General features: G+C 46.3%; 43 protein-coding genes (1 of these 43 only partly in view). 7 read left to right on the forward strand and 36 right to left on the reverse strand.

The genetic code is table 11. From position 1 onward, the window contains the following. Window positions 1-19: 19 nt before the first annotated feature. The 27 genes from HMPREF9624_RS08520 to HMPREF9624_RS08650 form a co-directional block, all read right to left on the reverse strand. Window positions 20-1,141, reverse strand: coding sequence for a DUF4349 domain-containing protein (locus HMPREF9624_RS08520; RefSeq protein ID WP_242822639.1), 1,122 nt, complete (start codon window positions 1,139-1,141; stop codon window positions 20-22). Window positions 1,142-1,244: 103 nt separating this feature from the next. Then, window positions 1,245-2,072, reverse strand: coding sequence for a carbohydrate ABC transporter permease (locus HMPREF9624_RS08525; RefSeq protein WP_009427859.1), 828 nt, complete (start codon window positions 2,070-2,072; stop codon window positions 1,245-1,247). Window positions 2,073-2,090: 18 nt separating this feature from the next. Beyond that, a complete protein-coding gene (locus tag HMPREF9624_RS08530; protein WP_009537406.1) occupies window positions 2,091-2,996 on the reverse strand; it encodes a carbohydrate ABC transporter permease in 906 nt (301 codons plus the stop codon). Window positions 2,997-3,057: 61 nt separating this feature from the next. Beyond that, window positions 3,058-4,401, reverse strand: a complete 1,344-nt coding sequence (locus HMPREF9624_RS08535; protein ID WP_009537407.1) for an ABC transporter substrate-binding protein — start codon at window positions 4,399-4,401, stop codon at window positions 3,058-3,060. A 22-nt stretch (window positions 4,402-4,423) separates the two neighbouring features. Further along, window positions 4,424-6,364 (reverse strand): DUF5696 domain-containing protein, encoded by a 1,941-nt coding sequence (locus HMPREF9624_RS08540; RefSeq protein ID WP_009537408.1) that lies wholly within the window; start codon window positions 6,362-6,364, stop codon window positions 4,424-4,426. A gap of 190 nt (window positions 6,365-6,554) precedes the next feature. Beyond that, complete coding sequence (locus HMPREF9624_RS08545) at window positions 6,555-8,327, reverse strand: oleate hydratase (RefSeq protein WP_009537409.1); 1,773 nt, start codon at window positions 8,325-8,327, stop codon at window positions 6,555-6,557. A gap of 166 nt (window positions 8,328-8,493) precedes the next feature. Then, entirely contained in the window at window positions 8,494-9,054 is a 561-nt protein-coding gene (locus HMPREF9624_RS08550; RefSeq protein WP_009428064.1) for a TetR-like C-terminal domain-containing protein, read from the reverse strand. A gap of 156 nt (window positions 9,055-9,210) precedes the next feature. Next, on the reverse strand, window positions 9,211-12,912 hold the full coding sequence (rpoC, locus tag HMPREF9624_RS08555; RefSeq protein WP_009537410.1) for a DNA-directed RNA polymerase subunit beta': 3,702 nt from the start codon (window positions 12,910-12,912) through the stop codon (window positions 9,211-9,213). A gap of 10 nt (window positions 12,913-12,922) precedes the next feature. Next, complete coding sequence (gene rpoB / locus HMPREF9624_RS08560; protein WP_036595044.1) at window positions 12,923-16,813, reverse strand: DNA-directed RNA polymerase subunit beta; 3,891 nt, start codon at window positions 16,811-16,813, stop codon at window positions 12,923-12,925. Between the two features lie 311 nt (window positions 16,814-17,124). After that, window positions 17,125-17,646 carry a hypothetical protein gene (locus HMPREF9624_RS08565; protein ID WP_009427933.1) on the reverse strand — a complete coding sequence of 174 codons (522 nt, stop codon included), beginning with the start codon at window positions 17,644-17,646 and terminating at the stop codon, window positions 17,125-17,127. Between the two features lie 60 nt (window positions 17,647-17,706). Next, window positions 17,707-18,123 carry a DUF1934 domain-containing protein gene (locus HMPREF9624_RS08570; RefSeq protein ID WP_009429504.1) on the reverse strand — a complete coding sequence of 139 codons (417 nt, stop codon included), beginning with the start codon at window positions 18,121-18,123 and terminating at the stop codon, window positions 17,707-17,709. Between the two features lie 228 nt (window positions 18,124-18,351). Then, window positions 18,352-19,428: a D-alanine--D-alanine ligase family protein gene (locus HMPREF9624_RS08575; RefSeq protein WP_009537413.1), complete on the reverse strand. Its 1,077-nt coding sequence runs from the start codon at window positions 19,426-19,428 to the stop codon at window positions 18,352-18,354. A gap of 26 nt (window positions 19,429-19,454) precedes the next feature. Beyond that, a complete protein-coding gene (gene yajC / locus HMPREF9624_RS08580) occupies window positions 19,455-19,733 on the reverse strand; it encodes a preprotein translocase subunit YajC (protein ID WP_009537414.1) in 279 nt (92 codons plus the stop codon). A gap of 104 nt (window positions 19,734-19,837) precedes the next feature. Next, window positions 19,838-21,025, reverse strand: a complete 1,188-nt coding sequence (gene tgt / locus HMPREF9624_RS08585; RefSeq protein ID WP_009537415.1) for a tRNA guanosine(34) transglycosylase Tgt — start codon at window positions 21,023-21,025, stop codon at window positions 19,838-19,840. 122 nt (window positions 21,026-21,147) lie between these two features. Beyond that, complete coding sequence (locus HMPREF9624_RS08590) at window positions 21,148-23,301, reverse strand: protein translocase subunit SecDF (protein WP_009537416.1); 2,154 nt, start codon at window positions 23,299-23,301, stop codon at window positions 21,148-21,150. A 197-nt stretch (window positions 23,302-23,498) separates the two neighbouring features. Next, window positions 23,499-23,993 (reverse strand): MarR family transcriptional regulator, encoded by a 495-nt coding sequence (locus HMPREF9624_RS08595; protein ID WP_009537417.1) that lies wholly within the window; start codon window positions 23,991-23,993, stop codon window positions 23,499-23,501. Window positions 23,994-24,259: 266 nt separating this feature from the next. Then, a complete protein-coding gene (gene fabZ / locus HMPREF9624_RS08600) occupies window positions 24,260-24,688 on the reverse strand; it encodes a 3-hydroxyacyl-ACP dehydratase FabZ (protein WP_009537418.1) in 429 nt (142 codons plus the stop codon). Window positions 24,689-24,936: 248 nt separating this feature from the next. Continuing rightward, window positions 24,937-26,166 carry a beta-ketoacyl-ACP synthase II gene (gene fabF / locus HMPREF9624_RS08605; protein ID WP_009537419.1) on the reverse strand — a complete coding sequence of 410 codons (1,230 nt, stop codon included), beginning with the start codon at window positions 26,164-26,166 and terminating at the stop codon, window positions 24,937-24,939. Between the two features lie 15 nt (window positions 26,167-26,181). Next, window positions 26,182-26,952: a 3-oxoacyl-[acyl-carrier-protein] reductase gene (gene fabG / locus HMPREF9624_RS08610; RefSeq protein ID WP_009537420.1), complete on the reverse strand. Its 771-nt coding sequence runs from the start codon at window positions 26,950-26,952 to the stop codon at window positions 26,182-26,184. A gap of 31 nt (window positions 26,953-26,983) precedes the next feature. After that, complete coding sequence (gene fabD / locus HMPREF9624_RS08615) at window positions 26,984-27,922, reverse strand: ACP S-malonyltransferase (RefSeq protein ID WP_009537421.1); 939 nt, start codon at window positions 27,920-27,922, stop codon at window positions 26,984-26,986. A 330-nt stretch (window positions 27,923-28,252) separates the two neighbouring features. After that, window positions 28,253-29,161: a nitronate monooxygenase gene (locus HMPREF9624_RS08620; RefSeq protein ID WP_009537422.1), complete on the reverse strand. Its 909-nt coding sequence runs from the start codon at window positions 29,159-29,161 to the stop codon at window positions 28,253-28,255. Window positions 29,162-29,226: 65 nt separating this feature from the next. Further along, window positions 29,227-30,264 carry a 3-oxoacyl-ACP synthase III family protein gene (locus HMPREF9624_RS08625; RefSeq protein ID WP_009537423.1) on the reverse strand — a complete coding sequence of 346 codons (1,038 nt, stop codon included), beginning with the start codon at window positions 30,262-30,264 and terminating at the stop codon, window positions 29,227-29,229. 98 nt (window positions 30,265-30,362) lie between these two features. Continuing rightward, the gene (locus tag HMPREF9624_RS08630; protein WP_009537424.1) at window positions 30,363-31,175 is read right to left on the reverse strand and encodes an acetyl-CoA carboxylase carboxyltransferase subunit alpha; all 813 of its coding nucleotides are present in this window, start codon (window positions 31,173-31,175) and stop codon (window positions 30,363-30,365) included. Window positions 31,176-31,230: 55 nt separating this feature from the next. Next, a complete protein-coding gene (accD, locus tag HMPREF9624_RS08635) occupies window positions 31,231-32,103 on the reverse strand; it encodes an acetyl-CoA carboxylase, carboxyltransferase subunit beta (protein WP_009429479.1) in 873 nt (290 codons plus the stop codon). A gap of 55 nt (window positions 32,104-32,158) precedes the next feature. Further along, window positions 32,159-32,389, reverse strand: a complete 231-nt coding sequence (locus HMPREF9624_RS08640; protein WP_009429899.1) for an acyl carrier protein — start codon at window positions 32,387-32,389, stop codon at window positions 32,159-32,161. Between the two features lie 221 nt (window positions 32,390-32,610). Next, window positions 32,611-34,215: a Na+/H+ antiporter NhaC family protein gene (locus HMPREF9624_RS08645; RefSeq protein WP_009537425.1), complete on the reverse strand. Its 1,605-nt coding sequence runs from the start codon at window positions 34,213-34,215 to the stop codon at window positions 32,611-32,613. Window positions 34,216-34,368: 153 nt separating this feature from the next. Next, entirely contained in the window at window positions 34,369-35,832 is a 1,464-nt protein-coding gene (locus tag HMPREF9624_RS08650) for a hypothetical protein (RefSeq protein ID WP_009537426.1), read from the reverse strand. Window positions 35,833-36,073: 241 nt separating this feature from the next. Here HMPREF9624_RS08650 and HMPREF9624_RS08655 point away from each other — a divergent pair, with 241 nt between their 5' ends. Next, window positions 36,074-37,552: a 4Fe-4S dicluster domain-containing protein gene (locus tag HMPREF9624_RS08655; protein ID WP_009428393.1), complete on the forward strand. Its 1,479-nt coding sequence runs from the start codon at window positions 36,074-36,076 to the stop codon at window positions 37,550-37,552. A gap of 204 nt (window positions 37,553-37,756) precedes the next feature. On the opposite strand, the gene HMPREF9624_RS08660 is transcribed toward HMPREF9624_RS08655, so the two are convergent. Then, complete coding sequence (locus HMPREF9624_RS08660) at window positions 37,757-39,163, reverse strand: APC family permease (RefSeq protein WP_009537427.1); 1,407 nt, start codon at window positions 39,161-39,163, stop codon at window positions 37,757-37,759. A 350-nt stretch (window positions 39,164-39,513) separates the two neighbouring features. On the opposite strand from HMPREF9624_RS08660, the gene ucpA reads away from it, so the two are divergent. Beyond that, complete coding sequence (gene ucpA / locus HMPREF9624_RS08665; RefSeq protein WP_009429448.1) at window positions 39,514-40,311, forward strand: SDR family oxidoreductase UcpA; 798 nt, start codon at window positions 39,514-39,516, stop codon at window positions 40,309-40,311. A gap of 88 nt (window positions 40,312-40,399) precedes the next feature. On the opposite strand, the gene HMPREF9624_RS08670 is transcribed toward ucpA, so the two are convergent. From HMPREF9624_RS08670 to HMPREF9624_RS08685, 5 genes are all read right to left on the reverse strand, one after another. Beyond that, the gene (locus HMPREF9624_RS08670) at window positions 40,400-41,812 is read right to left on the reverse strand and encodes a hypothetical protein (protein ID WP_242822640.1); all 1,413 of its coding nucleotides are present in this window, start codon (window positions 41,810-41,812) and stop codon (window positions 40,400-40,402) included. Then, window positions 41,802-41,939, reverse strand: coding sequence for a hypothetical protein (locus tag HMPREF9624_RS11785; protein ID WP_154646767.1), 138 nt, complete (start codon window positions 41,937-41,939; stop codon window positions 41,802-41,804). Before HMPREF9624_RS11785 ends, HMPREF9624_RS08670 begins: the two co-directional genes overlap by 11 nt. Window positions 41,940-42,014: 75 nt before the next feature. Further along, window positions 42,015-43,214, reverse strand: a complete 1,200-nt coding sequence (locus tag HMPREF9624_RS08675; protein WP_009537429.1) for a TolC family protein — start codon at window positions 43,212-43,214, stop codon at window positions 42,015-42,017. A gap of 170 nt (window positions 43,215-43,384) precedes the next feature. Beyond that, window positions 43,385-46,441: an efflux RND transporter permease subunit gene (locus HMPREF9624_RS08680; RefSeq protein WP_009537430.1), complete on the reverse strand. Its 3,057-nt coding sequence runs from the start codon at window positions 46,439-46,441 to the stop codon at window positions 43,385-43,387. A gap of 6 nt (window positions 46,442-46,447) precedes the next feature. Then, window positions 46,448-47,635 carry an efflux RND transporter periplasmic adaptor subunit gene (locus HMPREF9624_RS08685; RefSeq protein WP_009537431.1) on the reverse strand — a complete coding sequence of 396 codons (1,188 nt, stop codon included), beginning with the start codon at window positions 47,633-47,635 and terminating at the stop codon, window positions 46,448-46,450. 467 nt (window positions 47,636-48,102) lie between these two features. On the opposite strand from HMPREF9624_RS08685, the gene HMPREF9624_RS08690 reads away from it, so the two are divergent. The 5 genes from HMPREF9624_RS08690 to HMPREF9624_RS08710 all read left to right on the forward strand — a co-directional run bounded on the left by HMPREF9624_RS08690 (window position 48,103) and on the right by HMPREF9624_RS08710 (window position 53,960). Further along, on the forward strand, window positions 48,103-50,643 hold the full coding sequence (locus HMPREF9624_RS08690; RefSeq protein ID WP_009537432.1) for a Cna B-type domain-containing protein: 2,541 nt from the start codon (window positions 48,103-48,105) through the stop codon (window positions 50,641-50,643). Window positions 50,644-50,858: 215 nt separating this feature from the next. Further along, window positions 50,859-51,677, forward strand: coding sequence for a CPBP family glutamic-type intramembrane protease (locus HMPREF9624_RS08695; RefSeq protein ID WP_009537433.1), 819 nt, complete (start codon window positions 50,859-50,861; stop codon window positions 51,675-51,677). A 157-nt stretch (window positions 51,678-51,834) separates the two neighbouring features. Continuing rightward, window positions 51,835-52,716 (forward strand): 4-(cytidine 5'-diphospho)-2-C-methyl-D-erythritol kinase, encoded by an 882-nt coding sequence (gene ispE / locus HMPREF9624_RS08700; RefSeq protein WP_009537434.1) that lies wholly within the window; start codon window positions 51,835-51,837, stop codon window positions 52,714-52,716. Window positions 52,717-52,771: 55 nt separating this feature from the next. Further along, window positions 52,772-53,476: a GntR family transcriptional regulator gene (locus HMPREF9624_RS08705; RefSeq protein ID WP_009537435.1), complete on the forward strand. Its 705-nt coding sequence runs from the start codon at window positions 52,772-52,774 to the stop codon at window positions 53,474-53,476. Between the two features lie 52 nt (window positions 53,477-53,528). Beyond that, window positions 53,529-53,960, forward strand: coding sequence for a hypothetical protein (locus tag HMPREF9624_RS08710; protein WP_009537436.1), 432 nt, complete (start codon window positions 53,529-53,531; stop codon window positions 53,958-53,960). 170 nt (window positions 53,961-54,130) lie between these two features. On the opposite strand, the gene nrdG is transcribed toward HMPREF9624_RS08710, so the two are convergent. From nrdG to HMPREF9624_RS08725, 3 genes are all read right to left on the reverse strand, one after another. Then, window positions 54,131-54,649 carry an anaerobic ribonucleoside-triphosphate reductase activating protein gene (nrdG, locus tag HMPREF9624_RS08715; protein ID WP_009537437.1) on the reverse strand — a complete coding sequence of 173 codons (519 nt, stop codon included), beginning with the start codon at window positions 54,647-54,649 and terminating at the stop codon, window positions 54,131-54,133. Between the two features lie 192 nt (window positions 54,650-54,841). Continuing rightward, the gene (gene nrdD, locus HMPREF9624_RS08720) at window positions 54,842-57,037 is read right to left on the reverse strand and encodes an anaerobic ribonucleoside-triphosphate reductase (RefSeq protein WP_009537438.1); all 2,196 of its coding nucleotides are present in this window, start codon (window positions 57,035-57,037) and stop codon (window positions 54,842-54,844) included. Between the two features lie 284 nt (window positions 57,038-57,321). Further along, window positions 57,322-57,671 carry the 3' portion of an MBL fold metallo-hydrolase gene (locus tag HMPREF9624_RS08725; protein WP_009537439.1) on the reverse strand. It continues 292 nt past the right edge of the window, so 350 of the gene's 642 nt are visible here — the last part of the coding sequence; the start codon falls outside the window, past its right edge; the stop codon is at window positions 57,322-57,324.

The raw sequence follows: 57,671 nt of genomic DNA on the forward strand, positions 1-57,671 counted from the left end.
AATCCATCTCTATATTGTTTTATTCCTGCTTTTTCTCTTTCTGTAAAGACTCTTCCGTAATGGGAGATTCTTCTTTCTTTTCCTGCTCTTTCTTTTCCTGCTCGGCCTTGTTCCGTTCCGGCTGCTTTTCCTGCTTTTCCTTCTTTTTCTTATTGAGCAACTTCTTATTCGCAAACACAATGAGCAGTATTATAAGAAGGACAAGAAGAATCTGCGGGATAAATACCAGTACAAAGAGGGCTGTATCTTCGAAAAATAACCGAATCTCGAAAAGATTTCGGAAAAATCCGTCTCTTACCCGGTCAAAAAAGCTGTAATTTCCACTTTGATTTATCTTTCCGTCTATGGATTCCTGCAGTTCCAGATATATCGTACTGAAATCCACCTTGTTGTCATAGTCCAGAATTTCAGAATTATAAGAATCCAACTGATAACGAATATCCGTGAGTCTGCTTTCCAGTGCAATGAGTTGGTCTACCGTCTCCGCCTTTTCCATTAGTGCAAGAATTCTCTCCTGCTCCGTCTCCAAGGCCTTAATGTGGTTCTTGGCATCTCGATACTGCAGCCGAACATCCTGCAGATTTTCCGACTTGGAAAGAATTCTTCCCTCTCCATTTAAAAAATCCAGAAAACTGTCTACATTTCCCTTGGGAAGCCGAATGGTAAAGTTCATTCTCTTGGTATCATTCCACTGACTGATTGCGGAGTAGTCCTCCGACTCAATATAGCCGCCCTGTGCCTTCACCTTGTCCTTCAGTTCCTTTTCGGCGCCTTCCATGCTCTTACATTCCAGCGACAAATTGACTGTTCGAATTTTCTTTTCGGAAATCTCCGCCGGATTGACATTTGCCTCGGTGGCTTCTACCGGATTGTTCGGGACCTCGTTTTCCACATAGCCGGAAGAGTCCGCACTTGTCTCATAGACTTCTTTTACTTCTGCAGATTTTGAAAGCTCCGATGTTTCTTCCTTTGCCGAACCGGAAGCTCCCAATCCGCTTACCGACTTATCCGCCGATTCAGAGGACAAATAGTCCTCGTACGCCATTTGCTTTGCTCCTCCGCAAGAAGAGAAAAGCAGGGTGACTAACAACGCTATCGTTCCCAATCGCAGTTTTCCGCTGTGCATCTTTCTTTTCATCATTTTCCTCCCTAAAAAAAATTACACGAACAATGATTCTACTTTATAAGACAAGAATGCATATAAGGCGGTTACAAAAAGGAAGACAGGATAAGCTCTTACAGCTCTATCCCTTAATGCCGGACTGTGCCACGCCTTCAATAAACTGCTTCTGGAAGATAAAGAACACCAGGATTACAGGAATGACCGCCATCACCGCGCCTGCCATCTGCATGGGATACTGCGTAGTAAACTGCCCCTGCAAGGTGGAAAGAGCAGGGCCTAAAATCATGTTTTTGGGAGAAGTATTAACAATCAGCGGCCACATAAAGTCGTTCCAGGCAAACTTAAAGGTGAAAATACTCAAGGTGACAAGACCCGGTTTTACCAGCGGTAACATGATTCTTCCAAAAATCTGATAGCGATTACAACCGTCGATAATCGCTGCCTCCTCGAGCTCATCCGGTAAGGAAAGGAAAAACTGGCGCATAAGAAAGGTCCCGAAGGCACTAAACAGATTCGGGATAAAAAGAGCCGGTATCGTATCCAAAAGCCCCATCTTCTGAATAATCAGATACTGCGGGATAAGGAAAATCTGTCCGGGCACCATGAGGACGGAAAGAAGCAGGATGAAAATGGCATTTTTAAAAGGAAACTTAATCCGTGCAAAGGCATAGCCCGCCATAGAGCAAAAGAGAAGTTGTGCCAATACGGTAATTACCGTGGAAATAATCGTATTCAGATAAATCTGTGCAAAGGGAAGCGAACCGATAATCTGTGTGTAGGCTGTCGTAATGAATTTCTTCGGAATAATTGTCGGGGGAACCTGCATAGCCTCTCCGCTTGTCTTAAAGGAAGTCAAAATCATCCAAACAAAGGGGAAGATGGTCACGCCGATTCCGGCAATGAGTACCAGATGAACGAACAGTTTTTTCCAGGAAAATTTCTTGTTCATGCTTATCTCTCCTCCTTTCTAATAATTGACCCATTTCTTCTGCACAACAAACTGAATCAGCGTTACCAGCATAATCGCCCCAAAAATCAAAATGGAAATCGCAGCCGCATACCCCTTATAGCCGTAGTCAAAAGCCTGTCTATAGAAAAGCATTACCACGGTCTGGGTCGCCTCATAGGCAGGATTCAATTTTCCAACCATCATGTAAACTACGTCAAAGACCTGAAATCCGCCAATGATAGAGGTAATCATCACGAAGAAGATGGTCGGCGTAAGAAGCGGCACGGTAATCTTAAAAAATTGCGTAATCGGGCCGGCGCCATCAATTGCCGCCGCCTCATAATAGGTCTTGGAAATTCCCTGCATCCCGGCAAGGAGAATGATCATATTGTAGCCGACGCTCATCCATAAGCCTACGAGCATGATAACATAAAGTGCCAGCTTGGGATCAATCAGCCAACCTATACGCGGTCCTCCCAGGGAAGTGATGATGGAATTTAAAATTCCCATTTGCCCGTTAAATACCCATTTCCAAACCATCGCAACCGCTGCCGCCATGGTTACGGACGGAAGAAAATACAAAGTTCTGTAGAGGGACTTTCCCTTAATGTTGGAATTCAAGAGCGCTGCAGTCACAAGAGAAAGAAACAAGCCTACCGGTACAGTCACCACAACATACTTCAGCGTATTCCCGAAGGTTTGAAAAACTTCCGGGTCGGAAAGCAGCTGCTTATAGTTCTCGAGTCCGATAAAGTGTGTCACGTTGAACTTGTTTACATCATTAAAACTGAACCAAAAGTTCTGCATGAAGGGCCAAATGTAAAAGACCGTCAGTCCAATCGTGACAGGCGCAATAAAAACATAGCCTGCAATCCAATCCTTTATCCTCCAGGATAACCCTGCCTTTTTCTCTTGTGAATTCATAGTTGCTCCTTACTTGGAAAAGCTATCCCGGAAGTATGTTTCTCCCGGGATAGCTCTAAAATTATTGATTCTTTGCCAAGAACTCGTCGGCCTCTTTCTTCAGTGCCGCACAAGCATCCTTAAGACTCTCTTCTCCGCTGTATGCCTTCTGCAAAGCCTTCGCTTCCATATTGTAAAGCTGTGACGCATTCTTACATACGGGAAGCGGATAAGCCTTATCCGTATACTTCGTATAAACGGACAGGTCATATTTATCCGAAGAGTTTTTGAAAAGATCCTGTGATTCATTTCTTGCGGAAATTACAACGCCTGAATTGCCCTGGATATCCATGGCTTCCTTGCTGCTGAGCCAAATGGCAAACTCGGTTGCGGCTTCCTTATTCTTACTTCCCTCGTAAACCGCATAGCCTAAACCGTTAATACAGTTTGTCTGCACTCCGTTGAAGCTCGGTAATACGACACAATCGATGGTATCCTTGATATTGTCGTTTCCAACATACTCGGGAACCATATAGGAACCTGCATAAATCATAGCCAGCTGTCCGCCCTCAAACATGGCATCCGGTGTAGTCTCGGCAAGAACGGCAGACGTCGGAGAAAGCCCCTTGTCAATCATATCAATCCAGCACTGGATTCCGCCCTGAGTCTTCGGATCGTCATAGCCGGAAGTTTTCTTATCCTCGCTGAGAATCCAACCGCCGTTGGCAAAAACAGTCTGATAGTACCATGTCTGGAAGTCTACGGGGCAGGCAAAGGGATATACTCCGTTCGGAAGACCGGCTGCCTTAAGTTCCTCCGCCTTAGCTACCAAATCCTCATATGTCATGTCATTTGTCGGATAACTAACCCCAGCCTTATCAAAGATTGCCTTGTTGTACCAAAGCGCATTGGTATCGAAGTCCTTCGGTACGGCATAGTACTTTCCGTCTCTTACATAGTTGTTTACCAAAGACTCGGGGAAATTATCTTTGATATCGGACTTGGCAATCGCATCGGTCAAATCGGCAAGAACGCCGCCTTCCATATAGCTGTCCAGATGCAAAACATTTAACCAGAATACATCCGGAGCCTTTCCTCCGGTTAAAGCCGCCTCCAGCTTCGTCCAGTATTCTCCGCCCTTACTGGGAGTAAGCTGAACTTCTACCGTTACATCCGGATGTTCCTTGTTATATGCCTCTGCAAGAGACTCCGTCATCGCTCTCTGATTCTCATCCCAGATAGCCAGAGATAAAGTTGTCTTTCCGCTTGCCTTCTTTTCATCGGAAGCATTCTCCCCGTTTGCGGCCTTTGTTTCTCCGGAAGCATTCTCTCCGGAAGAAGCCTTATTTCCGCAAGATGCCAGCATGCCGGCTCCCATTGTCAGAACGGTAGCCAGAGCCAAGAGTTTCTGTGTTCTTTTCTTCATAATATTCTCCTTCTAGATTTTCTTATTTTATAGAGGAAATCTGATACCTTCCCTCTTTAAAATCCACTTCTACAGAATAGCCGTTTGCAAAGCTCGACCTTTGCCTGTAGCCCTTCTCATCCAATATCTCATGCCGAACAAGCTCGGCTTCCCCGACCTTCTCGTGGAAATCGCTGACCGCCCGAACTCTCTCTAAATGCGTCTTCCAGGGCATCTCTTCTTCCGGGGTAAAGGCCCCGTCGATGCCCATATAAGCCGGATCTCGGACGAGATAAGGTGCGCCGCCGTTTAAAAGTGCATAGAGCATATAGTCCTCTTCCGGAAGCTTTTCCATCATCCAGGGAATAATCAGACAATCATGATAAACCAGGTTGAACATCGGAATCGGAATGCCGTATTTCGGACTTCCCGGCTCCCTCAGCATAAAGTCATAAGGAGCGTAGTGGCAGAAAACAAGCCAGGGTACAGCCCAATCATTGACTTCCTCGGAGCTGGGTAAAATGTTCTTACTTAAGAGATAGCGAAAACAGGCATTTCTATACTCATAGGAATCTCTTCTACGCATCTTATGGCGGGGATTTGCACACTCATCTCCCTCATTACAGGTAAAGACATCCAGATAAGCCGCATCAAGATGAACCCCCTCGCTAAGAAGCCTCTCAAAATTTCGACGTACATAGTACGGTGCCTGACTGGTGCAGAGGTAGGCCTGAGGTCCTCCCGCCCAACGTGCATGGGTAAAGATACTTCCGTCCGCACTCTTGCAGGCCAGGTCATCATCATAGCTTTCCGCCTTCTTGTAGAAATCCCTGTACTGGTCATGAATGCCGAAGAGGTAGCCCAATTCTTCCATGGTCTTCGAAAGCTCACGCATGCCTTCCCATCCGCCGGCCTCCACACAAGCCGGGCCGACATCCGGATGCTTATTGTCATATCCGGCATCTCCCCAACCGTCGAGGTGAAGGTAGAGCTTCTCTACTCCGTCCGCCTTAAAGGCACGCATCTCTTCCGCTCTTTTCCGAAACGGAACCAAACGATTATTCTTATCCGGTGCATCCTGATCAAAAAATTCCGAATCAGGCTGTACGCAGGTCTTGATCCCTTTATGCACAAAGGAAGCCCCGATTAATCTCTTTACCGAAGGAGTCGAAACTTCCTTTTCCTTCAGGGTCTTCAGCTTTCCTTCTTCTCTCGCCAGTTCTCTATAACACTTTAAAAGAGAAGTATAGTCACAATCCGAAAGGAAGAGATAACGCATAATCCGTCGGTATTCCATCTGTCCGAGACTCGGCTCTATCCTGAATTGCACCGCGGTCTTATTTGTTCCGGCCTCATGTACCGCTTCATACCCCATGTTCCATGGCGTGAGACTTTCCGCAAGATACCCTTCTCCCTCCTTCACCTGCCCGAACACCGGAAGATAAGCGCTGGCCGTTCCGAAACGGCCGTTAAAACCGTCCTGTTTAAAACTCACATCCCAAGTGTTGGGAATTAAGATGCCCTGTTCCTTCGGAAGAATCGTATACCAGTCATTCCTTTCCTTTTGAAAAGAAAAGGGTCCCGGGAAAAAGACTTGCTCTATAGCATTTTCCGGTGCTTCCGTAAACGGAATCCATTCAAAGTAAACTTGTTTTGTGCTGTACTCTATCCAAACAAAAGTCTCAAAGGAAAAGGAAAGCGTTTCTTCCTTCCCGCTCTCGGATCCGGCTGCTTTCGATAAGACAAAATCCCGGTAAGAACTCCGGATCCCTTCTCCCACACCGCTTTTCACAAGTTCATGCTTCTGTACTTCGGCATCTTTAAAGTAAATCGGTTTATCACAGGATTGTACCCGGAAAAAAGGCGAAAAAAACTCATCTGTCTCCCAAGTTGTTTTGCCTGTCAAAATAGAATATCTCAAATTTTCTTTATCGAATTGTAGACAAAGCCCGTCGTAAGAAAATTGAATCATGGATTTCTTCATATCAAGCGCTTACTCCTACTATACCTGTTTACCTTATAATCAATAATATCTGTATTATATTCTATTTTTTTTAATTTCACTAGTAGAAATATACGATAGGCCCTATAGTAAAATAAAAGCCCTCAACGTTTTTGCCGTTGAGGGCTTTTTGTAAGAAGATTCCTGCACGCCGAGGCTGTATCTTCAAAATCTAAATCATTTTGCACTTCTTCATCAGTTTTTCCACTTCCGTTCCCTTAATTCGCTTTAAAGCAGCCTTTAACACGATATCCTGAATAAAACCGAGCTGTAAGTCTGTAATCTTCTTTCCGTCCCGCAGGGCCACCGTGGCATTTAACAAATCGCGAATATCATATACACTGCCCCAGACCTCCGGAACTCCTCTATCCACATTTAACAGGGTGTACACTGCCTCCATTGCTGTTCGAATGGAGTATTCCGTTGTAAAAACCGTGTCTCTAGGCGTTTCCGCAAAATTTCCGATAAAGGCAAAGTTTACAGAACCTTCCGGTACCACTAAGGGGCGGTCTCCTTCCTCACGAGGCTGGAAATATGCACTGGCAAAAGGCATCATCACAGGCACGGTATTTGCACTATGGGCTGCAAGTTCCGGAATCTCTTCCACCGGAACGCCTAAGTGATAGAGCCATTCTTCACAGATTTCCTGTCCGGTGCATTCTCGCATGGATTTCTTAACAAAATCTCCCGGCTTATCGGAAAACATACCGTAGAGCCAAACCAGAACCTGTCCTTTGGGCTGATTTCTGTACTGGGGCTGACGGTTAATGGTCCAGCTTAAAAGCCAAGAGGAATCGGTGACAGTCACAATTCCGCCGGTTACCACTTTTCCGGAAAGAGGATCTCTTTTGCAAATATTTTTGATATAGGGAAGAATCTTTTCATCCAAGGTATTGACCGTGGCGCTCACCCAGTTGCTGTCCTCCGGGTCTGTACAGAACTTATCCGGCTTTCCGAAGGAAGAATCCTGCGCCGCAATCTTTCTCCATAAGTCGAAAGTGCCGCCCGGGTGAATCTCCCCGTCCATACCGGTGGCCTCGGTCTGACTGCCGTAAGTAGAGTTTTCCACATTACTGCCGTTCGTATAGAAAACCAAGTCATTTTCCGTTAAATCAATGCTTTCCTCTTTACCGTCTCGCAGAAGTTCAATCCGCCTTGCCTGCTTTTTTCCGGCAGAAATGTCAAAAAGCACATTGGACACGCTGACCCCGTAATGGAACTGTACTCCATGCTCTTCCAGATATTTCACCATGGGAAGCACCATGGACTCATACTGATTGTATCTGGTAAAACGCAATGCCTTAAAATCCGGGAGTCCGCCAATATGGTGGATAAATCTTTGCATATAGCGCTTCATCTCCAAGGCACTTTGATCGTCCTTAAAAGCAAACATGGTCCGCCAATACATCCAGAAATTCGTCTTGAAAACTTCTTCATCAAAGATTTCCGTCATTTTCACATTAGCCAAATCTTCATCCGGCGTCATGAAAAGCTTCATGATTTCCATACTACCCTTATCGGAAAGGCCGAACTTATTTTCCGTCTTTGCATCTTCTCCGCGATTCTTGGTCGCACGGCATAAAGAATAATTCGGATCCTTTTTATTCAGCCAATAGTACTCGTCCAGTACGCTCACTCCCTCGGTTTCGATTGAGGGAATGGAACGAAAGAGGTCCCACATACATTCGAAATGGTTGTCCATCTCTCTACCGCCCCGCATGACATAACCCGCAATCATTTTATCCCCGTCCAAGGCTCCGCCCGGATGAGATTCCTTTTCCAGAATATGAATTCTTTTTCCTTCCATTTGAGCATCTCTTACTAAAAAACAGGCTGCTGCGAGAGATGCCAAACCGCTTCCAATCAAGTATGCCGACTTGTTCTCTATCCCTTCCGGCTTCTCCGGACGAGCAAATGCCTCATAATTTCCACTGGAATAATACATTCTCTAACCCTCCATTTCTCTTTTTTTGTTTACGGCCTTATCCTAGCGCGAGAAAAAGAGGAAAACCATAAACAAAACAGCCGGCATGATAAAAAACTTATCAAACCGACTGTTTTGCTTAAATGATCTCAAAAAAAACTTCCTAAATGATCCGATATTCCGATGCTTACCGATATTTTGAATACGCCTCCAAAGCTCTTGCAAAGTTTCCCTGCATAAGGAGACTCATACGCGAAATGATTTTTTCCGGATTCTCTTTCATATCTCCCCGAATCCAATCCAGGATAAGCCCGACATAAGCATACTTGTAGAAGTTGGCTATGAAGTCCTTATCCTCTTCACTGACCACTCTTTCCTTGTCCTCTTCTTCTACAACATTACGAAGAAGTCTGTACGATACCTTAAACAAGAACTGCTCAAGCTGGTCTCTACTTACCGAACGATAGACGTTCATAATCAGCGGCTTATTTTCCAGAATGGAAAGGAAAATTGCAAGATAGCCTTCCTGCCAAGTTTCATAGCTCTTTTTTCCCGCCAGAATCTTCTCTGCATCTTCGTCAAAAGACCAGGCAATCAAGTCATATATATCCTGAAAATGATAATAAAAGGTCATGCGATTCATTCCGCAGTCGTCTGCAATATCCGAAATAGTAATTTTGTCCAAAGGTTTTTTAAGAAGCAATTTCTTTAAGGAGGCTTCCAGAGCCCTTTTCGTAAGATTCGACATCTTTCCTCTCCTTTTCACTGTAATCTTAAGTCTTTTTCCTGTTAATATCTTCTCTTTACACGGTGAAATGTCAAGTTATTCTTCAAAAAAAGAGATACTCTTTTCAGGGTATCTCTTTAATGCTTTCTTTACAACTTATTCACTTTAAAGTCACGCTTACAGCTCATTCTCTCCGTCTTTAATGGCTCTTAAAGCTTCTGCCAAACCGGAAAGTCCTCTCGGATCCGCATCGAAAATTTCTTCCGTGCTGAGAGGCTCCGCTGTTTCCTCGGAAACATTCGGCATATACTCTACATGTTCTTCTTTATCGGTGGAAAGCTTCACATTGCGATATCTTCTCATACCGGTTCCGGCAGGAATCAACTTACCGATAATTACATTTTCTTTGAGTCCGATGAGACGATCGATCTTTCCGTTGATAGCGGCTTCCGTAAGAACCTTCGTCGTCTCCTGGAAGGATGCTGCAGACATAAAGGAATCGGTTGCAAGAGATGCCTTGGTAATACCGAGCATCGTCCTCTTTCCTTCTGCCGGAGTCTTTCCTTCTTTGATGAGTCTCTCGTTCTCATCCTCGAAGTCCAAACGATCTACAGTCGTTCCCGGAATGAATCGGGAATCACCTGCTTCATTGATGCGCTCTTTCTTCATCATCTGACGAACAATCATCTCAATGTGCTTATCGTTTATTTCTACACCTTGCAGGCGATAAACTCTCTGCACTTCGGAAATCATGTAATTCTGTACCGCCTTAACACCCTTGATTTTCAAGAGGTCATGCGGATTGATGGAACCTTCCGTCAGGATGTCGCCGGCTTCCAAAACCTGTCCCTCTGTTACCTTTAATCTGGAACCGTAGGGAATCAAATAGGTCTTGGACTGTGCCGTTTCATTATCCGTAACAATGACTTCTCTCTTCTTCTTGGTATCCCGGATTTCTACCACTCCCGGAATTTCTGTCAGAATAGCAAGTCCTTTCGGCTTTCTGGCCTCAAAAAGCTCCTCTACACGGGGAAGACCCTGTGTAATATCTCCACCTGCCACACCACCGGTATGGAAGGTTCTCATCGTAAGCTGTGTTCCCGGCTCACCGATGGACTGTGCGGCAATGGTTCCAACCGCTTCACCCACTTCAACCGGTTTTCCGGTCGCGAGGTTTGCACCGTAACACTTTGCACAAATTCCGGATTTGGAACGGCAGGTCAGTACCGTACGAATCTTTACGGAATGTCTGCCCATCTTGGAAAGCGCGTTCATAACCTGAGGCGCTCTCTTCGGCGTAACCATATGGTTCGCCTTGATTACCATAGCACCGGTTTCCGGATCAATAATATCTTCCGCAAGGAAACGACCCGTGATTCTCTCCTGTAAGGACTCAATCTTCTCCTGTCCGTCGGAAAGCTCGGTGATTTCTGTAGACGGAATCGTATCTCTTCCCTCTGCGCAATCCAATTCACGAATAATTAAATCCTGGGAAACGTCAACCAATCTTCTTGTAAGGTAACCGGAGTCCGCCGTACGAAGAGCGGTATCGGAAAGTCCCTTACGAGCACCGTGCGCGGAGATGAAGTACTCCAGTACATCCAGTCCTTCACGGAAGTTGGACTTAATCGGAAGTTCAATCGTCTTACCGGTTGTATCCGCCATGAGTCCACGCATACCTGCAAGCTGCTTGATCTGCTTATCGGATCCACGGGCTCCGGAGTCCGCCATCATGAAGATGTTGTTGTATTTATCCAATCCGGTTAAAAGGTCGTGCGTCAACTGGTCATCGGTATTCTTCCAGGTTTCAATAACTTCTTTATAACGCTCTTCCTCGGTAATCAGTCCGCGGCGGAAGTTCTTCGCGATTCTGTCCACCGTCTTCTGCGCATTTTCCAGAAGATCTTCCTTTGTAGCCGGAACCGTCATGTCATGAATGGATACCGTCATGGCAGCCTTTGTGGAATACTTGTAGCCGATAGACTTAATATCGTCCAAAGTCAATGCCGTCTGCATTGCGCCATGCACATCCATAACCTTTTCCAGAATCTGCTTCAGATTCTTCTTCTTGACAAGGAAGTTAATCTCCGGAAGCAGTCTGTTCTCCGGGATGCTTCGGTCGATAAAACCGAGATCCTGCGGAATAATTTCGTTGAAGAGCAGTCTTCCGACAGTTGTATCGATGATGCCTTCCAACATCTCTTTTTCACCGTCTTCGGAAACCCATTCTTTTCTCACCTTACAACGAATCTTCGCATGCAAGGTTACAAAGTGATTCTCATAAGCAAGAATCGCTTCGTCTATAGACTTAAAGAGCATGCCCTCTCCGGTGTCTCCCTCTCTTTCCTGGGTCAGATAATACACACCCAGTACCATATCCTGAGAAGGTACGGCAACCACACCGCCGTCGGACGGCTTTAAGAGGTTGTTCGGGGAAAGAAGCATAAAGCGGCACTCCGCCTGTGCTTCCTGCGTTAACGGAAGGTGAATTGCCATCTGGTCTCCGTCGAAGTCGGCATTGAAGGCCGCACAAACGAGCGGATGGAGCTTAATTGCTTTACCTTCTACAAGAATCGGCTCAAAAGCCTGAATTCCCAAACGGTGAAGGGTAGGGGCACGGTTCAGCATAACGGGATGCTCTTTGATCACATACTCAAGAATATCCCAAACACCCTCGTCCAGACGCTCTACCATCTTCTTCGCATTCTTAATATTGTGCGCCTTACCGGTATTCACAAGCTCTTTCATAACGAAGGGCTTAAAGAGCTCAATCGCCATTTCCTTCGGGACACCGCACTGATAAATCTTCAGTTCCGGTCCTACGACGATAACGGAACGTCCGGAGTAGTCTACACGCTTTCCGAGAAGGTTCTGACGGAAACGTCCCTGCTTACCCTTTAACATATCGGAAAGAGACTTTAAGGCACGGTTTCCGGGTCCTGTTACAGGACGTCCACGTCTACCGTTATCGATTAAAGCGTCTACCGCTTCCTGTAACATTCTCTTCTCGTTACGAACGATAATCTCCGGTGCTCCAAGTTCCAAAAGACGCGCCAAACGATTGTTTCTATTGATAATTCTGCGATACAAGTCATTGATGTCGGAGGTTGCGAAACGTCCGCCGTCAAGCTGTACCATCGGTCTTAAATCAGGCGGAATAACCGGAAGATTGGTCAGAATCATCCACTCCGGTTTGTTTCCGGAAGAGCGGAAAGCTTCTACCACTTCCAGTCTCTTCACGATTCTTGCTCTCTTCTGTCCGGAGGAATTGTCAAGTTCTGCACGCAGATTGTTGTACTCCTTCTCCAAATCGATGTTGGAAAGAAGCTCAAAAATCGCTTCCGCTCCCATTCCTACACGGAAATTGCCATAGCCATACTGCTCAATGGCATCCCTGTATTCCTTCTCGGAAAGCACTTCCTTATAGCTTAAGCTGCTCTCCATCGGATCCAATACAACATAGGACGCGAAGTACAGGACTCTCTCTAAAATTCTCGGGCTGATGTCCAAGATGAGTCCCATACGGGACGGAATGCCCTTAAAATACCAGATGTGAGAAACGGGCGCGGCCAGCTTGATGTGTCCCATTCTTTCTCTACGTACGGAAGACTTGGTCACCTCTACACCGCATCGGTCACAGACTACACCCTTATAGCGAATCTTCTTGTACTTTCCGCAGTGACATTCCCAGTCCTTTACCGGTCCGAAAATTCTTTCGCAGAATAATCCGTCCTTCTCCGGCTTTAAGGTTCTATAGTTAATGGTTTCCGGTTTTTTCACCTCTCCGTAAGACCAACTCAGAATCTTCTCCGGAGATGCCAAACCGATTTTTATGGAATCAAATTGTACCGGCTCATTTCCACTTTGAAAGTTTGCCATTTTTCCTCCTCTACTCGTCCTCATCATCTGCTAAGCCGGAAGTGATGCTTTCGAAAAATTCCTCCGCTTCCGCATCGGAAAGTTCCTCTTCATCCTCATTTTCCTCATCGCTATCTACCAGTTCTCCGTCCTTGAACTCCTGCTTAGTGTAGCCGTATGCACCGAAGTTTTCCTGCTTCTCCGTGCGATAATCGCCGCCGGACAGGAGTCTGTGCATATCCTGATTTGCATCGTAGAGATCTTCCGTAATCTCTACCACATTCTGCTCTTCATCCAAAACCTGCATATCCAGGCAAAGAGCCTGCATTTCCTTAAGAAGCACCTTGAAGGACTCCGGTACTCCGGGCGCAGGGATATTCTGTCCCTTGATAATGGCCTCATAAGTCTTTACACGTCCTGCAACGTCATCGGACTTCATGGTCAAAATCTCTTGTAAGGTGTAGGCGGCACCGTATGCTTCCAGTGCCCAAACCTCCATTTCTCCGAAACGCTGTCCGCCGAACTGTGCCTTACCGCCAAGAGGCTGCTGGGTAACGAGAGAGTACGGACCGGTAGATCTGGCGTGAATCTTATCATCAACCAGGTGGTGAAGTTTTAAGTAATGCATGAAGCCGATAGAAGTCGGACCGTCAAATTTCTCCCCGGTTCTACCGTCACGAAGCTGTACCTTACCGTCAATGCCGATGGGTACACCCTCCCACTCTTTTCTATGTTCAAGATGAGCACCGAGATATTCATATACCTCCGGCTCAAGTTCTTCTTTATGTTTTTCCGAGAACTCTTCCCAGCTTAAGTTAACATAGTCATTGGCCAGAAGAAGAGTTTGCTGAATATCCACCTCGGTTGCACCGTCGAAAATCGGAGTCGATACGTCGATACCGAGAGCCTTAGCCGCAAGAGAAAGGTGTAATTCGAGCACCTGTCCGATGTTCATACGGGAAGGTACGCCGAGAGGGTTCAGTACGATATCCAGCGGACGACCGTTCGGAAGATAAGGCATATCCTCGACCGGAAGCACGCGGGAAACGACACCCTTGTTCCCGTGACGACCTGCCATCTTGTCTCCTACACCGATTTTACGCTTCTGCGCGATGTAGACGCGAACAGATTGAGATACTCCGGGCGCAAGTTCATCGGAATTCTCTCTGGTAAATACCATGGTATTGATAACCGTACCGTAAGCACCGTGCGGCACCTTTAAAGAAGTGTCTCTTACTTCTCTTGCCTTTTCTCCGAAAATGGCTCGGAGCAAACGCTCTTCCGCGGTAAGCTCCGTCTCTCCCTTAGGGGTTACGCGGCCTACCAGAATATCCCCGGCTCTTACTTCCGCACCGATACGGATAATTCCTCTTTCATCCAGGTTCTTTAAAGCGTCATCTCCCACACCCGGAACGTCGGAAGTAATCTCTTCCGGCCCGAGCTTGGTATCTCTGGCTTCCAATTCATATTCTTCAATATGCACGGAAGTATAAACATCGTTCTGCACCAGTCTCTCGGAAAGGAGAACGGCATCCTCGTAGTTGTAACCCTCCCAAGTCATAAATCCAATCAGCGGATTCTTTCCTAAGGCAATCTCTCCATTCTTTGTGGACGGACCGTCGGCAATGACATCGCCCGCTTCCACATGGTCATGTGTGTCCACTATCGGTTTCTGATTGTAACAGTTACTGGGGTTACTACGTACAAACTTCATCAGCTTATACTCGTCATATCCGCCGTCCTTGTCCCTCTTAATCACAATCTTCGAAGAGGAAGAAAGGGTAACCGTTCCGCTGTTTTTCGCTACCACACAGGCACCGGAATCAACGGCGGCCTTATTGGACATACCGGTATCCACCACAGCGGACTCCGTGGTCAGAAGCGGTACCGCCTGACGCTGCATGTTGGATCCCATGAGGGCACGGTTTGCGTCGTCGTTCTGTAAGAAAGGAATCATGGATGTTGCCACGGAGAAAACCATCTTCGGGGATACGTCCATCAAATCGATGCTTGCTTTCGGGAAGGCGGAGGTCTGGTCTCTGTATCTTCCGGAAACGTTGTCATGCTTAAAATGTCCCTCTTCATCCAAGGGCTCGTTCGCCTGGGCCACAATAAAGTTATCCTCTTCATCTGCAGCAAGGTAAACGACTTCATCGGTAACAACCGGATTCGTTTTATCCGTCTTATCCACTACGCGATAGGGTGCCTCAATCAAACCGTACTCATTGATTCTCGCATAGGATGCCAAGGAGTTAATGAGTCCGATGTTCGGTCCTTCAGGCGTCTCGATAGGGCACATTCTACCATAGTGAGTATAGTGTACGTCTCGCACCTCAAAGCCTGCACGGTCTCTGGAAAGACCGCCCGGTCCGAGTGCGGAAAGTCTTCTCTTATGCGTAAGCTCGGATAAGGGGTTGTTCTGGTCCATGAACTGAGACAGCTGGGAAGATCCGAAGAACTCCTTCACCGCCGCTGTAACAGGCTTAATATTAATCAGAGACTGGGGTGTAATCTCATCTATATCCTGTGTGGACATTCTCTCTCGAACCACTCTTTCCATACGGGAAAGACCGATACGATACTGGTTCTGTAAGAGTTCTCCAACGGCACGAATACGACGATTTCCGAGGTGGTCAATGTCGTCGGCCGTTCCGATTTCCTCATCTATGTTTAAAGCGTAGTTAATCGAGGTGAAAATATCTTCCTTGGTAATATGCTTTGGAATAAGGGCATGAATATTCTTGCGAATTGCCTCTTCCAAAGCGGCATTGCCCTTGCCTTCGCACTCTTCCAGAATCTGCTTTAAAGCCGGATAGTAAACCAATTCATTTACGCCCAGCTCCTCCGCATTGATCTCTTCCGGAATCCAGTTCTTGATGTCTACCTGCATGGAAGAAAGAACCTTCTCCGTACGGGTCGGTCCGTCAATCAACACATAGGGCACAGCCGCATTCTGCAAGCTGACAGCCAGTTCTTTGCTAACCATGGTTCCGGCTTCAGCCAAAAGCTCTCCGGTCTCCGTGGAGTAAACAGCCTCTGCAAGGGTATGTCCCTTAATTCTGTTCTTAAAGTGAAGCTTCTTGTTAAACTTGTATCTTCCTACCTTTGCAAGGTCATACCGTCTCGGGTCAAAGAACATAGAGTTCAAGAGAGACTGCGCGGAATCCACGGAAAGAGGCTCGCCCGGTCTGATCTTCTTATATAACTCTAATAAGCCTTCCTGATAATTCTCGGAAGGATCCTTCTCAATCGAGGCCTGCAACTTCGGATCATCTCCGAAAAGGTCTAAAATTTCCTTATTTGAACCTACGCCGAGTGCACGGATAAACACGGTTACCGGAACCTTTCTCGTTCTGTCCACGCGAACGAAGAAAATGTCATTGGAATCCGTTTCATATTCAATCCAGGCACCACGATTCGGAATCACGGTACAACTGTACAGTTCCTTACCCACCTTGTCGTGGTCGATGCCATAATAAATTCCGGGGGAACGCACCAACTGGGAAACAATTACACGCTCTGCACCGTTGATTACGAAAGAACCGTTCTCCGTCATCAGCGGGAGATCTCCCATGTAAATCTCATGCTCGTTAATTTCTTCTTTGTCTTTATTAAAAAGGCGAACTTTTACCTTAAGCGGGGCTGCATAGGTTGCATCCCTCTCCTTACACTCTTCAATGCTGTACTTTGCTTCATTTTTAACCAGCTTAAAGTCCACAAACTCCAAACTCAAATGACCGGCAAAGTCCTGAATGGGGGAAATATCATCAAAGGCCTCCCTCAAGCCTTCATGCAAAAACCACTCATAGGAATCCTTTTGGATTTCAATGAGGTTTGGCATTTCCAGAACTTCTTTACTGCGCGAGAAAGTCATTCTGAGATTCTTTCCGGTTCGCACCGGATGCATTTTGCTTTTTTTCATCGACCGTTCACCCCTAATGTCCGAGACAGACTCGTCTCTTTGCTGAGAATTCACAATAAAAAGTACCCCACAGAGGAAGAATCCAGTCGTATCTTCAAAGCACTTTGTTGGGTTCCTTTTTTTGCAAAAAATTGACGATTCCTTTACTTTGTTTTGGCAAAATATTTCCGGAGTGCGGAAAAAGGGCATAGTTCGCCCTCACCCTGCCAAATAAGCAAATTTCATACTATCATTTTCGCCTTATCCTTGTCAAGGCAAAGTCTTGTAAAAAATTTACTTTTTATTCTTAAATTAATGAACTGTATAAAAACTTATTTCTTCTTTTTCCCCTGCTCCGTCTTCGCTTCCTTCACCGCATTCTCCGCCTTACCGCGAAGCTTGGCCAGAAAACCTTTTTTCTTTGGCTGCTCGGGAATGGTTCCTCCTCGAACCGACTTGACGGAACGAATGTAAATACCCGAAACCGCAACCTTTACTTCCTTTTTCAGAGGCAAAATTTCATAAACGGAAGGGTCCGCCATCAAGGTCAAAACCTTCGGTCCCACCTTCGCCTTCACCACGGGAAGCTTCGTCAAACGGGCATAAATCGGCATCTGCTTCTCCACCTGTTCGGGAAGACCGGCTGCTACCGCCTCTTTCACGCCAAGCTTCTTTTTGTCGATAATCAGCATGGAAACTTCCATCGTATTGGCTTCCAGCATCGGTTGTTGCATTGCCTGCTTCTCCTGCAAACGCCTTCCCAAAATATAAAGAATAACCAGAATGGCTAAAAGAATAATCAGCACCGCAAAAAGAATAGAAAATACTGTTTGAACCGATATGGCAAGCAACATAAAAACGACCTCTTCTTTCAAAATATTTAAGTATATCAAAGACGAAATAACGAAATTATTTTACCCTTTCAAAGGTAAAATTGCAATGGAGAGTTCCGTCTCCGCAACCAATTGCTCAAACTGATAAAGTAAATAAGACAGCAGAATCTCCGCCCTTCCGGCACGGAAATCTTCATACAGAAATTCTACGGAACGGGTGGCGAAGGATAACGGCAAAGTCCCCAGTTCCGTCTCGTAATCCACCGACCATTTTACACCGGCAATATACTCCACTCTCTGCCTGTCTTTCCAGTTCCGCATCATCACCACTCGCTTTTCTTTGGGAAAAAGTTCCAGAGAATGGTGCACATTTTCCTGAAAATAGCTGAGCATAAAGCTGTCTCCTCTGGAGAGCAGGACACCTTGTAAACTGACAGAGAACCGATCCTCTTCTCCATCCATTTTTTGCTTTGTTGTTAGCTGAACCTGAACCTTCATTTGCCTCCCTAAAATCTTTGCCACAAAAAAGAACTCTGCGTGCATCACAGAGTCCCTAGGAGATAGAAATCAAACATTTTGTCGAATCGATTATGCTCTTAGTATAGCAGGTCTTTCCAAAAATGTTTAAAGTCTACAGAAATAATTATTTATGAAATTCTTAAGGTCTCCGCAAGAAGCTCCGCGTACAAATTTCAGACTGCCTTTTTCCTCGCATGATTTCCCGGCTTATGACGGCCTGTTTTCCGCACTTGCTATGAGCTTCTCAACCAATTCTTCAATATTCCATCCCGCCTTCTCAAAAAGCATGGGATACATGGAAATGGAGGTGAAGCCGGGCAGAGTGTTAATTTCATTAAATACAATTTCCTCACCGGTAAAGAAAAAATCAACTCTGGATAAAGAAAATCCGTCCACCGCCAGGAAGATGGATTTAGCCGCCTTCTGTATTTTTTCTTCCACGTCGGACGGAAGATCCGGATTCAACTCCGTTTTGGAATCGGGGTTGTTGTACTTGGCATCATAGTCATAAAACTCTGCTGCCGCCTTAATCTCCCCTACGGAAGATGCCACAACTTCTCCCGGTACACCGGAGAAGACAGCGCACTCGAGTTCTCTCCCCTTTATAAATTCCTCTATCAAAACCCGTCTGTCTACTTGAAGCGCTTTTTCCACCGCAAGAGGCAGGGCTTCTTGATTTTCCACCTTGCTTACGCCGCAGGAGGACCCGGCATTAGAAGGTTTCACAAAGACCGGAAAATGCAGTTCTTCTTCCACTTCTCTACAGATTTCCGCTCTTCTCTTTTCCTTTTTCCACTCGGAATGGCTGAGCGCAATGTATTTTGCCTGTCGAACGCCCTGTCTTTCCAGAACCTTTTCTACCGCAAGCTTTGTGGAAATCTTGTCCATGGAAATCGCGGAAGACAAAACACCGCAGCCCACATAAGGAATTTCCGCCAACTCCAAGAGCCCCTGTACCGTACCGTCTTCTCCGCCTTTCCCATGCAGAACCGGAAAAACGATATCCGCCTTTTCCATGCGGCAGCTGCCGTCTTTCTCAAAAAGCACAAGCGACTTCAGTCCCGCATCCGGAAGAAGCATGGCTCTACGCTTATCCTCTCTCCAGCTTCCATCTTCAATCTTTTCCGTATTTTCCACCGGAATCCACTCTCCGGCCTTTGTGATTCCCAAGAGAATCGGACGATATTTCTCTCGATTGACTGCCTTTAGCACCGTCAGTACGGAGCGGCAGGAAACCTCATGTTCGGTGGACTGCCCGCCGAAAAGCAAGACTATATTCTTCATTTCATTCCTCTTTTTTCCGGAAAACCTTACTTTGCCTTTTCAATCTGCACAATAGCAGACTTTTGCATCGGGATACGGCAGTTCTTATTTCCGCCGAACTCTACAATCACGGTATCATCGGTTAAATCGATTACCACACCATAAAAACCGGAAGTCGTTAAAACCGTATCTCCAACAGCCAGGCTGTTCAGCATCTCCTGTTGCTTCTTTCTTTCCTTCTGCTGCGGACGAACTCCCATAAAATAGAAGATGCCTACAATTACCAAGATATACGCCACTGTTCCCCATACACCAATGTTTCCCATATCATTCTCCTTTTGTCCTTTACAATTCTGTCCTTCATTTTGCTACTTATATCGAAAAAAGCAAGGCTTTTATCCATACGAAATTTTGATTCGCAATCTCCGCTTTAAGAATTCTGAATCTTTAACTTATAAAGCGCATCCGTCTTCCAGGCTTCCCACCTTCCTTCCCGAATCGCAAAACGCATCTCCCGCATCAAACGATTGTAATAAGAAAGGTTGTGAAGGACACAAAGACGCATGCCAAGCATCTCTTTCGCCTTTAAGAGGTGTCGTATATAGGCTCTTGAATAGCCCCCCGTGTAGCTTCCGTCTTCCAGGCGAATCCCCTTGCAAGCCGGACAGTCGCAGCCCTCCTCTATCGGTCGGAAATCTTTCTCATACGCCAAATTCCAAAGGTTCAGCTTTCCAGAGGCGTGATAGACATGCCCGTGCCTTCCGTTTCGACTCGGAAATACACAGTCAAAAAAGTCTATTCCGCGGTCTACCGCCATGACCATGTTTTCCGGCGTACCGACTCCCATAAGGTAAGTCGGTTTTTCTTTCGGAAGGAAGGGCACTACATCCTCCAGAATCCGATACATATCTTCATGACTTTCTCCCACCGCAAGCCCTCCTACCGCATAGCCCGGAAGATCCAGCTCGGCAATTTGCTTGGCATGATTGATTCGTACATCCGAAAGAATCCCCCCCTGGTTAATGCCGAAAAGAAGCTGATTTTTGTTAATCGTGCTCTCCTCATCATTAAGTTCTTCTATCCTATTTTTACAGCGAAGAAGCCAGCGTGTCGTCCTCTCCACAGAGGGCTCAATATACTGCCTGTCCGCCAGTGCCGGAGGGCACTCATCGAAGGCCATGGCAATGGTCGATGCCAGGTTGGATTGAATCTCCATGGACTCCTCCGGTCCCATGAAAATCTTTCGTCCGTCGATGTGGGAGCGAAACTCCACTCCCTCTTCCCGAATCTTTCGTCCGGTCTTTGCTAAACTGTATACCTGAAAACCGCCGGAATCGGTGAGAATCGGCTTATCCCAATTCATCAGCCGATGCAGTCCGCCAAGCTCCTTGATGACCTTGTCTCCGGTTCTTACATGAAGATGGTAGGTGTTGGAAAGCTCCACCTGTGTTCCGATGAGCCGAAGATCGTCCGTAGACACTCCGCCCTTGATGGCGGCCACCGTACCCACATTCATAAAAACCGGAGTTTCAATCACGCCATGCACGGTTTCCATATGAGCGGACTTGGCTCTTCCGCACTGCCCTACTATTTCATATTTCATTTTGACAGCAGCCATATCCGCTCCTTACTTCATAGTGAACTTTACTCTACATCAATTTCTCTATGATTTCTCATCGTATTCTATCCGGTTAATAAGCCCGAGCATTCCTGCTCAAGACAAGCTTTCTTCAGCCGTTCTTATTTCTTGCTCTTCTCCGCTTGCGCTTTTTCCTTATTCTTCTTGGAAAGGCTTACAAAATCATACCAAAGCGGCCCTGCAATACATACGGAAGACCAGGCACCGGAAACAATACCCACCATAAGCGGCATGGAGAAGTCACGAATAGAGCTTACTCCGAAGAGGAAAAGACAGAATACCGTGATAAAAGTGGTAATCGAGGTATTAATGGAACGAGTCAGTGTATTGGAGATTGCCTCATTTACCGCAAACTCCAAGCCCTTCTTCTTCACCTCGCCCTTCTGGATGTTTTCACGAATACGGTCAAATACTACGATGGTTGCGTTGATGGAATATCCGACAATGGTCAGGATACAAGCAATAAAGTTGGATCCCACCGCCCAGCGGAATGCCGCGTAGAAGGTAACGGTTACAAGTACATCATGTGCAAGAGCGAGTACGGAAGAGGATGCAAACTTGATATCCCGGAAACGAACCCAGATATAAATCAGCATGCAGAAAATCGCAATCGCAAGTGCCCAAACGGCATCCGTCTTCATTTCCTTGGAAACGGCACCGGAGATATTTTCCGTAACAATCTTATCCTCGGAGATGGAGAACTTCTCTTGAATGCTGTTGTAGAGCTTTGCTCTCTCTTCCGTCGACATGGTTCTGGTTTTAATGATAACCTCGTTGGTTCCCGCAACCTTCGCAGCCTGTGCGGAAGCGTCCCCGCCGGTTGCTTCCCTAAAGAGCGGAATAACCTGCTGATCCACTTCCTCCATACTTAAATCTTTATCAAAGGTAATCGTTGTGGAAGAACCGCCTTTAAAGTCAAGGTCATAGTTAAAAATATAACCCGTGTTTTTCTTATTCATCCCGAGCATGGCAAAGCCGGCAACAATCACTACCGCAGAAACAAGGTAGGCAATCTTACGGAACTTGATAAAGTCGATGATCTTGGTATCTTTCTTGATTCCGTAAAGAGCCGGATTCTCCGCTCCCATGGCAAGGAAGGCATTTAAGAGTGCTCTTGTCACAAACAGTGCCGTGATTAAAGAAACCACGATACCGATTGCCAAGGTGCTTGCAAAGCTCTTTACCGTTCCGGAACCGCGGAGATAAAGCACTGCCGCCGCAATAAGAGTCGTGATGTTTCCGTCCAAAATAGCAGAAAGTGCCTTCTCAAAGCCAGCCTTAATCGCCTTCTCTACGGAATTTCCCTGCCCCAGTTCTTCTTTAATTCTGGTAAAAATAATGACATTCGCATCCACCGCCATACCGATGGAAAGAATAACGCCGGCGATACCGGGCAGCGTAAGCGTCACTTCAAAAGCCTGCAGGAGCACCATTTCAAGCCCTACATACAGCACCAAGGCAATGGAAGAAGCAAGGCCCGGCAGACGATAGATAAGCAGCATGAAAAGAATCACAAGGGCGATACCGATAACAGCCGCCTTTAAGGAGCTTGCAATCGCTTCCACACCGAGGGTTGCGCCGATTACATTGGAACGAAGCTCGGTCAGCTTAACCGGAAGAGCACCGATACGAATGGTGGAAGCAATTTTGTTTGCCTCATCATACGACTCAATCGGGCTGATGGACGCCTGGCCGCCGCTGATTGCCTCCTTTACATTCGGAGAAGAAATCACTTCATTATTATAGATGATGTAAATACGCTTCCCTACATTGTTCTTGGTCGCTTCCTCAAATTTCTTCGCTCCCGCCTCATTGAAGACAAGCTCAATCACATATTCCTTATTATTGTTCTGGTTTGTCATTCCCGCCGAAGCCGTTTTTACATCGTCTCCGGTAAGAAGCACATTTCCATTCTCATCCGCAAACTCGAGTGTTCCGGGCTCTCCGAGCTCTTCCAGAATGGCATTGGCATCCGTAGCACCGGGAATATCGATATTGATTCGATTATCTCCCTCCTTATACACCTGTGCCTCATCCGAATAGCTCTGCGCCTTCATCTGCAGCTTATACACCGTGTCACTCATCTGCTCCGCAGTGGGATTCTCGTCCACTGTCTGGTAGGTGATGGAAACACCCCCGTTCAAGTCCAAACCGAGCTTGATATTGTTTGCATTCATATAGCCGAGAACGCAGAAAGCCGCAGTCAGGATCAGGACTCCCAACAACTGTAATGTAGCCTTAAATTTCTTGTTCATTTCGTACTTCCTTTGCAAAAGATTTTGCCTTTTTTCCTAAGGCATATACTGCCTTATATTAGCACAGATAAAAGTCTCTGTGCAAGAAAAAAAGCACCTGTACGCAGGTGCTCTCTTTTGGAACAAGATATCACGGCTTGCTCCTGCAAAAAATAAGGGAAGAATCTACTTTCTACTATATTTAAGAGAGAAGAGGCTTATTCCTCTTGCATACCGATGCTGACATGATTTTCAGCACCCTCTTTGGTAAACTTCATGACATTTAACTCGGGCATGAGCTCTGTTGTGATAATTCTCACCATTTCTTCCAGCTTGTCCATTTCTTCCGGAGTGAAACGTTTCTTACAACGTTCCTCCACCTTCTTCACATAACGATAGGATACATTATAATACTCCCAAAACTTTCTGGTCGGGCGAAGGTGGAACTCGCGATGATCGTTTTCATCCTGAATCTTTTCAATGTAGCCTTTTTGTACCAAGGCATTGACCTTGTACGCCGCATTCGGTGCAGAAATGCCCATCATAATGGCAAATTCCTGTACTGTCGGTTCACCGAGAGCCTTGATGCACTCTACGCTGTAGCTTTCCACAGTCGTAAGGCTTGCCTCTCTCTTTTCAAACTTGGCGAAGACCTGCATGTAGAAATAAATTCTAAATTTGTTATACAGATCCTGAATCGCATCTCTTAACATAACCGTCTCTCTTCTCGAAATAAAAATTCGTCTCCTTGCTTTTTCTTAAAATGGAAAAAGCGGAATAATGTTGCTGTTAAATTTTAACAGAAATGTTTTGGGATTCCAAGAGAGAATTTACACTTTTTATATAAATTTTTATGAAATATTTCAGCTTTATCGTTTTTTAGTCCTTTTTCATCGTCAATTTTGTATAGTACAATTTTATTTTTTTGATAAAAAATTTTAAAAGATTCAGCTTATTGAACTTTATACATTTTCCCTAATTACTGAATCGCAAAGCTGAGTTCCGCCTTCACCGCGATTTTTCCGTTTATCTTCGCTTCCGCTTCTCCAATCCCGACCGGTCCCTTCCTATTGGTCAGGCGGCAGCTTAACTCGAGGACATCTCCCGGCCGAACCGGAGTCTTAAACTTACAATTTTTAATTCCTCCAAACAGCGCAATCTTTCCTTTATATTCCGGAAGAGAAAGAAGGGCGATTGCCCCGGTCTGCGCCAGGGCTTCCACAATGAGAACACCCGGCATAACCTTATACTTAGGAAAATGCCCCTGAAAGAACGGCTCATTCGCCGTAACGCATTTCTTTGCTACAGCATACTCCCCGGGGTTATAGTCCTCCACGCTGTCAATCAGCAAAAACGGATAACGGTGCGGGATAATTGCTTCGATTTCTTCTATATTCAACTTTGGCATAGTATATCCTTTCTTAAGTACTTCTACGGGAAACGCCCCCTAACCCTTACGGCAAAAGACGCTCTCGCTCGGTTCCGACGTAACGGTACTAAGCTTCAAACTTCGCAAAAGCTCGTTTTCAGCAAGTACCGACGTCTCCAAACGCTTTTGCCCGTAAGGGTATAGAGGGTCGTTTCCTCTTATTCATAACGAGTATCGTGCACAAAGTGTGCGATATCTCGTTTACTCCTTTAGTAAAGTTTCCTTTGCTATTTCTTAAACACTAAACACGCGTTATGTCCGCCAAATCCAAGGGAGTTAGACATGGTATAGCGAAGCTCTTTTTCCCGCCCCTTATTCGGCACATAGTCCAGATCCAGCTCTTCGTCCTTTACCTGATAGTTCATCGTTCCCGGAATAAAACCGTCACGAAGGGCAAGGACGGAGAAAATGGCTTCCACTGCTCCTGCTGCACCAAGCAAGTGCCCCGTCATGGACTTTGTGGAAGAAATAGGAACGGAATAGGCTCTTTCCTTAAAGACATGCTTTACCGCCGCTGTCTCTCCAAGGTCATTTAAATGCGTAGAAGTACCGTGCGCATTGATGTAATCAATCTCGGCAGCTGTTACGCCTGCATCTTTTAACGCAAGCTCCATGCAGGCTGCCGCACCCTCTCCTCCGGGGGCCGGAGAAGTGATGTGGTAAGCATCGCAATTTGCTCCGTATCCTACAATCTCGGCATAAATCTTAGCCCCTCTCTTTAAGGCATGCTCTCTTTCCTCTAAGATGAGGATTCCCGCTCCCTCTCCCATGACAAAACCGGAGCGCTCCTTATCGAAGGGAATCGATGCGCGGCTTACTTCCGTCGCCGGAGAAAGAGCCTTCATCGTTGCAAATCCTCCGATTCCGAGCTCGGAAATGGCCGCCTCTGTTCCTCCGCAAAGCATGGCAGTCTCATAGCCGTCCCGGATACGATGAAAGGCATCGCCTACCGCATTTGATCCGCCTGCACAGGCTGTCACCGGACAGATACAAAGTCCTTTTAACTTGTGTCGAATGGCAATCTCTCCGGCCGCCATATTGGAAATGGACATCGGAATAAAGAAGGGACTTACTCTTTCAAAGCCTTTCTGCTCACCCTTGGTATGCTCTTCCTCTATAGTCTTTAATCCGCCGATTCCGCTGGAAACAATCACGCCCATTTCCTCCGGAGGAAGGCTTCCGGAGATTCCGCTGTCCAGCATCGCCTCTTCCGCAGCAATCATGGCAAACTGTGTGAAACGCGCCATATGCTTTAATTCTCTTTTATCAAAGACCGTCTCCGGATGAAATTCCTTCACTTCTCCGGCAAGGTGTACAGAAAATGCACTGCTGTCAAAGGCGGTGATTTCTCCGATACCGACCTTCCCCTCGCGAATCCCTTTCCAGCTCTCTTCTACCGTATTTCCGGTGGGGTTCACCGTTCCCAAACCCGTCACTACCACTCGTCTCTTTTCCATTTTCACTCCTATACGCTACATTCCCATACCGCCGTCAACCAGAAGGCTTTCGCCCGTAATATAGGAAGACTCTCTCCTGGCAAAAAAGGCAACTGCATTGGCTACGTCTTCCCCAAAGCCGAATTTTTTCATCGGAATGGAAGAAAGAAGCGCTTCCTTCACCGCATCCGGTAGAACCTCCGTCATTTTGGTATCAATAAAGCCGGGGCAAACGACATTAACCGTAATGTTTCTTCCGGCAAGCTCCTTCGCGAGAGACTTGGAAAAACCGATCAGCCCTGCCTTGGATGCCGCATAGTTGCACTGTCCGCTATTTCCATGTAAACCCACCACACTGGAAATCTGTACAATTCTTCCATAACGCTTTTTAATCATATATTTGGACACCGCTTTGGAGAAAAGGAAGGCACTCCGCAGATTGCTCTCCATTACGTTGTCAAAATCTTCCATCGTCATTTTCAAAAGAAGCTGATCCCTCGTCACTCCCGCATTGTTCACCAAGACTTCTATAGAAAAAAAATGAGCTAATGCTTTTTCTACAAGGGCATTGACTTCCTCTTCCTTTCGGATATCCGCAGAAAGAAGAAGTAATTCCGTTTCCGGATGCTTGGCTTTGATTTCCTTTTCAAGCTCCTCCACCGCCTCTTTGTTCTTTCCGTAATGCAGAACAAGATTATAGCCTTCCTCCGCCATCTTTAAGGCAATCGCGGAACCGATTCCGCCGCTTGCGCCGGTAATTAAACAAGTTTCTCTTTCCACAATCCTTCCCTTTCTCTGTTTTTCCAAAGGCAAAGTCCCAAAATGCCAATCCGCCCTTTTACTCCACTGTGGACAAGAATGCCTCCACATCTTCTTTGGTTTCCAAGGAAACGACTCTATAGTCTTCGATTCCCTCTTCCTTTGCGACTTTTTTCAGGAATCCGGATACCGTCTTCCCCGGTCCGATTTCAATAAAGTCTCTTACGCCGAGTTCCAACAAACGCTTAAGGCTTTCTTCCATTCTTACGGGCTTTGCCACCTGTTCCTTTAAAAGCTCCGGAATCGAAGGGTCTCCTTCTTTTCTTTCTCTTCCCAGAACATTGTGAAGCACTGTACATTTCGGCTCCTGCCATTCGATATTTTGAAAATACTCTGCGAGTGCTTCTCCTGCACTCTCCATAAACGGCGTATGAAAGGGGCCGGAAACCTTTAAGGGAATCGCTTTCTTGGCTCCATTCTCCAGGGCGAGCTTGGAAGCATGCTCCACTGCAGACTTTTCTCCCCCGATAACAATCTGTCCCGGGCAGTTTAAATTACAAAGGTAAACCTCTCCCCCTGCGGAATGCACGATTTTTTCCAATTCCTCCTCGGAAAGTCCGAGAATGGCCGCCATGGAGGACTCAATGCCTTTCGACGCTTCTTCCATCTTCCTTCCGCGATATGCCACAAGCTCTACTGCAGTTTTTGCGGAAAATACGCCTGCGGCTTCCAGTGCGGAATACTCTCCGAGAGAAAGCCCCAAACAGTAGTCGGGAAGAATTCCCTTTTCCCGTAAGAGCGCCGTCATCCCTGTGGCAAAAGCAACCAGTGCCGGCTGGGTGAAGCGCGTTTCATTCAGCTTCTCCTCCGGGTCAATAAAAGAAAGCTGCTTCAAATCAAAGTCCAGCTCCGCCTCATCATAAGCTTTTCGAAAGGCAGGGAAGGCCTCATATAAGTCCTTTCCCATTCCCTTTACCTGTGCGCCCTGTCCGGCGTATAAGAATGCCCGTTTGCTCATCGTTTTCCCTTTCCTCTTATGGAGCTAGCCTAGATTTATTCCAATCTCGCCTACCCTATGTTTCTCCTATTCTCTTACTTTGTTTAGACTTCTATTCTCTCTGCTGTTTTCTTTACGATTTCCAATGCTTTTCTCTTATCCTGTTACTTTGATTTTTGAATCATTCTTTAGTTGTAGCGTCCTATGCCTCTCTGAAAAAGCGTGTGAAGACGCCGGTACTTGCAGAAAACGAGCCTAAGCGAAGTTTGATGCTTAGTATCCGCTGCGTCGAGGTCGAGCGAGAGCGCCTTTTGAAGAGAGGCGTAGGACCCTGCAACGAAGGTTCAAAAATCAATCTACAATATCGGAGCAGATATCGGCCAGAATCTCTGCAACCGTCCGGATTCTCTCCACCTGTCCGCAGGTCTGTCCTGCCATAAGGGAGCCGGTTTTTGTATCTCCTTCAAAGACTGCTCTTCTGAGGGACCCCAGTGTAAACTTTTCGAGTTCCATCTTTTCCGCTCCGGCCTTCTCCTGCCGGAGGTACTCTCTACTCATCTGGTTCTTCAAGATTCGAACCGGTACACCGGCAATTCGTCCGGTCACCACCGTATCCGATCCCCTTGCTTTCAGAATTGCTTCCTTGTAGTTTTCATGAATCGGACACTCTTTCGCAGCAAGCAGTGCCGTTCCGATTTGCGCCCCTGCCGCACCGAGTGCAAAAACCGCCTTAAGCTGCCTCTTATCCGCAACGCCTCCTGCTGCAATTACGGGAATCTGAACACTGTCTACCGTCTGCGGCACCAGGCACATGGTCGTCATTTCCCCGACATGGCCTCCGGACTCACAGCCCTCCGCAATCACGGCATCCGCTCCCTGCTTTTCCAGCCTTTCGGCAAGGATCGGTGCGGCGACAACCGGCATCACCTTGCACCCGGCACTCTTCAGTGCCTCCATGTAAATTCCCGGATTTCCCGCGCCGGTTGTGACTACCGGCACCTTTTCCTCTATACAGATTTGAACCATCTTGTCCGTTTCCGGATTCATCAGCATCAGGTTTACACCAAAGGGCTTATCGGTTCTCTCCCGCAAAATCCGAATTTCTTTTCTGAGTTCTTCCGCCTCGCGGATTCCTCCGGTGCCGATGAGTCCTAAAGCCCCCGCCTCGGAGCAGGCTGCCGCAAAACTTCCTGTCGCAATATTGGCCATTCCTCCCTGGATAATGGGATAACGAATCCCCAGCATCTCGTCTAATCGCATATCAAGCCCTTTCTTTGTGTATTCCCTACTTTGCTTCCGGCTTATTGTTTTTCTTCTTCTCTTCTTTACTTCTTCTCCGTATTTTTCCCGTAAACAATTTCTACCGCACCGAAGGTCAGTCCGGCACCAAAGCCGATTAGGAGAAGCTTCTCTCCTGTCTTTAAAAGCCCCTGCTCTTCCATGTCTTTTAAAGCAATGGGAATGGAAGCACCGGAAGTATTCCCGTAAAGCTCCATATCTTCAAAAAATTGTCCGGGCTCCGCCTTCAGATGGCGCACTACATTCCGGATAATGCGGGAATTTGCCTGATGACACACTACATGATCTATCTCCTCTAAGCGCTCTCCGGTTTTTTTCAAAATTCCCTCTATGCATTTCGGGATAATGTCTATCGCAAAGAGAAATACGGACTTTCCATCCATCATGAGATGATCTATTTTCTCATGCTTTCCTTCCGTTGCGCCCTGGCCGAGCTTCTCCGGATTTTCCGTTCCGTCCTCATAAAAGCCGTCAAAAGCTCCGGTGTAACAAGCCGGTGCCACGATGGAGAAGTCTCCTCGAGAACCCAGGAAGGAAGCATAGTCCGTCTCGCTTTCCTCCACCACGGCGGCACCCGCCCCGTCTCCGAAGAGCACGGAGGTCGTACGGTCCTCCATTTTCAAAAGGCGGGAAAGCTGTTCCGTTCCAACTACCAATGCTCTTTTTTTCCGGGAGAACGCCAGGAGTCCTCTTACCACTTCCAGTCCGTAAACAAAACCGCTGCAAGCCGCATTGATATCCAAAGCAATACAATCCTCCGCTGTCGCAAGTTCTTTTGCAAGAATAGCCGCCATACTCGGAGAACTGAAATCCGGTGACATGGATGCCACGAGAATTACCCCTAAGTCCGAGGCAGGTACGCCTGCCTCTTCCAATGCCTTCTTTCCGGCCTCTATTGCAAGCGTTCCCGCACTTTCCTCTTTCTCGCAAAATCGACGCTCATGGATACCCGTCCTGCTGAAAATCCATTCATCGCTGGTCTCCATGATTTTTGCCAAATCATCATTATGGACCCGCTTTCCGGGAAGTGCCGATCCCAGCCCGATTATTTTTAATCCCTGCATCTTTCCGTGTTTCTCCTCACTCTATCCGTTTCTCTACCGAACTTGCCATAACAAGAAATGCAAGCTTTTATTCAATACGCATTCCCTATAAAGATAGCTTAGATATTTCTGTATTTCTTAAGTCTATCCTCACGAATCTGTTCCGGACTCATGGATTCATAAGCGGAAAGAATCTTTTCCAGCGCCTTCTCCACCTCTTTATATAAGGCAACCGGGTTCTCCTGTGCTCCTCCGGGTACTTCCGGAATAATCTCGTCACAGACTCCCGCTTCCTTTAAATCCTCTGCCGTGAGCTTCATAACCTTTGCCGCTTCTCCTGCCCTGGTGCTGTCTTTCCAGAGAATGGTCGCAAACCCCTCGGGGCTTAAAACGGAGTAAATCGCATTTTCCAGCATGAGAATTTTATTGGCTACTCCGATTGCCAGTGCACCGCCGGAATTTCCTTCTCCGCTGACTATGCTGATAACCGGCACATGAAGACTGCTCATAAAGGCAAGATTCTTTGCAATCGCCTCTCCCTGACCGTGTTCCTCCGCTTCCAGTCCGGGATAGGCTCCGGGAGTATCAATAAAAGTAATGATAGGGCGATGAAATTTTTCCGCCTGCTCCATCAGTCTCTTTGCCTTTCGATACCCTTCCGGACAGGGCATCCCGAAGTTGCAAGCGATGTTTTCTTCCATCCCCCTGCCTTTTTTGTGTCCCAGAACCGTCACCGGCCTTCCGTGAAAGCGGGCGATGCCGCCAAAGATGGAGCGGTCCTCATCATAAAGATGATCTCCTTTTTGCTCGAAGAAATCCGTGAAAACATTTTCCACGAAGTCTTCTATATGCGGTCTATTCGGATGGCGTGCCAAAAGAACCCTTTCTCCCGGCTCCAAGTCTCTAGTCTTATCCACTAATTCCTGACTCATTTTCTTCCTTTCTGCTTGCAAAAGGAGGGATTCCCCTCCGTAATGCCGTCCTTCTCTATTTCTGATGAAGAGAGAGAATCTGAATCAAGCTGTCTCTCATATTCTTTCGTTCTACAATGGCATCAATAAAGCCGTGTTGCTCCAGATACTCACTTCTTTGGAAGCCCTTCGGAAGCTTGCGATTGATGGTCTGTTCAATGACTCTCGGTCCCGCAAAACCGATGAGTGCCCCCGGCTCCGCAAGCGTAATATCCCCTAAAGTGGCAAAACTTGCCGTAACACCGCCTGTTGTCGGGTGTGTCAGAAAACTGATGAAGAGTCCTCCATGCTCCGAGAATAGCTCGATTGCGGCCGATGTCTTGGCCATCTGCATGAGACTGAAAATCCCCTCCTGCATTCTTGCTCCGCCGGAAGCGGAAAAAATAATAAGGGGACAATGCTCTCTGTCTGCAGTCTCTATTCCTCTTGTAATCTTCTCCCCTACCGCCTGAGACATGGACCCCATAAGAAATCGACTGTCCATTACAAGCGTAACCACGGGAATTCCCCCGATTTGTCCCTTGGAAGAGACCACCGCCTCTTTTAAACCGGTCTTTTTTTCCAGGTCCTTTACCTTCTCCCGATATTCCGGAAAGTCCAGGGGATCTTTTACCTCGATTTCTTTATCCAACTCTTGAAAAGTTCCGGCATCATAAAGAAGATTCAAGCGATAGTAAGCCCCTATGGGTCCATAGGTGCCACAGTGCGGGCAAACAAAGGCATGTTCCTCCCAGCGTACACGAAGTGCTCTTCTCCCGCACTTTTTACAAGCAATGAAGGCAGAAGGAATCTTAATGGGCGCAGTACTTCCCACTCTGTCGGAAAGCGCTTTTTGCTTTAAGTCCCTATCCTTCACCATATCCACTAAAGTTTTAATCGGTGATTGCATATTTCCTCCTGCAGTCCTTGCTAAAAACAATTGAAAAGACCCCGGTCTACTCTTTTTATTTCTTTAAACCGTTAATGTAATCCAAAATATCCTTTACGGTGTGAAGCTTCCCGATCTCGCCGTCCGGAATGGTTTCGGAAAGTTCATCCTCCAAAGCCATATGCAGCTCTACCAAAGAAAGAGAATCAATTTCCAGATCCTTCTCCATATCCGCATCCAAGGTGACTTTGTCCTCATCACATGCCAGGGTATCCACAATAATTTCTTTCAATCTCTCAAATTCCATTTTCATTCTCCTTCCCTTTGCTTCCTTTTTTTGCTTGAATATATAAATAATTTTAACTATTCGCAAGAAACTATACTTTTTCTTGTAAAAAAAAGCAATAAAAAATTTTTTTAAGATAAATAGTTTAAAAAACGCCTCAAGTAGTTTTCAAAACTACTTGAGGCGTTTCCTCCAAAAATATTGCTGTATATTTTCGTTCCTGCCTTTTCCCGGCATTGATTTCAGGCTTTCTGTCTCCGTTTAATTTCCATCAGAATCACAAAGAGCAGAATCGTCGCCACACAAAGCGGTAGCCAGGGGCTTTTCAGAAAACCGGCAAGAATATAGGCAAAAACGGAAACCGACGCTACCAAAAGAGCGTAAGGGAGCTGTGTACCGACATGATTTAAATGGACGCACTGTGCTCCGGCAGAAGACATAATTGTGGTATCCGAAATCGGAGAGCAGTGGTCTCCACAAACCGCTCCCGCCATACAGGCGGACATGGCCAAAATCATCATGCTGTAATCCGTCTTCTGAAAAACACCGACAACAATCGGAATCAGGATTCCGAAAGTTCCCCAAGATGTCCCCGTAGCAAAGGAAAGCCCAACCGCAATCAAGAATACAAAGGCCGGCAGTAAAGAGAGCATGGCTCCCGCACTCCCTTGCACCAGACCTGCCACAAATTCTCTCGCTCCAAGACTGTCCGTCATAGCCTTCAGACTCCAGGCAAAGGTTAAAATCAAGATAGCCGGTACCATTTGCTTAAAGCCTTCCGGTAAACACTCCATGGCGGCTTGGAAAGAAATAGACTGCCTCAGGAGATAGAACAGCAAAGTAAGAAGCAGCGCCGTAAAAGAGCCGAAAACCAATCCCGTCGGCGCATCGGACTGAGAAAAGGCTGTCACAAAATCCGTTCCCGAGAAAAATCCTCCGGAATAAATCATTCCGATTACGCAGAAAATCACAAGACTTACCACGGGAAAAAGCATATCCATGATTTTCCCTTCCGCATACTCATTTTCTTCCCTTTCTCCATAGGGGCGCTCTTCCGTAGTAAACAAATCCCCTTTTTCCATCGCATTTTTTTCATGGATTGCCATAGGACCGAAATCCACCTTGAGGGCAATCAGGAAAATCATCATGCAAATAGACAGAAGGGCATAAAAATTATAGGGAATGGTCTCCACAAAAAGTTTCATGCCGTTTTCCCCCTCCACAAAGCCGGAAACCGCAGCCGCCCAAGAGGAAATGGGCGCAATAATACAAACGGGTGCAGCCGTGGTATCAATCAAATAAGCAAGCTTCGCTCTGCTGACCCGCGCCTCATCCGACACCGGGAGCATAACGGAACCCACGGTCAGGCAGTTAAAGTAATCGTCGATAAAAATGAGACAACCCAAAACCATAGTAGCAAACATGGAGGCTCTTCTCGTCTTAATATGTGTTCTGGCCCAATTTCCAAAGGCACGTGAACCTCCGGTCTTATTCATCAGTTGAACCATCATCCCCAAAATCACAAGAAAACAAAGTATTCCCACATTTCCGGTATCGGAAAGGACCTTGAATATTCCCTCTTTAAAGATGTGGTTTATACTTTGCTCAGGGTTGTATCCGCTAAACAGCAGAGCGCCGCTTAATATGCCCAGAAAAAGCGAGCTGTACACTTCCTTCGTCACAAGAGCCAGGGCTATGGCGATGAGCGGAGGGAACAAAGACCAAATGCTCTGTTGCACCGTATCTTTGGTTGTAAAAAAATATGCCGCAAAAAGGAAAAGCAGAACCAGGCCCAAAGTAAATATACGCAATAGGCTTCTTATCTGTTTTTGTATCTTCTTTGTCATCTTCACTACTCTTTTCTGTTGTATAGTCATTCCGAAATTTCACTATACTTTACAAAAAATAGCAATTTTTGACAAGTGTCGGCAAAAGAAATCAAAAATCCACACAGTAAGAGAATCCCCCCACACGCGAGAGAATCAAAAAATGTCCATGAATTAAAACCCGAAATTATCGTAAACAGAATGCGGAGAAAGAACTTCCTGGATTACCGTTTGGATTTCTTCAATGTTTTCCTCCGGGAAATATTCCTTTCCGTTTTCCACACTTTCCATCTGTTCCTGCATATCCATTCCCATTTTCTCATAAGAAAGAATGAATTCCTTCAGACTGCTGAAAGAATCAATGACTGAGCGATTTCGATTCTTCTGCAGAAGCTTCTGCAGGGCTCGCAGGTATTTTCCTTCCAACATAACCTGCGCGGCTTCTGCACGAATTTCCCTCTCATCCTTTCCGAGCGGAGCCACATACCAGTTTCCCTCTTTGGTCCATCCGTACCGGATGACCAATTTTCCGGTTACATCTTTATAATATTGAAAACTGCCGCTTTCATCCTTAATGAGGAAGCCATCCTCCGCCTGCTTAAAAAGATTCAGGAGTAAGGTCCGATCCACGACAGGTACGCGGAAAAGTCCGATTTCTTCTCCGTCAATAAAGCCTCTTTGCTTTGCCTTGCTGATAATTTCTTTCACAGCCGATTCGGGAATACGATAAGCGGCATCTTCCAGAGCAAGATCTTCCACGGTTTTCCGAATAAATTCCTCACTCTTTCCCTTTTTCGCCCCGAGTTCCCACATGGCCTTCGCATGCCCTTCCGCCTGCGCATCAATCATTTCTTCACGAATATTGAAAATATGGTGCGTAAGAAGTGCCGCTTTCTTTACCACCGAAGATACGTCTTCATTGCGCAGTTCAATCGCATAACGCGGTTTTTCCCCCTCTCGAACGCCAATTCCGATAGAGCAAACGTTCGGCGTATCCTTCAAGCTTTCCTGTATCTGCGGATCATCCCAGGTAATCCGCTTCTTGTCACGATTTTCCAAGAGAATAAAATGCACATTGCCGTACTGTCTGTATTCCTGCTTTAAAATACGATAGGCCGTATCGGTTGCAAGAGAATACACTGCGGCATACACATTGACTCGCGGATTCTTTTCCAGATAGGAGCGGAACTGCAATACATTTTCCCGTGCCTCTCCGGAAGCCAATTCTCTACTGAGCTTATCGGCGTCAATCGGCACTGTGGGACGTCTTCTCATATAGACAAAAAGCTCATATTTGCTTTCCGGAATGCGAATGCTTTCTTTCCCGGCCAAATAGGCATTGCTGATATCCTTTTTCACTTCAGCCATCATATCCGTCAACTCTTTTCGAGCATCCGCATTCTGGGCATAGGGACAGGACATCAGACTTTTAATCTCCTCATGTCGCTCATTGAGCTGAATCAGACGAATTTGCCCCTGTTCCTTTTCCTGCACTATGCTCAGGCTTTCTTCGGCAGTAACCGTGGCAATCTTCTCTCCCTTCGCATTTAAAACGCGAATCGGCTTTAAAATCACACCTTCTTCATTCCTGATTTCTTCCTCTTCAGAAGATCCAAATAGCATTCCCATTAGTGACATAAGCCATCCCTCTCTCATTCCCTAATTCAAAACAAATGCCGCTTATCTGTCGGCATTCGATTTATCTCAAATCGCAAGTACACCTTATCTAAGGATAATTTCGACAAAGTTTTCTTCAAAATAAGCATTTTAAGAAAAAGAACACTGCTTTTCCGCCAATATGCTATACTACCACCGAGCATCGGGGATGAAAGCGTGAAATAACCCGAAAAAAGAGTCTGGTTTAATAAGGAGAAAAACTATGATTACCAATGATAAGGGAGTAATTCCCTTAAAACACCGGGTCATTGAAGGCCTTGCTAGGCTTGCCTGGAAAAATGATGTAAACGAAGAAAGTAAGGAACGTTTGGTTCGGGAACTCTCCCCCGGTCCCAAAGCCGTCTTTCGTTGCTGTGTCTATAAGGAGAGAGAAATTCTGCGCAGAAGAATACGCCTTGCCTGTAACGAAGATGCCAATCCCTGCCGAAAGAGCAGTAACATCATTCAAGTAATTGATCCCGCTTGTGAAGAGTGCCCCATCTCTTCCTATTCCGTAACGGACAACTGCCGTCTTTGTCTTGGAAAAGCTTGTCAGAACAGCTGCCATTTCGGAGCCATTACCATGACGGACCAGCGGGCCCACATCGATCCCATGAAGTGTAAGGAATGCGGAATGTGTGCTTCCGCCTGCCCCTATAGTGCGATTGCACACCTGACCCGTCCCTGTAAAAAACCCTGTCCGGTAAATGCCATTACCTACAATGAAAACGGACTCTGCGTCATCGATGATGAACGTTGCATCCGTTGCGGGCAATGTGTGCACTCCTGCCCCTTCGGCGCTATTTCCACAAAAACAAATGTCCTCGATGTCATTTCCGCCATTCAGTCCGATAAAGAGGTCTATGCCATGTGTGCCCCGGCAACGGAGGGACAGTTCGGAAAGGATATTTCCATGTCGGCCATTCGAACGGCATTAAAAAAACTGGGCTTTAACGACATGGTAGAAGTGGGACTCGGTGGGGATATGACGGCCGCTTACGAAGCGCTCGAATGGTCCGAGGCAAGAAAAGAAGGGAAGAAAATGACCACTTCCTGCTGTCCCGCCTTTATCCATCTTTTGCAAAAACACTTTCCGGAGCAATACAAAGAAAATATGTCGGAAACGCTTTCTCCCATGGCAGCCGTTTCCCGTTACTTAAAAGCCATTCACCCGGGCTGCATTACCGTTTTCATCGGTCCTTGTATGGCCAAGAAATCCGAATCCCAGGAAATGGGTATCGAAGGGAATGCGGATTACGTGCTCTCCTTCGGGGAATTTACCTCCCTCCTTCGTTCAAAGGATATCAGCCTGGAACCGGAAGTACAGCCTTACCAGGAGGCCTCGCTCTGGGGTAAAAACTTTGCCGGCTCCGGCGGCGTTGCGAATGCCGTTATGGAGTGCATGCGGGAGCGGGGAGAAGACACCACCGATATCAAGCTTCGTGCCTGCTCGGGCGGAAAGGAATGCGTCACGGCGCTTACCCTCCTGAAAATCGGAAAGCTCCCGGAAGACTTTATCGAGGGCATGGCCTGTGAAGGCGGCTGCGTAGGCGGTCCTTCCAAGCATAAGGCGGAAAATGAGATCAAAAAGTCCAGAGACAGCCTGTTAGGAGAAGCCGATACCAGAAAAGTGCTCGACAACCTGAAAAACTACCCGATGGATCAGTTTAGCATGATGAGAACAAAGAAAATAGCGGAATAAATGAGCGTTTAAGCACTATACAAGATTTCTGAGGAGTTCTAAATCATTCTTTTTCTGCAATACTCCCGACAGACAAAATCCCCCTGAGCGGAACTTAAGAATTCTTAAGCCTGTTCAGGGGGATTTGATTCTTAACAAGTGCAGGCGAGGCCTGAGACATCTTGTTCACAATGAGTATCGTGCGCAAAGCATACGGTATCTCGTTTAATATTTTTTCTCTCCGTCAGGGGTTTCTATAACCACCTTGGACTTCTTCCAACGTACCAGTACCATGTAGAGCCAAAGGAGAACTCCCACTCCCAGATATACACCAAAGGACATCCAAGATCCGATTCCCTGTCCCAGTGTACAGAAAAAGGCAATGAGGAGCATGATAATCATCGCAAGATAGGTAAAGAAATTACCATGCTTTAAGGCATTCGGACTCTTCCAACTCGGGTATTTATGTCTGATTCTGGCTGCCGAAACCATCGTGAGTGCATAGGCACAAGCACAACCGAAGGACATCAAGTTAAAGAAATCGTTCATAAAGGTTGTCGCGTTCATCAGCAAAATAAAAATCAGGCTGATTGCCAGCAAGAAAATATTCGGGAGTATCGGTTGCTTATGTTTGTTGAGCTTCTTGAAAGCTGCCGGAAGAAAATTCTTTTCCGACATGGAATAAAGCATTCTGACGGTAGACATCCAAAATCCCATAATAGAGGCACCAAGTCCCATAAATACGGAGAAAAATCCGTAAAGAACGGGCCATACCGTCCAGCCGAGTGTTCTCTGCATATTGGTAATGGTCAGGAAACCGTCTTTCGCCGTGCCTTCGGTGAGGTTTTGGAAGGAATCCAGTCCCGCTACACAGAAGTAGAAGAAAACATAAATCAGTCCGCAGGTGATGACCGACCCGCAAATTGCCTTCTTTGTATCCTTAATCGGGAAATCTCCCTCTTCCACCATCTGCGGAACGGTCTCAAAACCGAAATAAGGCGTAATAAGAAGTGCCATACCGATAATCCAACCCGGAATGCCGAGAGACGGACTGATGGTCGTTTTCAGTAAACCGTCCGTGATATTGGAAAAGCTCCAATGTCCGGAGAACAAAATCAAAATACCGGTAATTAAGGTGGAAACAATATTTACAAACAGGCATAAGGCCTGCGCCTTAACCAAAACATTCACATCCTGTAGGGATAAAAGGAAAACCAGCACCAAAATGCAAACGCCAATCAGCATAATGGCATTAAACCCCAAAACAAGGCCGAAAGTACGACTCACCCAAGTGGCTATCGCCATAACCACAGCCGGAGGAACCGCAATCCAAGCCGCCATAATAAGCCAGGATGCAAAAAATCCGACATGCTTATTCATTCCGACAGTGTTGTAAATCAACTCACCGCCGGAGGTGTGGAATAAAGGTGCCAGTTCCGAATAGACCAAGGCTGTCGGTAAAATTGCCAAGGTCATCAGACCGAAAGCAAGCCAGGTTCCCGATCCGCAATAGCCGAAAAATACGGAATCCCAATAGCTTACCCATGTGAAAATGGAACCGGTCGCAACAGTGTAGACAAAAATCAGTTGTAAGCTTTTTTGTAAGCCGCTATCTTTTTTTTCTTCTGACATACCGCCCCTCTTTTCTAAGACGAACGAATCTCTACTTGCAAGGCTTGGAACGCTTCATACTCTGAATATTCTGACTCGTTAAGCATAAACTCGTGCAAGAAGAACTTCTCCGTCTGAATCAAAAAACGACAATTCTGTATAGCTCCACTCGCTAATATTGTATTACAGTCCTTTAAATAGTCAATAATTTAACAATATCTCAAATTTATCTTTATGATAAATTCTGTTTTCTATTTTTAAGTCATTACTTTGCTGTTTTTTGTGAATTTTTTCTCAATAGTGCTAGAATATAAGAAGTAGTTCCACTCAAGTATTCTGTTGACAACATGCATTGGATTATGGAGGGAATCATGAAGAAATTAGAAGGAAAAGTCGCATTAATTACCGGTGCAGCGGTTGGTTTGGGTGAGGGAATCAGTACCGTTTATGCCAATTACGGTGCTAAACTCATTATGGTTGATTTGGATCCCAATGTGGAGAAAACCGCAGAGAGATTAAGAAAAGAGTACAATGCGGAGATTATTACCGTGGTAGCCAATGTTGCTCATAAAGAGGAAATGATTGCTGCCGTAAAGAAAGGAATCGAAGCTTTCGGAGAGATTAACGTTGCCTGCTGCAACGCCGGAGTTTGCCGTTTAGCTCCCTTTGAAGAGTTTACGGACGAAATGCGTGACTTCCATATCGATGTAAATATTAAGGGTGTATGGAATACCTGTCAGGCTGTTATTCCGGAGATGTTAAAAGAGGGAAAGGGAAGCATCGTGATTGCCTCCTCCGTTACCGGTGACATCGTAGCCGATGCAGGAGAAGCCGCTTATGCAATGACAAAGGCCGCCTTAGTCGGTCTTACGAAGTGCCTTGCCGTAGAATATGCAAACCGCAACATTCGTGTCAATTGTTCACAGCTCGGTTATGCTCGTACCCCCATGGTAGAGAAAATGGCAGTCGAGTCCAATCCGGAAGATCCCGAATCCGCAATCCAGAGCATTGCAGTAGGCGTTCCCATGAAGCGTCTTGCAAAGCCGACCGAGGTTGGTGAGCTCTTTGCTTTCTTAGGCAGCGATGAATCCAGTTACTTAACCGGATCACAGGTTGTCATCGACGGCGGATCCACCTTACCGGAAACCATGTCTATCGGAACCAACTAAAGTATGACAGTCGAAAAGAGATGTCGGAAATGCACCGACATCTCTTTTTAGTTAAAGTATTTCTCCCTTGTCCGATTCCAAAAGCAAACTAGTCCAAACTGATAATCCCTTTATTTACCGCTTCTTCGTAACGGAAAACCGCCTGATTATATTCCAGTCTAGCTTCTTCATAGCTGTTCTCGGAGGAAAGGGCATCCAGCTCCATTCCTTCCGCATCCACTCTTCCGATGAGTCCCTTCTCCTGCATACGGAGCGCTCTTTCCTTCTTTAAATTGGCAAGCGTCGCAGTGCTTTCCGCCTGCTTTAAGGAAAGAGACTTTGTCTCGATATTTTCCCATAGCGCTTTTAAGCTGCTCCGAATACTCTCCGCTTTTTCCGCCTGCTTTTGCTTCTTCTCGGTCCAGCCTGTAATATTCTTCTCTTTTTCCCGAAGAATTTCCCCATACTCGCCATTTCGTACCAGAACCGCCTGATAGTCCGTTTCCTGATTTCGACCGTTTAAGAAATCTCTCGGAAAATCCGGAATGGGATCGATGGTAATGTTTTGATAGGTATTCATGTGCCAGCCAAGGCTTAAGCCGATATTTCTCTTCATCGTATCTAAGCCGTTCCTGAGCTTCTTTAAATCCGACTCGGCGCTCTTTAAGGAAAGCTCTGCTGCCGTCACATCATTTGCCGTAGCCTTTCCGAGGCTCATTTCCTTTTTCACCTTTTCCAGGCTCCGATTCATAAGGCTTACTCGTTTTTCCAATAAGTTTTCGGTATTTTTCGTCTGCGCATAACTGAAGAGAAGGTTTTGCATGGCATCCGAAAGAACGGCTTTCCCGGTTATAAACTGAGACCGAACGGCTTTTTCGGCCTTCTTTTCCGCCTTCGTCATCTCTTTATCCGTCTTAGAAAGCTCCGTAAGTGCCGCATTTGCTTCTACCAAGCTGCTGTCCAGCCCCGGAAGAATCCTCTTACTGTTCTTTACCTTTTCCAACTTGCTGATTTCTTTCGTAAGCGCTTCTTTTACCGTCTTATCTTCCGTGTTGTCTCGCTCATCCTTCAAGGCATTAATATTTTCCGAAAGAGCATCCAGAATGTCTTCCCTCTGCTCCTTCACCGCATCCTTTACTCCATGAATTCCCTTGGTGCTCTCCGAAAGGATATCCTTTTCCATCTCCGCTATACTGCTGTAGTGCTCAACAAGCTCGGGCACTTCATAAAAAGAAATGCGGTTATCCTCCAAATCCCAAGTCGGATTGCTTCCTGCTGAATTTGTCGCACTTGCATTCGTAGTTTCCGCACTTGTCGTACCTGCATTCGCATTTTCCGCACTTGTCGTGCCTGCATTCGCAGTTTCCGCACTTGTCGCGCCTGCATTCGTATTTTCCGCTAAAGAAGGAAAGGCGGAAAGGCAGAACAGGACTGCACAAAAAAGAGCCGCAGCCTTTCTCTTCCTACTTCCTTCCTTCTCGCCATATTTCGAATCCCTGTTCCCATTAATTCTATACAACAATTTTCTCTCCCACTTTGTATAATTCACTACCATAGGCAATGCCTTTTTTGTGTTCCACATACCATAAGGCAATTCCTTTTTTTGTGTTCCACATTCCATAGGCAATGCCTTTTTTTGTGTTCCACATACCATAAGGCAATTCCCAGTCTGCAAAGCAAGCCTTAGCTTGTACAAACTGCCTTTTTCTCCTCTTGCCAAAGCGCTAGTCCGCCGTGCAAAGACCGTTTACGCCTGCCTGATAGTCCAGATATTCTTCCGTAAGCTTTAAATCCGCCTGCCTCTTCTCAAGGCTTGCTATGGTATAGGCATTCTTCGCCTTATTTCTTGCCTTAACGCTTGCGGACCCGAGTTTCAGTCCGCGCTCCGCCTTCTCATAGGCCTTCTTCGCGTTTTCTTCCTGTAATATGGCCTGCGACTGTGCATCCAGAGCTTCTTTTAAGCTTTGATAGCGGGAAAGCAGATCCGACTGAATCTTTTCTTTTTGATTCTCGATCGTTCGGGACAGACTCTCGCGATTCGCTTCTCCCTCGGAGAGATTCAACTTTCTTGTACTGATCTGCAGACTCAAGTTATTGTCCAGAGCCTTCTTTGTGTCCTCGGAAAGGGAAATCTGTTCAACACTTTCCCTCGTCGTCTCCGGAATACTTGGAAAAACAGGATTGGCATCGGCTTTCCAACCGAGACTGACTTGCAAAAGCTCGGAAGTCTTCTTGATACTTCCGTCATCGCTCGCAAGCTGAAGCTCTGCCTGATCTGCTGCGGTCTTCGCCGTAAGAACGTCTATCTCCGTGGCCTGCCCGATTGCCTTCTTCCGCTCCGCCGTTTCTTTTTCGCTTTTTCTGTCTTCGAGATTCACTGCATCAATCTCTTTTTGTAAAATCGTATTTTCCCGACTGATAAAGGACTTCTTCACCGTTTCCACAGTATTCTTTTCCGTCTGCTCGATGGAAAGCTTCGCCAGCTCCCGATCACTGTTTTGTGCTACGGAATCCGCAGAAAAGTTACTGCTGTTACTCTGATACTGCATCTCTGCAAGAGCTTCCGCCACTGCATTTCCATTTGCTGCCGCCATAGCCTTCTCATAAGCATCTTCCACTTGAGCCCGAGCCGCTTCCACATCCACATTGTAGCTGCCCCTTCTTTCACTGTCCCGGAAGTTAATCCAGAGAGAAGAAACGGTCGGATTATACTCATGCACTAAATCCGCTATTTCCTCCCAGGAAATCGTATTGTCCCGAAGACTCGCCCATTCCTCCGGACTTCTCTCCCTCTCATAGGAAGTCTGCATCGGTGCCGTATCCACATTCTCCGAAAAACCGTATCGCCCGGCAGCAAAAGTCGGCGTAAATGCCAAACTTGCAATCATGCAGGAAATCGGTAAAACCAAAGCCTTTTTCTTCATCTTCTCCTCCAATAAATCTATCTTATCGGCATGCCATTAAAGACGCCTCATAATGAACTTTCTTTCGCTTTCCAAATATAGCACAGCTACCCGGGAAGTTCTTTACAATTCTCTAGCAATACTATGAATATTTGCTGTTTAAGAAAAACACGACGTGAAAATTCTATAGACTATGCGATAGAATTCTTTTTCCCGTACATAATGCGGTAATACACTGGAAGCAGGAGGAGCGCAAGCAGAGTGGACGCGGTAAGTCCCCCTACATCCACGAGCGCGAGCCCCTGCATGAGCTTTCCGTTTTCTCCTATTGCCATAGCCATCGGCACCATGGAAAGGACTGTCGTAAGTGTTGTCATGAGGATTGGACGGAGTCTGGTTGCTCCAGACTCGATAATCGCCCTGTCCAAAGGCATGTCTTCCCTGTACTGGTTCACCGTGTCCACATAGAGAATCCCGTTATTTACCACCGTTCCCACCAGCATGAGAAAGCCGAGGAGGGAGGTCATGGAAATGGTCGCATCGAAAAGCCAGAGTAATCCGAAAGAACCAATCATGGCAAAGGGCACCGTAGTCATGACCATGAAACTGAAACGCAGGGATTCAAATTGTCCTGCCATCACAACAAAGACGAGGAACACGGCAATGGCAATCGCGCGGAAGAGGTCCGTGAACTCTTCCCGCATATTTTTTGTTCTCAAGCTTTCCGAAAGTGCAATATCCCTTCCCAGATGCGATTCCACAAGCCGGTCCACTTCTTCTTTCGTTTCCTTGTTCGCTTTTTCTGTATAGTTTGCCCGAATCGTCACCACGTACTTCTTGTCTTCTCGTATTATCGTTGCCGGAGAATCGCTAAAGTCCACCGTCGCCACGCTGTCTAAGGCTACCGCAGCTCCGCGGGGCGTGGAAAAACGAATATTTTTTATTTTCTCCAGAGTATCGAAACGATCCTTCGGGTACTCCACCCGAACATCCGCCTTTTCTCCGTCCAGGTCGATCTTCATCACCGTCTTTCCACCCAAAATCGAGTTCAAGCTTTGTCCGAAGGCAATCGGACTCAGTCCCTCGGCTGCCGCCTTAATCGGGTCCACCTTTACAAGAAGACGCGGTGCGGCATTTTCCAGACTGGAATGAATACCGGTAAGGCTCTCCATCTTCTGCATCTCCGAAACAAGAGCATCGCTTTTTTCTTTCAGGCTCTGTAAATCCGCTCCCTTCAGGATGACTTCATAGCCTTCGCTCATCTTCACATCTTCATCACTGGCCCCAAAATTCGCATCGCTCACGGATTTCACCGTAATCACTTCATCGGGTCTTTTTTCCAGGAGCTTTTGCCAGGCCTTCGCCTTTTCCTTTGTGGACACGGACCGCTTCTTCTTTAAATAAGCAGTGACCGTACTGCTGCTGTCTCCCCCGTAAAGAGCCTGAAAGCCGGTTCCTCCGCCGGACAGAGTCGTATAGCGGTCCACATCGGGATCCTTCGCCACCATGGCTTCAATCTCCCGCATGGCCTTGTCTCTTTCTTCCAAATCCAGTCCCGGCTTTTGCAGAACGGAAATCTGCACGGTGGCACTGTCTATATCCGGCATCAGCTCCGAACGAATCTTCGTTGCCAAAAACAGAGAGAAAAGAAGAATCAGAAAAGTCCCAAGTACCACCGCTTTCTTGTGCCTTAAGAAGCGTCCGATAAGTGTCCGGTAGCTATTCTGCAGGCTTCGCACCGCCTTGTATGCCGGAGCCTTCTCATTCTCCTTCGGCTTATACAGCGTGAAACAGAGCGGGACAATAGTGATTGCGGAAAGGAGAGAGGCGAGCATACAGAAAACGATGGTAAAGCCGAGCGGTTTAAAATATTGACCCGCAATGCCTTTTAAGAAGCCCAGCGGGAGAAAAACCACACAGGTGGTGAGGGTGGAGCCGAAGACCGAGGCGCCCACTACCCGTACTGCATCGATTGCCGCGTCTCTCCTCGACCGTCTTTCGTCCTGAGCCTCGTCCATTGCGCGGAAAGAAGCTTCCAGTACTACAATGGAATTATCCACCATCATGCCAACGCCAAGCACCAGAGCGGAAAGGGTAAGCATATTCATGCTGTACCCCATGGCATACATGAAAACAATCGCCCCAAGTATGGCTATCGGAATGGAAGAGCCTACGATGAGAGAAGCCTTTACATCTCCGAAGAAGAAGAAAATGATAGCCATGGAAATCACCACCGCCATAATCATCGTCTGGAAGACGCTGGAAAGAGAAGATTTGATACTGTCCGCATTGTCCTGGATAATATGAACGGATAAATTCGGGTTTTGCGCCTCCAAATCCTTGATTGTCTCCTTAACGTCCCTGCTCATGCCAATATCGGACTCTGTCTGGGTCTTACTCAGGCTGAGACCGATTGTATCTTCTCCGTTATATCTTCCGATGCTGCTCTTCTCTTCCAAGCTTTCCGATACTGTTGCAAGGTCCCGTAAATACAGGGTATTTCCCGTTCCGGTGAGAAGCGGTAAATTTTTCAGCTTTTCTATCGTGGAATAGTCCTCCGAAACGCTGAGACTGAGCTTTTGCTTTCCATAATAAGTACTCCCGGCAGGATAAGTAAAATCGGAAGCCTTAATCATTTGGATAATATTTTCCATCGTCAAATGATACTGGGCAAGTTTTTCCTCGGAAAGTTCCACACGGACATACTCCGCCTGTCCTCCGGAAAGAGAAACCGAAGCGACCGAAGACAGCTTCTCCATCTCCGGCTCAATATTGTTTTTTACATAGTTATAAAGATTCCCCTTGGTTTTATCCGAAACGGCAAGAACCATCCCCGCCTGCGCATTAATATCAAATTCGGTGTAGCTCGGCGCCTCCGCGTCACTCGGGAGATCCGCCTTCAAGACGTCCAGCTTCTTCTTCAGCTTGTCATAGGCACGGTCCATATTGGTGCCGTAACGATAACGAACAATGACCATGGAAACATTTTCCAGAGAACGGGACTGCACCTCCTCCACATCGGACAGGAGGGAAACCTCTTCCTCTATAGGCTTCGAAACCAGTTCATCAATGTCCTCGGGGGAGGCCCCGGGATAAACGGTTGACACAATCATATAAGGAAAGTTCATGTCGGGGAGCAGTTCCATTTTCATGGTCGTAAAGGCGATAAAGCCGAAAAACAAGAGGGACAGCACCGCCAAAAAAGTGGATACCGGGCGGCGCAAAATCAATTTTGTGATAGCAATCATCTGCTTCTACCCCTTTTCTTCTTTTGCGGATTCCTCCGGAGCAGACTCTTCTTTTACAGAATTCTCTTCCGGGGATTCCTCCGGAGCGGACTTTTCTTTTGCAGAATCCTTTACAGACTCATCCTTTTTATCCTGCAGTCTGACCTTGGCCCCGTCAAACATCTCGTTGTTCCAGGAAGAAACCACCTTGTCCTCTTCGCTTAGTCCGGAAAGAATCTCTGCGCTCTCCTCACCGCTCAGGCCAAGTTCCACCTTCTTTTTTCGGAGCAAGCCTTCGTTTCCGTCTGTCCCTTCAAAAACATAAACATAGGCTTCACCGTTTTCATAGTAAAGCACATTCAGCGGCAAAATATTCACGCTACTTCTCCTGTCCTTCGTAAGACTAATCTTCGCTTTTGAGCCCTCCGGAAAATCAGTATTTTCCACCTCCGCTTTCACCGGAAAGAGGCCGGTCTCCGGAAGCAGTACCGAAGAAATCTCCGTGATGGTTCCGGGATAGCTTTCCTTTCCTTTTTCGAGCATAATGCTCTGTCCGACGGAGAGATTTTTCACAAGCTCTTCCGTCGCGGAAAAGAGAACTTGCTGTGTCCCGGCCCCCATCAAAGTGGCAAGCTGTGTCCCCTGGGGAATAAAAGCCCCTTTAACGAGAATACTGTTTTGTAAAATACCGTCCGACGGAGCAGTAATTTCGGAAAACTCCACTTGAGTATCGTAATTCAGCTTTGCCTCCTTAACTTGTGCTTCCGCAGCCTTTGCCTGCGCATCCGCCGCTTCAAAATCCTGGACGGAAATATCTCCCGATTCCTTAAGTGTTGCCAGTCTGTCCCGACTGTCACGTGTGACCTGTGCCTGTGCCTTTGCCTGCTCTAAACTGTACTTTGCGGCATCAATCTGTTTCTGATTATCCAAAAGGGCAATCCTTTCCCCTTTTTTCACTTCGCTTCCGTTTTCCTTGTCAATTTCCAGAACCTCTCCGGATATTTTACTGAGTAAACGGAACTGCTCTTTCGCGGAAATCTCTCCGAGGAGCTCCTCCTTTACCGCTATGTCTCCCTTCTCCATGGAAATGCAGGTAACTGTCGGAAGAGCCTTCCCCTCCACTTCTTCCTTCGGCTTCATGATTCGACGAACAATGAAAAAAGACAGCACCAATAAAACTATCAGAATAGCGATTGCTTTTAGCCCTTTTTGCATGGTTTTCCTCCCTTATCTCTACCTATATAAAGGTCTGTACAGATGGTAGCACAATTTAAAACGACTATCCATAAAGATAGGATAGTTTTTGTCTCTATTTTCCGCTGTTTTTTTATTTTTTAAGAAAGCACCTGCACAGCTTACGGCTACTCCGATTTATGAATAAAAAATTTTCCGACAATATTTTTATTCTATAGGATGAAAACAAAAAAATTTTATATTTTAAGAAATCCTTACGTCAAATCTTGATAATTTTGGACAAAATAAACATAAATATTAAATTTTAATTTTTATTTATGGATATAAACACGGCAATTAAGAAAAAATAGAGCTAATAATTTATATTTCCTTAATAAATCATTTTGTGATACTTCTATTTTTTTATTTTTATCTCTTGAAATCTATAGTCGATATGATAAAGTGACGAGTGACAAGAATGGTTTGATCCAATTTGGAGAAGGAGAACTATGAGAGCTAAGAGACAAATTTTGTCCCTTTTATTGGTGTTACTTTTGGTATGGCAGGGATTTTCTTTTGCCAACGCCGAAACAGGAAGCACACAAGGGATAGTGGGAAGCGGAACAGGCACGGAAGCCTCTGCCGCAAGTAGCAGTACAATTTCCGGAACAGGCACTGCAAGCAGCAGTACGATTTCCGGAGCAAGCAGCGCAAGCAAAACAGGAAAAGCAATTGAAAATGCTATATACGACCCGGAGTTCTTGATAGGCAATGATAAGGATAATCCCTTAAAGGATGGCGGAGGTCTTGGCAGCTATCAGTTTCTGCAATTTAAAGCGAAAATTAAGGTGCAGGGCTTAAAAATTGAAGAGGGAGACTATATCTCCATCCAACTTCCCAAGCAATTAAAGTCCACAGACACAAGCTTTGATATTTCGGGAACAGGCGGGAAAATTCTGGCTAAAGGAACATACAATGAGACGACCAAGGAAATTCGCATCACCTTCACTAAGGATGCCGAAAACTACAGCGGTACGGACGGAGGGGTGTCTTTTAGGACGAAAATTGACCAAAAAATGGTAGCGTCCACGACAAGTGCTCCGCTTAAACTGGAAATTAATGGACAAACGGTCATCAACTACAATATAAATTATCAGATTGTAACAAAAGAAAATCCGAAAAGTTTTTATAAAGACCGTGACTTCCCTCTTTATAAAGTTGTAGACAAGGACGGGAATACCCATTACTTAATCCATTACACCATGACCCTGGATATGAGAAATATCGAAAAGGTCCCCGGTGCTACAAGCTATGAAAATATTGTTTTTACCGACACTCTGCAGAGTGATGCGCTGAGTTACTTTGATGTAAAAAATCATTTTACGGATCTGAACTTGAATCAGGCTGATATTGATACCTATGCTCCTGTTCTTAGAAAAGGAATCTGGCGTTCCGGAGATTGGGTTAAAGTTCCCGGGAAAACGAGTAAAATATGGAAAAATGCCCCTGATGATTCCGATGCCAATCGAGGGAATGGTTGGAGTCTTCGCAATAGACAGAACCTTGAAGATTTTGCTCCGGCAGTAGCGGATAGCCCAAACTATTCTGCAGACGGAAGAAGTTTTACCTATTCTTTGGGAACCCTTGCTCCTGATGACGGCTATGAACTTAGCTATTATGTAGAGATTAACGAAGCTTTTAAAAATGGCGATAAATTCAAAAATTTAGCAACGCTTACCGGTGAGGGAATTGTTCCCGCAGAAAAGCTTAGAGATTTTGTAGTCAGTGATGCCGGCGGTTTCTTAAACGGACAAAATTTCAATATTCAGATTAAGAAAGTTGGAGATGGCGGCGAAGCTCTGCAGGGAGCAAAGTTTACTTTAGTGAATCCTAAGACTAAATATACAAAGACGATTGTGACTGATGAGAACGGTATCGCAAAGCTCGAAAATGTTTTGAAAGCCGACTATGTCTTGACCGAGGTGGAAGCACCGGAAGGCTACGAGCTGGATTCCACTCCCCGCACCATCAGCAAGACGGATTTTGAGAATTCCGTCGCAAACGGGTCCACTGTGGAAGTGGAAGCTGTCAATAAGAAAGAGGAAGAGCAGCCGAAATTCCGGAATCTTTCCGTGAAAAAGGAATGGGTTTTGGATCCCGCGCTTGCAACAAACAAGCCCGAGAAGGTTAAGGTTTCCGTTTTAAAGAACGGAGTTAAGGATGAAAACCTTACGGTAGAGCTATCCGCAGCCAACGACTGGAAGGCAAGCTTCTCCAATCTTCCCAAGCAGGATGCCAACGGAAAGGAAATTGTTTATACCGTTTCCGAAGAGGAAGTAGCAGGCTTTAAGGCGGCTATTTCCGGATCGGAAAAGACAGGATTCACCATCAGCAACTATAACGGTTCCAGAGTGGTAATTCCGGTAACCAAGATTTGGCAGGGTAAGGGACCTCACCCCGACCATTTGAATGTACAGCTGTTTGCTAATGAAGAGAAGGTAGCGACTTATACCTTAAACAAGGCTAACGCTTGGCAGCATAGCTTTGATATGCCAAAGCTTGATGCAAACGGTAAAGAAATCCGTTATACCGTTACTGAGGATAGCGTTGCCGGCTATACAGCAACAACCCAAAGCAATCCGGCTACCGGCTATGTCAATGTTTTTATAAACAAAAAGAATGATGTTCCTCCTGTAAAGCCCGGTAACGGCGGCGGAAATGGCGGCGGAAATCCTCCCAAGCCGAGTCCCAACCCCTCTACTCCAAATGAGCCGGGTGACCCGTCCGGAAATGGAGAAAGACCCGGAGAAGTCTTAAATGCAAACAGACCGTCTATCAGTTCCCCGGAAAGTAATCCGGAGGGTTCCGTGCTCGGTGCAGGCAGAAACAATGCTCCTGAAGCAAAGGGAACGGTTTTAGGATCCGGACGCGGACAGACCAAGACCGGTGATTCCGCAAATATGCCCGTCTACTTTGCACTCTTTGCCTTAACAGGCTTAGGCTTCTGTATCGTTGTACTGAACAACTACAGGAAGGAAAAAAAGAACTAAGACGAAATATCGCCTGCTCCGGGCAGGATATTCGTTAAGAGGGAAAAGGAAGAGGCAGATTGTCTCTTCCTTTTTTGTGCGGATGAATCCTTTTTCTTCCTCATTTACAAACTTGCCGATTTCCTGTACAATGCCCATAATTTTTCATCTGCCGGAACTCCGACTTCAGTGGATGGGCCTTCCCCTATTTCATGGTGAAAACAGAAAGGAGTAGTATGTTGTTCATTCGTCAATTTATTTTTCCGAAAGAAAAAACCGAGCATTTACGATTCTTCGATGTCCTGATTATCACCGCCATTTTATTCGGGCATTTTATCATTCTCTCCACGGAATTGTTTCTGGAGAGTTTCAAAGCAGGGGTTTCCGCCATTCTTCCGGCTTTTTCCCTCTCTCCGGTTCTCCTCAGTGAAAATGGCAGCGGAATCTTGGAAACGGTTGCCGAAGCGGTTGATAGTACAACGGAAGGCGTTGCCTATTCCGGCAATTTGCAATTTCAATCCATGATGCTTATCTTGGCTTTTCTCTATCTATGGATTCGAAACTTTGATTTTAAACAAATTCCTTTTCGTTTCCGTCTCTCCGTTATCCCCTGGTTTTTCATCATCCTCGCGGTTATGGGACTCAGTGCGGATTTTCTCTATCTGCTCTTTGATAACGGCTATAACTATTTCACCAAAGAAATTCTGATGTCTCTGGATTTTTTTGAGTTATTCCGAAAAATAGCGGTATTAAGCCCTATCGCCATCCTCTATGCACTGTTGAATGCCTTTTATGAAGAATACTTTTTCCTCGGTCTTTTGGGTACGGTAGACCAAAAATACAAGTGGCAGACTCTTCTTTATTCCACACTGATCCGTATTTCCTTCCACACCTACCAGGGACTTCCTTCCGCACTGATAATAGGCATTGTTTTCGGTCTGATTTACTACTACTTTTATCATCGAAGAAGCAAAAATCTCCTTCCCCTTGTTTTGGTCCACTCCATGGCTGATATGTTCGGCTCCGGATTTCTCTATATCTTTGCCCGATTCTAAGCCGGAAAGCATCGATTCTAAGCCGGAAGGCATCGATTGCAATCCGGAAGACATCAATGTAATCCGGAAGACATCGATGTACTTGCAAAAATGCAATTTTTTCAGTAAAATCTAAGGGACTTTGTATACAAGAAAAAGTAGTCAAGGGGATAAAACAATGGATGAAATAGAGCTCAAGGCGCACGGGAAAATTAATCTGTCCCTGGATGTCTTAAGCCGAAGAGAAGACGGCTATCACAATGTAAAAATGATTATGCAAAGTGTCGCTTTACATGATACGGTTTTCCTGAAAAAGGAAGAAGAAAGAGGCATTCGCTTATCCTGTAACCTTGCTTCCCTTCCTACAGACGAGGGCAATCTGATGGTTAGAGCAGCAAAGCTGATGCAGGAAGAATTTTCCATACCGGACGGAATCGGCATGCGTCTTCATAAGCGTCTTCCCGTAGCCGCCGGAATGGCAGGAGGATCAAGTGATGCTGCTGCCGTATTCTTAGGGCTGAATCAGCTCTTCCATCTGGGACTTTCTGTTTCGGAACTGGAAAAGCGAGCCGTAAAACTCGGAGCCGATATTCCCTTCTGTTTACATAGAGGCTGCTTTCTTTCTGAAGGGATTGGAGAAAAGTTGCAAGAACTCCCTCCTCTCCCCCCCTGTCACATCATTCTGGCCAAGCCCGCATTTTCCCTGTCTACGAAACTGATTTATGAGAATCTCCACGTAGACGGCATTCATAAAGCGGAGCACCCCGATGTGGATCGGATGATACAAGAATTGAAAAAAAACAATTTGGAAGGAATCTGCCATTTAGGCGGAAATATTCTGGAAAGGGTGAGCCTTAAGCTCAGACCGGAAATCCGCGAGTTAAAGAACTATTTTACGGAAAAAGGCGCTCTTCTGTCCCTTATGAGCGGCTCCGGTCCGACCGTCTTTGCCATCTTTCCGAAAGAGGAGGAGGCAAAATGCCATGCAATTTTAGAGGATCTGAAAAACACGGCACTGAACAATCTTCTGGAATTAAGCTGCATTACCGCACCATGTTAGGCAGCATTTCCAATACGAAACATTTTTTACTGAAAGAGAGAATAAGGAGGATAGCATGGGTAGCGATTTCACAATCAATATGAACGAATATCTCCCCCTTCGGGATTTGGTTTTCAATACACTGCGGCAGGCCATCTTAAAGGGCGAATTGAAGCCGGGCGAGAGGCTCATGGAGATTCAGCTGGCAGAAAAACTGGGAGTATCCAGGACACCTATCCGAGAAGCCATTCGAAAGCTGGAGCTCGAGGGTCTGGTTCTGATGATTCCGAGACGCGGTGCGGAAGTCGCTAAGATATCCCATAAGTCTCTCCAGGATGTTTTGGAAGTGCGCGGTGCGTTGGAAGAGCTTGCGACGGATCTGGCCTGTCAGCGCATTACCGATGAACAGCTTACAGCCCTCCGTGATGCGGAAAATCATTTCAAAGCTGTAGTGGAAAGAGGCACGGAGATGGAAATCGCCGAGGCCGATGAGGCTTACCATGACATCATATATCACGCCACGGGAAATCAACGCCTGATTCAGATGATTAACAATCTCCGGGAACAAATGTATCGTTATCGCTTGGAATACATTAAAGATGAGGCACAGAGAGGAACTCTGATCAGTGAGCACGAAAAGATTCTGGAGGCTATCCGTATCCGTGATATCATTCGTGCCAAGGCGCTGATGAAGGAACATATCGATAATCAGGAGATGACTGTTTCCAAAAATTTAAACGAGGCGGAAGAAAGAAGCCGACAGGCTGCAGGCAAGCGTTAAATTTTTTCTTTCAACGGGTGGCAAAAATCGGCAGGATGAAAGGAGTTTTGAAATGAAGAAAATTGTATTACTTGTAGGAATCATGGGAATGCTCGGCATGATGGCCTGTGCGAAGAAAACGGCTACGGAAACCGAAAAGATGACCGAAGCCTCTACGGAAATCAAGGTTGGCGAAGACGGCGAAAAGCAGGAAAACGAAGCCAAAAACAGCAGTGAGAAGGCTACTGAAGCGGAGAGTGAAGCCAAGGGAAAGGAAGGCGGCGGAAAAGAAAAGAAGGATCTTACCGTAATCAGCGGCACTATCACCGATGCCGCAATGTACAGCGTAAATGTGCAGGGCAATGACGGAAAAGATTATGCACTGAACAAAACCGAAAAGACCGATATTTCCGGACTCTCCCAAGGAATCGAAATCGGCACCAAAGTAGAAGTTACCTTCGATAAAGATATGAACATCATCTCCATGGTAGATCCGGGGAAATAGGCGGAGAGGAGAAGTTGTTTTTTGCAAAATATAACGCCTACTCCATTATCAGGATAAAGCGTTTGGAGACGTCGGCACTTGCAGAGAGCAAGCTATGCGAAGCTCAATGCTTAGTGCCGCTACGTCGGAACCGAGCGCGAGCGTCTTTAGACGGATAATGGAGTAGGCGATTATTGTTCATACAAAACGACTTCCCCTCTCCTCCTTGTCTCCTCAACAAGGATGAGTCTTTGGTTCTTTGAGCCTCGAAAGAGAAGGGTGATGTCTTTTTCCGCTTCTATAAAGCGTCCGTCTACAAGGACGGTAAGGTAAGAAAAGAGCTCGTCGAGCTCTTTTTTTTCTTCCCCTTCTCGAGAAAGAAGTTCTTCATAGGTGTAGCCGGAGTAGCACCAGATATCCTTCTTGGGAAGTCGTTCTTTCACTTTCCTTAGAAGCGGCAGAAGTGCATGAAGATTTGCCGGAAAAAGGGGTTCTCCGCCAAGAAGACTTAAGCCCTGAATCTCCGGCTTGGAAAGGGCTGTCAAAACCTTCTCCTCCACTACCTCCGTATATTTTTCTCCGTATTCATAATTCCAGGCAATCTCATTGAAACAGCCCGGACAGGCATGAGGACAGCCGGAGACAAAGAGACTGACTCTTATCCCCGGCCCGTTTGCCACATCGAAATTTTTGATTTCCGCAAAGTACATAGTACCCTTTCTCTAAAGAAGTTCTTCATTTTGTGTATATGGAAATAGGGGCACGCTCTCGCTAACCTCGCCTCGTAGGGGATACTAAGCGAAAAACTGCATTTTATTTGTTTTTCGCAAGTACCCACGGGCTCAGATTACCCCTTATTTCCATATACGCAAAATTGTCCACACACTGTCTTTATATAAAGTCTACAGGTGAAGTACCCTATCCTTAATCTCCTGTGTTCTCCCCTGATTCCAGAACTGGGTCCCGATGTAGCCGCAGGTTCTTCTTGCCACGGACAGTAGGTCCTGGTTTGTATTTCCACAGTTCGGGCAACGCCACTGGAGCTTTCCGTAGCTGTCTTCGATAATCTGAATCTCTCCGTCGTAACCGCAGGCGCAACAATAGTCTGACTTGGTATTCAGCTCCGCATACATGATGTTCTCGTAGATAAACTTCATAAGGCTGAGTACCGCCGGAATATTGTTCTGAAGATTCGGAACCTCTACATAACTGATGGCTCCGCCCGGAGAGAGCTTCTGGAAGTCCGCCTCAAAGGAAAGCTTTGAGAACGCGTCAATTTTCTCCGAAACATGCACATGGTAGGAGTTCGTGATGTAGTTCTTGTCCGTTACACCGGGAATCTCCCCGAAACGCTTCTTTAAAGCCTTTGCAAACTTATAGGTGGTGGATTCCATTGGAGTTCCGTAAACGGAGTAGCTGATATTTTCCGCCTCTCTCCACTTCTTGCAGGAATCATTCAGCTTCTCCATAACCTTCAGGGAAAATTCTCTTCCCTGCTCTGTCGTATGGGAAACACCGAGCATCCGAACACACATTTCGTACAGACCCGCATAGCCGAGAGAAATCGTGCTGTAGTTATTGAAGAGAAGCTTATCGATGGTCTCCCCCTTCTTCAGTCTTGCAAGTGCGCCGTATTGCCAAAGAATCGGCGCTACATCGGATACCGTACCGAGCAATCTTTCATGGCGAAGACGAAGAGCTCTATGACAAAGTTCCAGGCGCTCGTCTAAAATCTCCCAGAACTTCTCCATATCTCCGTCGGAAGAACAAGCCACATCCACTAAATTGATCGTTACCACACCCTGATTAAAACGACCGTAGTACTTGTGCTTTCCGTTTTCTCCGAGTCCTTCTTTATCCTCCGTAAGGAAGGAACGGCAGCCCATACAGGGATAAACATCGCCGCCTTTATACTCCTTCATCTTCTTTGCGGAAATATAGTCGGGGACCATTCGCTTTGCCGTACACTTTGCGGAAAGCTCCGTAAGATAGTAATAGGGGGAATTCTCGTGGATGTTGTCATCATCCAGCACATAAATCAGTTTCGGGAAGGCCGGCGTAATCCAAACGCCCTTCTCGTTCTTTACACCCTGCATCCTCTGACGAAGCACCTCTTCGATAATCATGGCAAGGTCATCCCGTACCGGGCCCTTCTCCACCTCATCTAAGTACATAAACATGGTCACAAAGGGAGCCTGTCCGTTACAGGTCATAAGAGTAATCAGCTGATACTGGATTGTCTGGATTCCGCTCTTGATTTCTTCTTTCAGACGACGATTCACAATTTTTGCGATAATTTCCTCGTCCATGTTTTCGCCGGTCTCTTTTCTTTCCTCGATAACCGCTTCTCTAATCTTCTGTCTGGAAATGTCCACGAAGGGCGCCAGGTGCGAAAGGGTAAAGGACTGCCCGCCGTACTGGTTGGAGGCCACCTGTGCCACAATCTGCGTAGTAACATTGCAGGCGGTAAAGAAGCTGTGCGGCTTCTCAATCATGGTTTCGGAAATCACGGTTCCGTTCTGGAGCATATCCTCCAAGTTAATGAGGTCACAGTTATGCTCCTTCTGTGCATAGTAATCGGAATCATGGAAATGAATAATGCCGTCCTCATGGGCATGCACAATATCTTCAGGGAGCAGAAGTCTCCTCGTTAAGTCCTTGGAAACCTCTCCTGCCATATAATCTCTCTGGGTAGAATTAATGACCGGATTTTTATTGGAATTCTCCTGCTTCAGTTCTTCGTTTGCCTGATCGATAAGCGCCAAAATATCTTCATCCGTAGAGTTTGCCTTTCTTGCCATTTCTCTCTTATAGCGATAACGGACATACTTCTGTGCTACCTCATAACCGCGCATCTCCATAATGGCAGTCTCTACCATATCCTGGATTTCTTCTACGTTCACGGCATAGCTTTTTGTTTGAATCTTCTTTACCACGCTGTCCGCAGCTGCCTGAATCTGATAAGCATTCAACTGGTAGATCGGATCAACCTCCTTGTTGGCCTTCTCAATGGCATGGACAATCTTGGAAAGGTCGAACTTCACCTCTTTCCCGTTTCGCTTAATGACATTCTTCATGAGTAAAACTTCTGTTTCCATACTTCCCCCTAGCCGTGAAAAAAGCCGGAAAAGACCGGCTCTATGCACTTTCCGCTTTCTCTTTTTTATACCAATCCTGTCAAGTCTTAAATCCCGAACAAAACATGATATTGTTTAATTCTTCTATTCAAGCACTATATATTGTGTGACGCTCCCTATCATACGACAAAGATAAGCTTTTTAAAAGGGGGAAAAATAGAAAATTAAGTACAAAAAAAAGGAAAAATTTAGACATTTTTCCTTTTTCCATAATGAAGCTTCTTTCCTTGAAAAGCTCCGGGCTTTTATTCTCTGAAAAAATTCACCGGATTATAGCTCTTCTCATTCCGAATCGTCGTGCTTTCCTCATGTCCCGGAAAAACCAGCGTCTCTTCCGGCAGTGTAAAAAGCTTTTCCCGGATACTTCGTATAATTTCTTTCTCGCTTCCGCTGTACAGATCGGTCCTGCCATAGGATTCGCAAAAAAGCGTGTCTCCGCTGAACAGATAGGGAACTTCACCCTCCACAAAAAAGCAGATAGACCCCCGGGTGTGTCCCGGAGTGGACAGAACCTTCCATTTTTTCCCTAAAAACTCCAGTTCCTCTCCGTCCCGAAGCGCGGTAAAGTCTTGAATCTCCACGTTGTCCTCCGGGT

Origin of the sequence: Oribacterium asaccharolyticum ACB7, assembly GCF_000238075.1 — a bacterium.
Taxonomy (GTDB): Bacteria; Bacillota; Clostridia; order Lachnospirales; family Lachnospiraceae; genus Oribacterium; species Oribacterium asaccharolyticum.

What these genes read in the sequence shown, in the direction of transcription:
- HMPREF9624_RS08530 (WP_009537406.1), bottom strand. Translation starts at nt 2,996, where the DNA reads ATGAATTCACAAGAGAAAAAGGCAGGGTTATCCTGGAGGATAAAGGAT.
- HMPREF9624_RS08630 (WP_009537424.1), bottom strand. Translation starts at nt 31,175, where the DNA reads ATGAGTCAGGAATTAGTGGATAAGACTAGAGACTTGGAGCCGGGAGAA.
- HMPREF9624_RS08535 (WP_009537407.1), bottom strand. Translation starts at nt 4,401, where the DNA reads ATGAAGAAAAGAACACAGAAACTCTTGGCTCTGGCTACCGTTCTGACA.
- fabF (WP_009537419.1), bottom strand. Translation starts at nt 26,166, where the DNA reads ATGGAAAAGAGACGAGTGGTAGTGACGGGTTTGGGAACGGTGAACCCC.
- ucpA (WP_009429448.1), top strand. Translation starts at nt 39,514, where the DNA reads ATGAAGAAATTAGAAGGAAAAGTCGCATTAATTACCGGTGCAGCGGTT.
- HMPREF9624_RS08695 (WP_009537433.1), top strand. Translation starts at nt 50,859, where the DNA reads ATGTTGTTCATTCGTCAATTTATTTTTCCGAAAGAAAAAACCGAGCAT.
- HMPREF9624_RS08595 (WP_009537417.1), bottom strand. Translation starts at nt 23,993, where the DNA reads ATGTTAAGAGATGCGATTCAGGATCTGTATAACAAATTTAGAATTTAT.
- HMPREF9624_RS08655 (WP_009428393.1), top strand. Translation starts at nt 36,074, where the DNA reads ATGATTACCAATGATAAGGGAGTAATTCCCTTAAAACACCGGGTCATT.
- HMPREF9624_RS08705 (WP_009537435.1), top strand. Translation starts at nt 52,772, where the DNA reads ATGGGTAGCGATTTCACAATCAATATGAACGAATATCTCCCCCTTCGG.
- HMPREF9624_RS08520 (WP_242822639.1), bottom strand. Translation starts at nt 1,141, where the DNA reads ATGATGAAAAGAAAGATGCACAGCGGAAAACTGCGATTGGGAACGATA.
- nrdD (WP_009537438.1), bottom strand. Translation starts at nt 57,037, where the DNA reads ATGGAAACAGAAGTTTTACTCATGAAGAATGTCATTAAGCGAAACGGG.
- HMPREF9624_RS08575 (WP_009537413.1), bottom strand. Translation starts at nt 19,428, where the DNA reads ATGAAGAATATAGTCTTGCTTTTCGGCGGGCAGTCCACCGAACATGAG.
- accD (WP_009429479.1), bottom strand. Translation starts at nt 32,103, where the DNA reads ATGCAATCACCGATTAAAACTTTAGTGGATATGGTGAAGGATAGGGAC.
- rpoC (WP_009537410.1), bottom strand. Translation starts at nt 12,912, where the DNA reads ATGGCAAACTTTCAAAGTGGAAATGAGCCGGTACAATTTGATTCCATA.
- HMPREF9624_RS08545 (WP_009537409.1), bottom strand. Translation starts at nt 8,327, where the DNA reads ATGTATTATTCCAGTGGAAATTATGAGGCATTTGCTCGTCCGGAGAAG.
- tgt (WP_009537415.1), bottom strand. Translation starts at nt 21,025, where the DNA reads ATGGCTGCTGTCAAAATGAAATATGAAATAGTAGGGCAGTGCGGAAGA.
- HMPREF9624_RS11785 (WP_154646767.1), bottom strand. Translation starts at nt 41,939, where the DNA reads ATGTGGAACACAAAAAAAGGCATTGCCTATGGAATGTGGAACACAAAA.
- fabD (WP_009537421.1), bottom strand. Translation starts at nt 27,922, where the DNA reads ATGAGCAAACGGGCATTCTTATACGCCGGACAGGGCGCACAGGTAAAG.
- HMPREF9624_RS08620 (WP_009537422.1), bottom strand. Translation starts at nt 29,161, where the DNA reads ATGCGATTAGACGAGATGCTGGGGATTCGTTATCCCATTATCCAGGGA.
- HMPREF9624_RS08640 (WP_009429899.1), bottom strand. Translation starts at nt 32,389, where the DNA reads ATGGAATTTGAGAGATTGAAAGAAATTATTGTGGATACCCTGGCATGT.
- HMPREF9624_RS08550 (WP_009428064.1), bottom strand. Translation starts at nt 9,054, where the DNA reads ATGTCGAATCTTACGAAAAGGGCTCTGGAAGCCTCCTTAAAGAAATTG.
- HMPREF9624_RS08645 (WP_009537425.1), bottom strand. Translation starts at nt 34,215, where the DNA reads ATGACAAAGAAGATACAAAAACAGATAAGAAGCCTATTGCGTATATTT.
- HMPREF9624_RS08660 (WP_009537427.1), bottom strand. Translation starts at nt 39,163, where the DNA reads ATGTCAGAAGAAAAAAAAGATAGCGGCTTACAAAAAAGCTTACAACTG.
- HMPREF9624_RS08710 (WP_009537436.1), top strand. Translation starts at nt 53,529, where the DNA reads ATGAAGAAAATTGTATTACTTGTAGGAATCATGGGAATGCTCGGCATG.
- HMPREF9624_RS08570 (WP_009429504.1), bottom strand. Translation starts at nt 18,123, where the DNA reads ATGAAGGTTCAGGTTCAGCTAACAACAAAGCAAAAAATGGATGGAGAA.
- HMPREF9624_RS08685 (WP_009537431.1), bottom strand. Translation starts at nt 47,635, where the DNA reads ATGCAAAAAGGGCTAAAAGCAATCGCTATTCTGATAGTTTTATTGGTG.
- HMPREF9624_RS08690 (WP_009537432.1), top strand. Translation starts at nt 48,103, where the DNA reads ATGAGAGCTAAGAGACAAATTTTGTCCCTTTTATTGGTGTTACTTTTG.
- ispE (WP_009537434.1), top strand. Translation starts at nt 51,835, where the DNA reads ATGGATGAAATAGAGCTCAAGGCGCACGGGAAAATTAATCTGTCCCTG.
- rpoB (WP_036595044.1), bottom strand. Translation starts at nt 16,813, where the DNA reads ATGAAAAAAAGCAAAATGCATCCGGTGCGAACCGGAAAGAATCTCAGA.
- HMPREF9624_RS08650 (WP_009537426.1), bottom strand. Translation starts at nt 35,832, where the DNA reads ATGTCACTAATGGGAATGCTATTTGGATCTTCTGAAGAGGAAGAAATC.
- HMPREF9624_RS08525 (WP_009427859.1), bottom strand. Translation starts at nt 2,072, where the DNA reads ATGAACAAGAAATTTTCCTGGAAAAAACTGTTCGTTCATCTGGTACTC.
- HMPREF9624_RS08540 (WP_009537408.1), bottom strand. Translation starts at nt 6,364, where the DNA reads ATGAAGAAATCCATGATTCAATTTTCTTACGACGGGCTTTGTCTACAA.
- HMPREF9624_RS08590 (WP_009537416.1), bottom strand. Translation starts at nt 23,301, where the DNA reads ATGAACAAGAAATTTAAGGCTACATTACAGTTGTTGGGAGTCCTGATC.
- HMPREF9624_RS08680 (WP_009537430.1), bottom strand. Translation starts at nt 46,441, where the DNA reads ATGATTGCTATCACAAAATTGATTTTGCGCCGCCCGGTATCCACTTTT.
- HMPREF9624_RS08565 (WP_009427933.1), bottom strand. Translation starts at nt 17,646, where the DNA reads ATGTTGCTTGCCATATCGGTTCAAACAGTATTTTCTATTCTTTTTGCG.
- HMPREF9624_RS08625 (WP_009537423.1), bottom strand. Translation starts at nt 30,264, where the DNA reads ATGCAGGGATTAAAAATAATCGGGCTGGGATCGGCACTTCCCGGAAAG.
- nrdG (WP_009537437.1), bottom strand. Translation starts at nt 54,649, where the DNA reads ATGTACTTTGCGGAAATCAAAAATTTCGATGTGGCAAACGGGCCGGGG.
- HMPREF9624_RS08675 (WP_009537429.1), bottom strand. Translation starts at nt 43,214, where the DNA reads ATGAAGAAAAAGGCTTTGGTTTTACCGATTTCCTGCATGATTGCAAGT.
- fabZ (WP_009537418.1), bottom strand. Translation starts at nt 24,688, where the DNA reads ATGCCAAAGTTGAATATAGAAGAAATCGAAGCAATTATCCCGCACCGT.
- yajC (WP_009537414.1), bottom strand. Translation starts at nt 19,733, where the DNA reads ATGGGAAACATTGGTGTATGGGGAACAGTGGCGTATATCTTGGTAATT.